At 63.8% G+C, this 42,121-nt stretch carries 40 protein-coding genes and 1 pseudogene (1 of these 41 cut by a window edge); 28 read left to right on the top strand and 13 right to left on the bottom strand.

The genetic code is table 11. The features are described 5' to 3' along the window. Positions 1 to 435, top strand: a pseudogene (locus tag HWE04_RS09540) (ketol-acid reductoisomerase); the annotation flags it as partial. Between the two features lie 85 nt (positions 436 to 520). On the opposite strand, the gene HWE04_RS09535 reads toward HWE04_RS09540, so the two are convergent. After that, positions 521 to 1,339 (bottom strand): hypothetical protein, encoded by an 819-nt coding sequence (locus HWE04_RS09535; protein WP_241812238.1) that lies wholly within the window; start codon positions 1,337 to 1,339, stop codon positions 521 to 523. 303 nt (positions 1,340 to 1,642) lie between these two features. On the opposite strand from HWE04_RS09535, the gene HWE04_RS09530 reads away from it, so the two are divergent. Then, positions 1,643 to 3,928 (top strand): bifunctional diguanylate cyclase/phosphodiesterase, encoded by a 2,286-nt coding sequence (locus HWE04_RS09530; protein WP_241812237.1) that lies wholly within the window; start codon positions 1,643 to 1,645, stop codon positions 3,926 to 3,928. A 41-nt stretch (positions 3,929 to 3,969) separates the two neighbouring features. Next, complete coding sequence (locus tag HWE04_RS09525; protein ID WP_446719219.1) at positions 3,970 to 4,845, top strand: phosphate/phosphite/phosphonate ABC transporter substrate-binding protein; 876 nt, start codon at positions 3,970 to 3,972, stop codon at positions 4,843 to 4,845. A 7-nt stretch (positions 4,846 to 4,852) separates the two neighbouring features. On the opposite strand, the gene HWE04_RS09520 is transcribed toward HWE04_RS09525, so the two are convergent. Both HWE04_RS09520 and HWE04_RS09515 read right to left on the bottom strand, forming a co-directional pair. Next, complete coding sequence (locus tag HWE04_RS09520) at positions 4,853 to 5,338, bottom strand: glutathione peroxidase (protein WP_006462008.1); 486 nt, start codon at positions 5,336 to 5,338, stop codon at positions 4,853 to 4,855. A gap of 72 nt (positions 5,339 to 5,410) precedes the next feature. Then, positions 5,411 to 6,433 (bottom strand): type IV pilus twitching motility protein PilT, encoded by a 1,023-nt coding sequence (locus HWE04_RS09515; protein ID WP_241812235.1) that lies wholly within the window; start codon positions 6,431 to 6,433, stop codon positions 5,411 to 5,413. Between the two features lie 73 nt (positions 6,434 to 6,506). Here HWE04_RS09515 and HWE04_RS09510 point away from each other — a divergent pair, with 73 nt between their 5' ends. The 4 genes from HWE04_RS09510 (at position 6,507) to HWE04_RS09495 (ending at position 9,112) form a co-directional block, all read left to right on the top strand. Then, complete coding sequence (locus HWE04_RS09510; protein ID WP_241812234.1) at positions 6,507 to 7,208, top strand: YggS family pyridoxal phosphate-dependent enzyme; 702 nt, start codon at positions 6,507 to 6,509, stop codon at positions 7,206 to 7,208. Between the two features lie 73 nt (positions 7,209 to 7,281). Further along, positions 7,282 to 8,094, top strand: a complete 813-nt coding sequence (gene proC, locus HWE04_RS09505) for a pyrroline-5-carboxylate reductase (protein ID WP_006462011.1) — start codon at positions 7,282 to 7,284, stop codon at positions 8,092 to 8,094. After that, complete coding sequence (locus tag HWE04_RS09500) at positions 8,094 to 8,831, top strand: peptidoglycan DD-metalloendopeptidase family protein (RefSeq protein WP_241812233.1); 738 nt, start codon at positions 8,094 to 8,096, stop codon at positions 8,829 to 8,831. Before proC ends, HWE04_RS09500 begins: the two co-directional genes overlap by 1 nt. A 53-nt stretch (positions 8,832 to 8,884) precedes the next feature. Beyond that, positions 8,885 to 9,112, top strand: a complete 228-nt coding sequence (locus tag HWE04_RS09495) for a hypothetical protein (protein WP_241812232.1) — start codon at positions 8,885 to 8,887, stop codon at positions 9,110 to 9,112. Positions 9,113 to 9,128: 16 nt separating this feature from the next. Here HWE04_RS09495 and HWE04_RS09490 read toward each other — a convergent pair whose 3' ends face one another. Continuing rightward, positions 9,129 to 9,788, bottom strand: a complete 660-nt coding sequence (locus tag HWE04_RS09490; protein ID WP_241812231.1) for a thiopurine S-methyltransferase — start codon at positions 9,786 to 9,788, stop codon at positions 9,129 to 9,131. Positions 9,789 to 9,825: 37 nt separating this feature from the next. Further along, on the bottom strand, positions 9,826 to 10,680 hold the full coding sequence (gene ubiA, locus HWE04_RS09485; protein WP_006462019.1) for a 4-hydroxybenzoate octaprenyltransferase: 855 nt from the start codon (positions 10,678 to 10,680) through the stop codon (positions 9,826 to 9,828). Between the two features lie 253 nt (positions 10,681 to 10,933). On the opposite strand from ubiA, the gene ugpB reads away from it, so the two are divergent. The 6 genes from ugpB to HWE04_RS09455 all read left to right on the top strand — a co-directional run bounded on the left by ugpB (position 10,934) and on the right by HWE04_RS09455 (position 16,046). Further along, the gene (gene ugpB / locus HWE04_RS09480; protein WP_006462020.1) at positions 10,934 to 12,247 is read left to right on the top strand and encodes a sn-glycerol-3-phosphate ABC transporter substrate-binding protein UgpB; all 1,314 of its coding nucleotides are present in this window, start codon (positions 10,934 to 10,936) and stop codon (positions 12,245 to 12,247) included. A gap of 142 nt (positions 12,248 to 12,389) precedes the next feature. Further along, entirely contained in the window at positions 12,390 to 13,274 is an 885-nt protein-coding gene (gene ugpA, locus HWE04_RS09475) for a sn-glycerol-3-phosphate ABC transporter permease UgpA (RefSeq protein WP_006462021.1), read from the top strand. Positions 13,275 to 13,326: 52 nt separating this feature from the next. After that, positions 13,327 to 14,178, top strand: coding sequence for a sn-glycerol-3-phosphate ABC transporter permease UgpE (ugpE, locus tag HWE04_RS09470; protein WP_077235433.1), 852 nt, complete (start codon positions 13,327 to 13,329; stop codon positions 14,176 to 14,178). Between the two features lie 40 nt (positions 14,179 to 14,218). Beyond that, positions 14,219 to 15,313 carry a sn-glycerol-3-phosphate import ATP-binding protein UgpC gene (locus HWE04_RS09465; protein WP_241812230.1) on the top strand — a complete coding sequence of 365 codons (1,095 nt, stop codon included), beginning with the start codon at positions 14,219 to 14,221 and terminating at the stop codon, positions 15,311 to 15,313. An 86-nt stretch (positions 15,314 to 15,399) separates the two neighbouring features. Next, positions 15,400 to 15,690: a nucleotidyltransferase family protein gene (locus HWE04_RS09460; RefSeq protein ID WP_241812229.1), complete on the top strand. Its 291-nt coding sequence runs from the start codon at positions 15,400 to 15,402 to the stop codon at positions 15,688 to 15,690. Beyond that, entirely contained in the window at positions 15,687 to 16,046 is a 360-nt protein-coding gene (locus tag HWE04_RS09455; RefSeq protein WP_241812228.1) for a HepT-like ribonuclease domain-containing protein, read from the top strand. The genes HWE04_RS09460 and HWE04_RS09455 overlap by 4 nt, the downstream gene beginning before the upstream one ends. Here HWE04_RS09455 and HWE04_RS09450 read toward each other — a convergent pair. After that, the gene (locus tag HWE04_RS09450) at positions 16,043 to 16,987 is read right to left on the bottom strand and encodes a LysR substrate-binding domain-containing protein (RefSeq protein ID WP_006462026.1); all 945 of its coding nucleotides are present in this window, start codon (positions 16,985 to 16,987) and stop codon (positions 16,043 to 16,045) included. The genes HWE04_RS09455 and HWE04_RS09450 overlap by 4 nt on opposite strands. 233 nt (positions 16,988 to 17,220) lie before the next feature. On the opposite strand from HWE04_RS09450, the gene ppk2 reads away from it, so the two are divergent. Further along, positions 17,221 to 18,132 (top strand): polyphosphate kinase 2, encoded by a 912-nt coding sequence (ppk2, locus tag HWE04_RS09445; RefSeq protein WP_102662171.1) that lies wholly within the window; start codon positions 17,221 to 17,223, stop codon positions 18,130 to 18,132. A 99-nt stretch (positions 18,133 to 18,231) separates the two neighbouring features. Here ppk2 and HWE04_RS09440 read toward each other — a convergent pair whose 3' ends face one another. Continuing rightward, positions 18,232 to 18,774, bottom strand: a complete 543-nt coding sequence (locus HWE04_RS09440; protein ID WP_006462028.1) for a hypothetical protein — start codon at positions 18,772 to 18,774, stop codon at positions 18,232 to 18,234. Positions 18,775 to 19,090: 316 nt separating this feature from the next. Between HWE04_RS09440 and HWE04_RS09435 the strand changes: the two genes are divergently transcribed. Next, the gene (locus HWE04_RS09435) at positions 19,091 to 20,254 is read left to right on the top strand and encodes a metallophosphoesterase (protein WP_241812227.1); all 1,164 of its coding nucleotides are present in this window, start codon (positions 19,091 to 19,093) and stop codon (positions 20,252 to 20,254) included. Here HWE04_RS09435 and HWE04_RS09430 read toward each other — a convergent pair. Continuing rightward, positions 20,226 to 21,218: a GlxA family transcriptional regulator gene (locus tag HWE04_RS09430; protein ID WP_006462030.1), complete on the bottom strand. Its 993-nt coding sequence runs from the start codon at positions 21,216 to 21,218 to the stop codon at positions 20,226 to 20,228. The two genes, HWE04_RS09435 and HWE04_RS09430, sit on opposite strands and share 29 nt — an antisense overlap. A 101-nt stretch (positions 21,219 to 21,319) precedes the next feature. On the opposite strand from HWE04_RS09430, the gene HWE04_RS09425 reads away from it, so the two are divergent. The 4 genes from HWE04_RS09425 (at position 21,320) to HWE04_RS09410 (ending at position 25,436) form a co-directional block, all read left to right on the top strand. Then, on the top strand, positions 21,320 to 22,573 hold the full coding sequence (locus tag HWE04_RS09425; RefSeq protein WP_241812226.1) for an MFS transporter: 1,254 nt from the start codon (positions 21,320 to 21,322) through the stop codon (positions 22,571 to 22,573). A 67-nt stretch (positions 22,574 to 22,640) separates the two neighbouring features. Beyond that, positions 22,641 to 23,240, top strand: a complete 600-nt coding sequence (locus tag HWE04_RS09420) for a TetR/AcrR family transcriptional regulator (RefSeq protein WP_241812225.1) — start codon at positions 22,641 to 22,643, stop codon at positions 23,238 to 23,240. 65 nt (positions 23,241 to 23,305) lie between these two features. Further along, positions 23,306 to 24,334, top strand: coding sequence for an NADP-dependent oxidoreductase (locus HWE04_RS09415; RefSeq protein ID WP_241812224.1), 1,029 nt, complete (start codon positions 23,306 to 23,308; stop codon positions 24,332 to 24,334). 91 nt (positions 24,335 to 24,425) lie between these two features. Further along, a complete protein-coding gene (locus tag HWE04_RS09410) occupies positions 24,426 to 25,436 on the top strand; it encodes an LLM class flavin-dependent oxidoreductase (protein WP_077235440.1) in 1,011 nt (336 codons plus the stop codon). A 77-nt stretch (positions 25,437 to 25,513) separates the two neighbouring features. Here the strand turns inward: HWE04_RS09410 and HWE04_RS09405 are convergent, their stop codons facing one another. Genes HWE04_RS09405 through HWE04_RS09390 form a run of 4 tightly spaced genes read right to left on the bottom strand, consistent with a single transcriptional unit; the run spans position 25,514 to position 29,074 of the window. Then, complete coding sequence (locus HWE04_RS09405) at positions 25,514 to 26,344, bottom strand: GntR family transcriptional regulator (RefSeq protein ID WP_241812223.1); 831 nt, start codon at positions 26,342 to 26,344, stop codon at positions 25,514 to 25,516. A 32-nt stretch (positions 26,345 to 26,376) separates the two neighbouring features. Further along, positions 26,377 to 27,636 carry an amidase gene (locus HWE04_RS09400; RefSeq protein ID WP_241812222.1) on the bottom strand — a complete coding sequence of 420 codons (1,260 nt, stop codon included), beginning with the start codon at positions 27,634 to 27,636 and terminating at the stop codon, positions 26,377 to 26,379. Positions 27,637 to 27,663: 27 nt separating this feature from the next. Further along, a complete protein-coding gene (locus HWE04_RS09395) occupies positions 27,664 to 28,632 on the bottom strand; it encodes a polysaccharide deacetylase family protein (RefSeq protein ID WP_006462037.1) in 969 nt (322 codons plus the stop codon). A 10-nt stretch (positions 28,633 to 28,642) separates the two neighbouring features. Beyond that, entirely contained in the window at positions 28,643 to 29,074 is a 432-nt protein-coding gene (locus HWE04_RS09390) for a nuclear transport factor 2 family protein (protein WP_241812247.1), read from the bottom strand. A 211-nt stretch (positions 29,075 to 29,285) separates the two neighbouring features. Between HWE04_RS09390 and HWE04_RS09385 the strand changes: the two genes are divergently transcribed. The 5 genes from HWE04_RS09385 (at position 29,286) to HWE04_RS09365 (ending at position 36,107) form a co-directional block, all read left to right on the top strand. After that, positions 29,286 to 30,470, top strand: coding sequence for an ABC transporter substrate-binding protein (locus HWE04_RS09385; protein ID WP_077235444.1), 1,185 nt, complete (start codon positions 29,286 to 29,288; stop codon positions 30,468 to 30,470). Positions 30,471 to 30,538: 68 nt separating this feature from the next. After that, positions 30,539 to 31,417, top strand: a complete 879-nt coding sequence (locus HWE04_RS09380) for a branched-chain amino acid ABC transporter permease (protein WP_077235445.1) — start codon at positions 30,539 to 30,541, stop codon at positions 31,415 to 31,417. Beyond that, the gene (locus HWE04_RS09375) at positions 31,414 to 34,020 is read left to right on the top strand and encodes a branched-chain amino acid ABC transporter ATP-binding protein/permease (protein WP_241812221.1); all 2,607 of its coding nucleotides are present in this window, start codon (positions 31,414 to 31,416) and stop codon (positions 34,018 to 34,020) included. The genes HWE04_RS09380 and HWE04_RS09375 overlap by 4 nt, the downstream gene beginning before the upstream one ends. A gap of 18 nt (positions 34,021 to 34,038) precedes the next feature. Beyond that, positions 34,039 to 34,452 (top strand): oxalurate catabolism protein HpxZ, encoded by a 414-nt coding sequence (hpxZ, locus tag HWE04_RS09370; protein ID WP_241812220.1) that lies wholly within the window; start codon positions 34,039 to 34,041, stop codon positions 34,450 to 34,452. Positions 34,453 to 34,523: 71 nt separating this feature from the next. Further along, complete coding sequence (locus tag HWE04_RS09365; protein ID WP_241812219.1) at positions 34,524 to 36,107, top strand: gamma-glutamyltransferase family protein; 1,584 nt, start codon at positions 34,524 to 34,526, stop codon at positions 36,105 to 36,107. Between the two features lie 96 nt (positions 36,108 to 36,203). On the opposite strand, the gene HWE04_RS09360 is transcribed toward HWE04_RS09365, so the two are convergent. Further along, positions 36,204 to 36,491 (bottom strand): hypothetical protein, encoded by a 288-nt coding sequence (locus tag HWE04_RS09360; RefSeq protein WP_241812218.1) that lies wholly within the window; start codon positions 36,489 to 36,491, stop codon positions 36,204 to 36,206. 70 nt (positions 36,492 to 36,561) lie between these two features. On the opposite strand from HWE04_RS09360, the gene HWE04_RS09355 reads away from it, so the two are divergent. The 4 genes from HWE04_RS09355 to kdpB all read left to right on the top strand — a co-directional run. Next, positions 36,562 to 38,562, top strand: coding sequence for a diguanylate cyclase domain-containing protein (locus HWE04_RS09355; RefSeq protein ID WP_241812246.1), 2,001 nt, complete (start codon positions 36,562 to 36,564; stop codon positions 38,560 to 38,562). A gap of 339 nt (positions 38,563 to 38,901) precedes the next feature. Next, a complete protein-coding gene (kdpF, locus tag HWE04_RS09350; protein WP_017452361.1) occupies positions 38,902 to 38,991 on the top strand; it encodes a K(+)-transporting ATPase subunit F in 90 nt (29 codons plus the stop codon). A gap of 1 nt (position 38,992) precedes the next feature. After that, complete coding sequence (kdpA, locus tag HWE04_RS09345; RefSeq protein ID WP_241812217.1) at positions 38,993 to 40,774, top strand: potassium-transporting ATPase subunit KdpA; 1,782 nt, start codon at positions 38,993 to 38,995, stop codon at positions 40,772 to 40,774. A gap of 70 nt (positions 40,775 to 40,844) precedes the next feature. Beyond that, positions 40,845 to 42,121 carry the 5' portion of a potassium-transporting ATPase subunit KdpB gene (kdpB, locus tag HWE04_RS09340; protein ID WP_446719218.1) on the top strand. 913 nt of this gene lie beyond the right edge of the window, so only the first 1,277 of its 2,190 coding nucleotides appear in the window; it begins with the start codon at positions 40,845 to 40,847; its stop codon lies beyond the right edge, outside the window.

Below are 42,121 nucleotides of genomic sequence, written 5' to 3'. Positions count from 1 at the left end.
CAGGCCGTGCTGTGCGGCGGTACCGTGGAACTGATCAAGGCCGGTTTCGAAACCCTGGTGGAAGCCGGTTACGCGCCGGAAATGGCCTACTTCGAGTGCCTGCACGAACTGAAGCTGATCGTGGACCTGATCTATGAAGGCGGCATCGCCAACATGAACTACTCGATCTCCAACAACGCCGAATACGGCGAATACGTGACCGGCCCGCGCGTGATCAACGAGCAGAGCAAGGCTGCGATGAAGAAGGTGCTGGAAGACATCCAGACCGGCGAATACGCCAAGAGCTTCATCCTGGAAAACAAGGCCGGTGCGCCGACCCTGATGTCGCGTCGTCGCATCAACGCCGAACACCAGATCGAAATCGTGGGCGAGAAGCTGCGCGCCATGATGCCCTGGATCAAGGCCAACAAGCTGGTCGATCAAAGCAAGAACTGATCTGCCGTTTGCGCCAGTAACGCCACGGTTTGCCGTGGCGTTTTTCTTTCGGGCAGGAGGAAGCTCTTGTTCACTACTCTCCATCTCATTTTTTCTCTTCCACGGACAATTCGGTCCTGACACCTTCTATCCGCTTCTTGATCGCTTCCGCATCCTCGGTCTTGCCGGCGGCGACGGTGGCATCTCGTTCGGCCACCAAGCCTTGCAGGGTCTGCTTGAGTCGCATGATGCGTTGTGCGGATGTCCCCTGTGTGCCTTCTTCCAGTGCCTTCTGCAATCCGTCCACGAAGGAGCAGGTGTTGTGGAGATCGATGACATCCCCGAATGCCCGATAGATGGGATAGACGTTCACATCACCCTGCATGGAGCCATAGATCGCCAGCATTTTAGTATCGCGCATCTCGACGATTTTCTTATCGACCGCGGTCACTAGCATCTGCTTGTAGACCGTCTCGTTGATCAATGAACGTTCGGAATTGCTGAACAGCGCCAGCGCGCCGAGGATGGACTTGCCCTGTGCACTGCCGGCGACTGCGGCTGCACCGGCAAACAGGCTGGTGGTAGTTCCCAGCGCAATATTCCACGATGCTTCCGTGCCGTATAGTCCACGTCGGTAGCGCAGGCATTCCTCGGCGGAAGTCATCACCAGTGCCGAGACGGCTAGATTACGCTGCTGCGTGCACAGGCTACCTAGAGTGGCTTGATCGGCTGCACTCAGAGGGGCATAACATTTTTGCTCGGTAATCAACGTACCGGTCTTGCTCTTGAGGTTTTCATAGTTCTTGGTCAGGTCCAGCGAACTCAGCGAGTGGACCGAATATGGTTGATAGACATGCGTGCAGGCACTCAGGAAAGGCAAGCAGAGCAGGAATCCAAGGCCCCGATATGGCGACAGTGTGCGCATTGTTCCCCCATGGTTTTTGTTCGTGTTTTATCCCCAAGGACAGCTTAGTCAGGTTAAGAAGAAATGCAATGTCTATTTGAATTTTGGTTTCGGGGTGCGGTCCGGGCGCCGGTCAAGGTGGAAATGATGCTTGTCATCAACTTGACATAAATCCCCATTACCCTCACCCAGTCAAAAAGGGTTTAGCCAAGCGCCGCCGGGTCGGTGTCATGTTCAAGTGGGTGGGGATTGCGTAAGCCGTTATCGTTCGAGCCGAAAGGGATGCTGACCAGACTGCTCGCGGGCAGGGGAGTGTCGGCGGGCATGGTGCTGCTTGCCGCCGGCGTGCTGTCGCTGGCGTGGTACTTCACCATCATCCGCATCGAGAACGAAAAGCAGCTCGCCATCGCCGGCTCCATCGCAGACAGCCGCAACGTTGCCGCCATTGTCTCGGCCAACCTGGATGAGGTGCTGGGCAAGACCCTGCTGTACTCGCGCATCGGCCAATCGATGCTCAATGGCGAGCAATCATCGTCGGCCTATTTCAATCCACTGTTCAACGGCGATTCAGCCTACCTGCGCGTGGCCATGTTCGATGCGCGTGGTCGGCTGGTCTATTCGTCGTCGCGCCAGAAGAGCGAGCCGGAGCTGAGCCGGCTCATCAACGCCGGCTACATGAGTTCGCTCACGGCGTCGTCCGAGCAGAGCGCCATGATCATCAAGCCCCCCATGGACCGCGAGGGCTACAGTTGGCGCGTGCCGCTATTGATTCCCTTGCAGGATGGCAAGGGCGCGCTGCAAGGCTTCTTCGCGGCCATCCTCGATCTGGGCTATTTCCTGAAGACCTACCAGGAAGTGAGCGTGGACGGCGCCAGCCGCATCGAGATCATCAACGCAGCTGGCCTGCAACTGGCGGAATTGTCCGGCGGCATTCTCTCCGGCGGGTCCAACTATGCCGGCCAGGACTACGCCACCTTTCTGCTCACCGGCAAGGGGGATGGCCTGATCCACGCCTTGCGCCCGGGTGACCAGGTGCAGCATGTGGGCGTGCAGCGTCGCCTGGCCCACTATCCGCTGGCCGTGGTGGTGAGCCGCGATCCGCAGGTCTTGCTGGGCAAGCTGTGGCCGGCGCATCGCCAGTATTATCTGCAGGCGATCCTGATTTCGCTGCTGGTGGTGGCCTTGTCGGGGGGCTTGATCAGCATGGCGCACCGGCGCCGCTATCTCTATGACAAGCTGCTCTACTCGGAGCGGGAGAAGAGCGGGCTGATCCATCAGCTGGAACAGGAAAAGAGTCGCGCCTACCAGCTTGCCTCGCACGATTACCTGACCGGCATTCCCAACCGCATGCTGTTCTATGAACTGGCGGCGACCGAATTGTCGCGGGCCCGGCGCAGTCGCAACCTGTATGCGCTGTTCTTCCTCGATCTCGACAAGTTCAAGCTGATCAACGATACCCTGGGCCACGCCGTGGGCGACGCGTTGCTCCAGGAGGTGGCGCGGCGGCTGCGTGCAGCCGTGCGCGAATACGATCTGGTGGCGCGCCTGGGGGGAGATGAATTCGTGGTGCTGGTCTCGGAAATCCGCAATGAGGAAATCGTGGCCGAGATCGCCGACAAGCTGGTCGACACCCTGCGTACACCCTACCTCGACCTGCTGGGCTGCGATGTCGAGACGGCACCCAGCATCGGCATCGCGCTCTATCCGCGCGATGGGCAGAGTATCGAGGCGCTGATGACCAACGCCGATTCGGCCATGTACACCGCCAAGAGCGCCGGTAGCGGGCTGTATCGTTTCTACGATGCCTCGCTCAACGCCATCGCCGTGCGCGGGCTGGAACTGCTGGGACGCTTCCGCCAGGCGCTTCGGGATAACGAGTTTTGCCTGCACTACCAGCCCAAGGTGGCGCTGCAGGATTATCGGGTGGTCGGCATGGAAGCCCTGATCCGCTGGCAACATCCGGAGCATGGCCTGATCTATCCTGGCGAATTCATCGGCCTGGCCGAGACCCACGATCTGGTGCAGCCGCTGGGCCACTGGATCATCGAGGCAGTGTGCCGGCAACTGGCGCAATGGCGCGCCGATGGTCTGCCGTTGATGCCGGTGGCGATCAATGTCTCGGCCAAGCAGTTGAATGACGAGCGCCTGATCGAGACCTTCCGCGACGCCTTGCGCCGCCACGGCCTGAGTGCCGAACTGCTGGAGATCGAGGTGACCGAGAGCTGCTTCATCACCGACCTGGAGCAGGCGCGCCAGACCCTGGAAAAGTTGCGCGACGAGGGCTTGAAGATCTACCTGGACGACTATGGCACCGGTTACTCCAGCCTCAGCCACATCAAGGCGCTGCCGGTGTATGCGCTGAAGATCGACCGCTCCTTCGTGCGCGACATCCGCAATGACAACAGCGACGGCATGATCGTAGCCTCCACCGTGACGCTGGCGCGTAACCTGGGGCTGAAGGTGGTAGCCGAAGGCGTGGAAACCAAGGAGCAGCTGATGCACCTGAAACTGATGGGTTGCGATGAGGTGCAGGGCTTCTACCTGCAACGTCCGGTGTCGGCGGCGCAACTGGTGCCGCTCTTGCAGAAAGGCAGGTTCGAGGTCACATGAAGACGCTCTTCTCCGGTCTGCCGACAGCGCGGGCGACGCGCATGTTGGGCGCCACACTGGCGCTATTGTCCACGCTCGCTGCGACGCCTGCGCTGGTCGTGGCCAAGGGCGCCTGCGAGCGGCCCCAGCGCTTGCGTTTTTCCTTCGTGCCGCAGGGGCGGGACAGCGAGCAGCAGACTGCGCTCAATCCCCTGATCGATGAATTGCGGGAGCGGTTGAAGATGCCGGTCGATGTGGTGATCCCGACTTCCTACGGTGGCGTGATCGAAGGCCTGATCGCAGGTGCGGTCGATGTGGCGCGGCTGGGGCCGGCCTCGTACGTGACCGCCCACAAGGGGGACCCGCAGATTACGCCATTCGCGTCGATGGAACAGGTGGAACCCAATTTCGCCGTGCAGCGCGGCGTGTCGTCGGTATATTACTCGTTGCTGGTGACGCGCGCGCAGGGGCCGTATGACAGCGTGGCCTCGTTGGCCGGGAAGGTGCTGGCGCTGGCCGATCCCGACAGTACCTCGGGTGCGCTGATTCCGCGTCACCTTTTTGCGCGTCAGTACCAGCTGCAGCTGGACAGGTATTTTTCCCGCGTCGGTTATGCGGGAAACCACGAGCAATCGGTGATGGCGGTACTGAACCACCATGCCGATGCGGCTTTCGTGGCCAGCACCAATCTTTCGCGGATGATCAGCGACGGCAAGCTCAGGAAGAGTGACCTGCGCGTATTATGGCGCTCGGCACCGATTCCCTTCGACCCATTCGTCTATCGCGGGCAGCTGTGCGCCGATATCCGCAGCAAGATTCGCGCGGTATTCCTGGACAAGAACTCGCTACGGGTCAAGCTCACGCTGGACAGCTTGCGGGCTACCCACTTCGTGCCCGTGCACGACGCTGACTACCGCATCATCCGCGAATTGCCGTGAGGACGACTTACTCGGCCAGGAGCGCTTCGATATCGGAGACGATTTCCTCCGGACGCGTTTGTGGTGCATAGCGCTTGAAGACGCTGCCGTCGCGGCGCACCAGGAACTTGGTGAAATTCCACTTGATGGCCTTGCTACCCAGGAGACCGGGTGCTTCCTTCTTGAGATACTGGAACAGAGGATCGGCTTGCTCGCCATTGACATCGATCTTGGCGAACAATGGGAAGCTGACGCCGTAGTTCTTTTCGCAGAAGGCGCCGATTTCATCGGCATTGCCTGGCTCCTGGGCGCCGAACTGGTTGCAGGGGAAGGCCATCACTTCCAGACCACGCGCATGGAACTGGCGGTGGATCGCTTCCAGACCGTTGTATTGCGGTGTGAAACCGCATTTGCTGGCGGTATTGACGATGAGCAGCACCTTGCCGCGCAGTTGCTCCAGCGGGAAGGTGGTCTGGTCTGCCAGCCGGGGCTGGAAATCGTAGAGAGTGGTCATGTGCTGGTCCTTTGGATTTCCCGTGATTTTGTCGCCGCCATTCTAAACCGCCAGATCGCTGGCTGCATGGGTCTATGGCATATGCTCCCGTGCCGTGCGCTCGCTGATACGGCCCTGCTGGAGCAGCTGGGCCAGGCTGCCCTGCAGCGTCTGCATCCCGTGCGCCGCGCCGGACTGCATTGCCGAGAGCAGTTGCGCGCTGCGTCCCTCGCGGATCAGGTTGCGCACGGCCGGGGTCGCCACCAGCAGTTCGTGGGCCGCTAGCCGGCCATTGCCGTCGGTGGTGGGTAGCAGGGTCTGCGCGATTACGCCCTGTAGCGATTCGGCCAGCATGCCGCGGACGGCTTCCTGTTCGACGGCCGGGAAGGCATCGATCATGCGATCCATGGTCCGCGCCGCTGAGGCGGTGTGCAGCGTCCCCAGCACCAGATGACCGGTCTCGGCGGCGCACAGGGCCAGGCGGATGGTGTCGGCATCACGCAGTTCGCCAACCAGCAGCACGTCCGGGTCTTCGCGCAGGGCGGCACGCAGTGCCTGTGCGACATCGGCGGTATGGGTGCCGATTTCGCGCTGGCTGATCAGTGCGCGGCGTGGTTCATGCACGAACTCGATGGGGTCTTCGATGGTCAGGATGTGCACCGCGCGCTCTTCGTTGATGTGACGGAGCATGGCGGCCAGCGTCGTGCTCTTGCCGGCCCCGGTGGCACCCGTGACCAGCACCAGGCCATGTGGACGCAGCGCCAGTTCGGCGCACAGCGGCGGCGCGGCCAGGGAAGCCAGGGCAGGGGGCTCGCGCCCGAGATGGCGGATGGCAGCGGCCGGGCCGCGTTGCTGGTGGAAGGCGTGGACGCGGAAACGTCCCAATGTCGGCAGATCGAGGGCAAAGTCGCATTCGCCGCCATCGGTATAGCGCTGCTGGCAGGGCGGCGGCATCCACTCCAGCAGCAACTGCCGCAGCCGGGCAGTATCGATGGGCTGGAGGTTGATGCGACGGATGGCGCCATGGACCCGCAGCGCTGGGGGCAGGCCTGCGCAAAGATGCAGGTCAGAGGCCTGATTTCTGACGGCAAATGCCAGTAGGGTGGCAATGTCCATTTATAATTCCGGCAAGGATCACACTATCAATCTGTTTATTTCCCCGCAGGCTCGCCCCTTCCGGCCCCGGATTATGTCGTCAATCGCTCAACACTTGCAACAGGTGCAACAACAGATCGCCCGCGCCGTCGAAAAAGCGGGACGTGACCCGGCATCGGTACGATTGCTGGCCGTCTCCAAGACCTTCGGCCCTGAGGCCGTGCTGGAAGCGGTGCAGGCCGGACAACGGGCCTTCGGCGAAAACTATTTGCAGGAAGCGCTGGACAAGATGGCCGCCATGCCGGCCCTGGCGCCCGGTGTGATGCTGGAGTGGCACTTCATCGGCCCCATCCAGAGCAACAAGACGCGGCCCATCGCCGAGCACTTCGACTGGGTGCATTCGGTGGACCGCCTGAAGATCGCCCAGCGCCTGTCCGAACAGCGGCCTGCGGAACTGGCACCGCTGGACATCTGTCTTCAGGTCAATATCAGCGGTGAAGAAAGCAAGAGTGGCCTGACGCCGCAGGAACTGCCCGCAGTCGCGGTGGAGGTGGCGCGCCTGCCCCGATTGCGCCTGCGCGGCCTGATGGCGATCCCGGCACCCAGCGAAGACCAGGCCGCGCAGCGGGCCGCCTTCGCCGCCGTGCGCCGGCTGTTCGAGCAGATGCGCGCCGACGGTCTGGCGCTGGACACGCTGTCCATGGGCATGTCGGCCGATCTCGACGCTGCCGTGGCCGAAGGGGCCAGCATCGTGCGCATCGGCAGCGCCATTTTCGGGGCCCGGCATTACGCATGAGCGGGCCGGACCAGCACAATATCCATTCCGGCGATACACCGGATACACCATCTACGAGACACAAGGAGCGGAAGTGAAGATAGCGTTTATCGGCGGCGGCAATATGGCAGCGGCCTTGATCGGCGGACTGGTCGGCAAGGTCGCGGCGGCAGAAGACATCCACGTGGTCGACCTCAATGCCGATGCGCTCAAGTCGCTGGCGGACAAGTTCGGCGTCTCCACCGCGCAGGCCATCGATGGCGCCATCACCGGCGTGGACGTGGTGGTGCTGGCAGTCAAGCCGCAGCAGATGCGCGAGGTAGTCGCCACACTCAAGCCCTTCATCGGTGCGCAACTGATTGTCTCGATTGCCGCCGGCATCCGCATTGTCGACATGGAGCGCTGGCTGGATGGTCATCAGGCCATCGTGCGCGCCATGCCCAATACCCCGGCGCTGATCGGCCAGGGCATCTCCGGCGTGGTGCCGCATGCGCAGGTTTCCACGCTGCAGCGCGCACAGGCCGATTCCATCCTCAAGGCGGTGGGAGAGACCTTGTGGCTGGGCAGTGAAGAGCAGCTCGATGCCGTCACCGCCGTGTCGGGCAGCGGCCCCGCCTATGTGTTCTACTTCCTTGAAGCGATGGAGCAGGCCGCAGCCCAATTGGGCCTGTCGCGTGAAGATGGTCTGCAACTGGCCAAGGCGACTTTTGCCGGTGCCACCGAACTGGCGCGTCGTTCCGATGAATCGGTGGCGACCCTGCGCGAGCGCGTCACCTCCAAGGGGGGAACCACCTATGCGGCGCTGACCAGCCTGGAGCAATCCGGCGTGAAGGGTGCCATCGTCCAGGCCCTGCAGGCAGCGGCCACGCGCAGCAAGGAGCTGGGCGACGAATTCGGAAAGGCCTGATGAGACGGGCGGTTTCTTCTGGAGCCCTGCCGGCCCTGCTGGCGGGAGTCTTGCTGCTGGGCGGTTGCGCATCCACGGCCGACAGCGATGGCTATTACACCGTCAAGCGCGGCGATACCCTCTACAGCATCGGCCGCGACTTCGACCAGAACCCGGGCAACCTGCGCGCCTGGAACAAGTTGCGTAATCCGGATGACCTCGAGGTCGGGCAGCGCATCCTGGTGCGCCCACCGGCCGGCGTGGTGGCGCGCACCGGCGCCGGTCAGAGCAGCCGTCCTGCGGCGTCCTCAAGCCCGACCCGCAAGCCGGCGGCCCGACCGGTCACCAGGCCCGCGACCAAGGACGACGACGATGCCCCGGCCCCGGCCGACGCCAAGCTGGACTGGATGTGGCCCACCCAGGGAAAATCCGCCCCCAGCGCGGACAGCTACAAAAAGGGCATCGACATCGCCGGCAGCGACGGCCAATCAGTGGTGGCTGCGGCCGCAGGCAAGGTCACCTATGCCGGTCACGGCATCCGTGGCTACGGCAACATGGTGATCATCAAGCACACGCCGCAACTGCTGTCGGTGTATGCCCACAACAAGAGCATCACGGTCAAGGAAGGCCAGATGGTCACGCGCGGCCAGCAGATCGCGACCATGGGCAACAGCGACACCAACAAGGTGAAGCTGTATTTCGAAATCCGCCGCAACGGCAAGCCGGTCAACGTGATGGCCTTGCTGCCGGCACGCTGACCGGCGCGCTGCACTTCACTAAAGATCAGATTCAGGAAAAATCAGGAACCCCCATGGCCAAGCTCGAAGACATCGTCAGAAAACAGAAGACCGGTGCAACCTTCGTCATTAGCGCCCAGATGCTGCACATGAGTCCAAGCGAGTTCGATGCCATCGCCCAGGCCTGGGACGATGACGGTGGCCCCGGCTTCAACGTGACCGGCGTGCCGTTCCGTGTGGTGGTGGATGGCGAATTCTTCATCAGCCGGGTGACGGTGGTGCGAACCACTGCTGAGGTGTAGACAGGTCCGCGCGGCGTCAGCCCTCACGCTGCAAGCGATAGACCACCGTATCCAGCGCCGTCAATCCGCGCTCCAGGAACTTCGGTTCCTTCTCCAGGATATCCCGGCGGTCGATCGCTACGGCTTCGCTGTGCGGCGCGTAGAGCCGTTGTACTTCTTCTTCCGCCACCGAGAAGGGCGGGCCATCCATCTTCTGCTGGTCGTATTCCAGCGTGATCAGCAGGCTGCGGGCCTGTGCCGGCAGGCGGCCATAGATATCGGCGACATAACGCGCCCGCATCTGTGGCGGCAGCGCGATCAGGGCGGCACGGTCGTAGGCGCCGGCACAGGCCGCCAGGGTGGCGTCTTCCAGCAGGAAGATATCGCCACACACCAGTTCGATGTTGCCGGCCACGTAGTGCCGGCCCTGGGCGCTTTCATGGATCGCCGGTGTGAGCTGGTTCTCGCTGAAGAACTGGGTAATGGCCAGTTCCGACAGTTCCACGCCCAGCACCCGGTGCCCCTGCTGGGCCAGCCACAGCATGTCCAGTGACTTGCCGCACAGTGGCACCAACACCGTACTCCCGTCTGGCAAGGCCAGTTGCGGCCAGTATTTCTGCAGCAGGGGCGTCACGCGCTCCTGATGAAAATGCGTGCGGCCTTCGCGCCAGCGTTCCAGCCAGAATTGCGCTTCCATGTCGTCTCCTGTTCCCGTATCGGCGCCCGATGCCGCTTCAGCGCATCAGGTAATCCAGCGCGACGCCGGCGAAGATCGCCGCGCCCAGCCAGTTGTTGTTGTTGAAGGCCGCGAAGCAGCGCATGCGGTCACGTTCGCGGATCAGGGTATAGTGATACAGCGCGAAGCCGCAGGCCACCAGCATGCCGGCCGAGAACCACAGGCCCAATCCGTATTGCAGGCCGACCACCCACACCAGCGCCAGCGCCACGGCGTAGCACAGCATCACGGCCAGCACATCGTGGCGGCCGAAGGTGATGGCCGAGGTCTTGATGCCGATCTTCAGGTCGTCGTCGCGGTCCACCATCGCATATTCGGTGTCGTAGGCCACGGCCCAGAAGATGTTGGCCACCAGCAGCACCCAGGCTGCCAGCGGCACCGTGCCGGTGACCGTGGCGAACCCCATCGGGATGCCGAAGCCGAAGGCAATGCCCAGGTAGGCCTGGGGAATGGCGAAGAAACGCTTGAAGTAGGGATAGGTGGCCGCAATGATCACCGCCGCCACCGACAGTTGCAGGGTCAGTGTGTTGAGCGGCAGGATCAGCAGGAAGGACAGCAGCGCCAGCACACCTGCCACCATCAGGGCTTCCCAGGACTTGATCTTGCCGGACGTCAACGGCCGCTGCTCGGTGCGCTTGACGTGGCGGTCGAAGTCGCGGTCGGCGTAGTCATTGATGGCGCAGCCGGCCGAACGCATCAGCGCGGTGCCCAGTACGTAGATCAGCAGGATGCGCCAGTCCGGCGGGCCGCCTGCTGCCAGCCACAGGGCGATCAGCGTGGGCCACAGCAAGAGCAGGATGCCGATGGGTTTGTGGGCGCGTACCAGCAGCGCGTATAGCCTTAACCTGTCCATTCGATGTCCGCAAAAACGAAAGTCCGCATTATAATTCGCCTCGCTGTTTGCGCACTGTCGTGCTTTTTTGGTGGTGAGCTGCATCAAACATAAATTTTATAAAAACAGCCTATCCGTTTTGAGACATTTCCAGGTTTTGTGCTGCATAGCCGCAGATTTTTCCTTTGCAGTGGCCGGCAAGGGCCGCTAATGTAACGCCGCTGTCATGGAGCGTTGTTAGCATCAAAACCCCTTTTTTGAGAGGTCCCCTCTGATGAACATGATGAAAACACTGATCGCGACCGGTGTCCTGGCGACGATCACTTCCTCCGCCTTCGCTGCCACCGAGATCAGCTGGTGGCATTCCATGACCGGCGCCCTCGGCGAGCGTGTCAATGCCCTGGCCGACGACTTCAACAAGAGCCAGAGCGACTACAAGGTCGTGCCCGTCTACAAGGGGACCTACGACGAATCGATGTCGGCTGCGATCGCCGCCTACCGTGCCGGCAATGCACCGGACATCCTGCAGGTGTTCGAAGTGGGCACCGCCACCATGATCTACGCCAAGGGTGCGGTCAAGCCGGTGTACGAGGTGATGCACCAGGCCGGCGAGAAGTTCGACCAGAACGACTACGTGCCGGCCGTGGCGGGTTACTACTCGACCCCCAAGGGCATGATGTCCTTCCCCTTCAACAGCTCCACCACCATCATGTTCTACAACAAGGACATGTTCGCCAAGGCTGGCCTGGATCCCGAAAAGCCGCCCGTGACCTGGCAGGAATTCGTTGGCATGGCCGCCAAGATCAAGGCCAGCGGCGCCTCCTGTGCCTACACCACGACCTGGCAATCCTGGGTGCATTTGGAATCGTTTTCAACCTGGCATAACGTCGAGCTGGCGTCCAAGAACAACGGCTTCGGCGGCCTGGATGCACGCCTGAAGATGAATAGCCCGCTGCACGTGCGTCATATCGAGAACCTGTCTAACTGGGCCAAGCAGGGCTACTTCACCTACGCCGGCCGCAAGGACGAGGCCAATGCCAAGTTCAACGCAGGCGAATGCGCCATCATCACCGGCTCCTCCTCGGCCTACGCTGATATCCGCAAGAACGCCAAGTTCAAGTTCGGCGTGGCCACCCTGCCGTACTACAACGATGTGCAGGGCGCACCCCAGAACACCGTCATCGGTGGTGCTTCGCTGTGGGTGATGAACGGCAAGAAGGGCGACGAGTACAAGGGCGTGGCCAAGTTCTTCAGCTACCTCTCCAAGCCGGAAGTGGCCGCCAAGTGGCACCAGGATACCGGCTACCTGCCGGTAACCAAGGCCGCCTACGAGCTGACCAAGAAGTCCGGCTTCTATGAGCGCAATCCGGGTACCGACGTGGCCGTCAAGCAGATGATCGTCAAGACCACCGACAAGTCGCGCGGTCTGCGCCTGGGCAACTACGCCCAGGTCCGTACTGTGTTCGATGAGGAACTGGAAAACGTCTGGACCGGCAAGAAGAGCCCCAAGGAAGCCCTGGATTCGGCCGTCAAGCGTGGTGACGAACTGTTGGTCCGCTTCGAAAAGGCCAACAAGGGTAACCAGTAATTCCGTCAGTCCCGCCCCTGCATGCCTACCGGCATGAAGGGGCCGGAAGCGGCGATGGCGCTCCGGCAACGGGGCCCATCGCCGGTTTCCATTTCCAGTCATTCAAACTTCTTTGACGCCGGGGAACCCGGCAGGAACGATCGTGGAAAAACGCGCGCGATTCACCTCTAAGTGGTTGCCCTATCTGCTGGTGGCGCCGCAGATCGTGATCACCTTGCTGTTCTTTTTCTGGCCCGCCGCGCAGGCGCTGTACCAGTCCATGCTGTTGCAGGATGCCTTCGGCGGCTATTCCGAATTCGTCTGGCTCGACAACTTCAAGACCCTCTTCGGCGATCCGACCTACCTCGAATCGTTCCGGACCACGGCGGTCTTCTCGGCGCTGGTGGCTTTCTTCGGCCTGGCGGTGTCGCTGCTGCTGGCAGTCTTCGCCGACCGTGTGCGGCGCGGCGCCTCGATCTACAAGACCTTCCTGATCTGGCCCTATGCGGTCTCACCGGTGGTGGTGGGCGTGCTGTGGATGTTCCTGCTCAGTCCCTCGCTGGGCATCCTCTCGCACGTACTGAGCTGGCTGGGCCTGCCCTGGGACTACATGATCAACGGCACGCACGCGATGATCCTGATCGTGATCGCCGCCATCTGGAAGCAGATCAGCTATAACTTCCTGTTCTTCCTGGCTGGCCTGCAGTCGATTCCGAAGTCGCTCATCGAAGCGGCCGCCATCGATGGCGCCGGGCCGGTCAAGCGCTTCTTCACCATCGTCTTCCCGCTGATCTCGCCGACCACCTTCTTCCTGTTCGTGGTCAACGTGGTCTATGCCTTCTTCGATACCTTCGTCATCGTCGATGCCACCACCCACGGCGGTCCCGGCAAGGACACCGAGATCCTGGTCTACAAGGTGTTTTCCGATGGCTTCAAGGGCGGCGACCTGGGCAGTTCTGCGGCACAGTCGGTGGTGCTGATGGCGCTGGTGATCCTGCTGACGGTGGTGCAGTTCAAGTACGTCGAGAAGAAGGTCCAATACGCATGAACACCGTCACCACCATGAACACCATGAAGATTGTCCGCCAGGAGGTGGCAGCATGATCGAACGTCGCCCCATCCTCGATTTCCTCAGCCATGTGGTACTGGTGCTGGGGGTGCTGATCGTGTTCTTTCCGCTCTACGTGGCCTTCGTGGCCAGTACCCAGACCGCCGAGCAATCGGCCCTGTCGCCGCTGTCGCTCGTGCCGGGCGGGGAGCTGCTCAACAACTACAGCGCCGTGCTGTTCAAGGGCGCATCCGGGCAGGTCACGGCGCCGCCGGTCCTGCACATGCTGTGGGTGAGCCTGGCCACTGCGCTCATCATCGCCATCGGCAAGATTTCCATTTCCATGCTGTCGGCCTTTGCCATCGTGTACTTCCGCTTCCCCGGTCGAGGCCTGTTCTTCTGGATGATCTTCGTCACCCTGATGTTGCCGGTAGAGGTGCGCATCACGCCGACTTACCAGGTGGTATCCGATCTGGGCATGCTCAACAGCTATGCCGGCCTGAGCGTACCGCTCATTGCGTCGGCCACGGCGACCTTCCTGTTCCGCCAGTTCTTCCTGACGGTGCCGGACGAACTGGCCGAGGCGGCGCGTATCGATGGTGCCGGCCCCTTGCGTTTCCTCAAGGATGTGCTGTGGCCCTTGTCGCGCACCAATGTGATCGCGCTCTTCGTGATCATGTTCATCTATGGCTGGAACCAGTACCTGTGGCCGCTGATCATCGCCACCGATCCCGGCATGTATCCGATCGGCATCGGCATCAAGACCCTGATTTCCGGCGGCGATTCGGCCGTGGAATGGAACCTCGTGATGGCCACCATGATCCTGGCCATGCTGCCGCCCGGCCTGGTGGTGGTCGTGATGCAGAAATGGTTCGTCAAGGGCCTGGTTGATTCCGAGAAATAATTCATATCATTTACGACGCCCATTGACGGCGCTTACCATCATGGCAGCAATCCACCTCAAGCAAGTCCGCAAGACCTACGGCAATGGCCCCAAGGCGATCGACGTGATCCATGGCATCGATGCCGAGATCGCCGACGGCGAATTCATCGTCATGGTCGGCCCGTCCGGCTGCGGCAAGTCGACGCTGCTGCGCATGGTCGCGGGTCTGGAAGACATCAGCAGCGGCCAGATCGTCATCGGCGAGCGCGTGGTCAATGACCTGGAACCCAAGGAGCGCGACATCGCCATGGTGTTCCAGAACTATGCGCTCTATCCTCACATGACGGTGTACCAGAACATGGCCTACGGCCTGAAGATCCAGGGCCTGTCCAAGAGCGAGATCGACGAGCGCGTGCAGCGTGCTGCCGCCATCCTGGAACTGGGCGCGTTGCTGGAGCGCACGCCGCGCCAACTCTCCGGCGGCCAGCGCCAGCGCGTGGCGATGGGCCGCGCCATCGTGAGGAAACCTGCAGTGTTCCTCTTCGACGAGCCGCTCTCCAACCTGGATGCCAAGCTGCGCGTGCAGATGCGCCTGGAAATCCAGAAGCTGCACGCCAGCCTGCGCACCACTAGTCTCTATGTCACCCACGACCAGGTCGAGGCGATGACCCTGGGCCAGCGCATGATCGTCATGAACCGTGGCGTGGCCGAGCAGATCGGCACGCCGGCCGAGGTGTATGCGCGCCCGGCCACCACTTTTGTGGCCAGCTTCATCGGTTCGCCGCCGATGAACCTGCTGCAGGGCAGGGTCAGCGCGGATGGCACCGGCTTCGAGGTCAGCAAGGGTGATGAGGCCGATACCATCCGCCTGCCGCAGCCGGCAAGCGCTGCCGCGGGCCAGGAACGCATCCTCGGCGTACGTCCGGAGCACCTGCTGCCCATCCTCGACGGCTCGGCCGCGCAGCTTTCGCTGGAGGTGGAACTGGTGGAGGCGCTGGGGGCCGAGCTGCTGGTGCATGCGCGCTGCGGCGGCCAGGCACTGGTGCTGCGCTGTCCTGCCAATGTGCCGGTCAGTACCGGTCAGCATATCGGTGCGTCATTCGGCGCGACGGACGTGCATTGGTTTGATGTGCAGAGTACGCGTCGCATCGGCTGACTTGCCCATGCTGGCCCAGGTGCGTTATTGCCTGATGGGCAGGCTTGCCCTATCATGACCCGGACCTGATTCCGGGAAAGCCTGATATGAAGCCTTCTGAAGCCCTGGCCAGCCACCGTGTCGCGATTCGCCATGTGGTCGAGTCTCATCGCGCCCTCAATGCCCGGGTATTCGGCTCCGTTGCGCACGGCCAGGATACCGAGGGCAGCGATCTCGACATCCTGATCGATCCCACGCCGGAAACTTCGCTCATGGACGTGGCTGCCATTCAGGTGGAATTGCAGCATCTGCTGGGGGTGTCAGTGGAGGTGCTGACCCCCAGGGCCTTGCCCGAGGAAATGCGCAGGCAGATACTTTCCGAAGCGATTCCGGTATGAAAAAGGCCGGGCGGGCGGCGAGCTATCTCGGCCATATCCTGCATGCCATCGAGCGGATCGACCGCTACACGGCAGAAATGGATGAACTGGTGTTCCTCGCCAACGAACTGGTGCAGGACGCCGTCATCCGCAATATCGAAATCATCGGCGAGGCTGCCAACAACATTCTGCGGGTTGATCCCGAATTCGCCGCACGACATGACCACATCCCCTGGCTGGTCATGTACACGATGCGAAATCGTGTCTCGCACGGCTACGACAAGGTGGACATGGAAGTCGTCTGGAAGACGGTGCAACGTGATCTGCCGTTACTCCACACGCAGATTGCACCGCTGGTCGCAGACGTTGGCCCTTAGCTGATCGTCGTTTCTTCCGTCAGCATCTGCACCCCATTGAGATTGCACGCCAGCACCGCCTGATGCACGGCATCAATGGCGGCCTGCCGGGTGAAACTCTTGCGCCAGGCGATCACCACGCGGCGCGAGGGAGCCGGCGCCACGAAGGGGACGTAGCGCACCATGCCGTCGCGGGTGTTGGCATCGGGGATGGAGGCGCGCGGCAATACGGTCACGCCGATGCCGGACGACACCATGTGGCGGATCGTCTCCAGCGACGAGCCCTCGAAGGTGCGGGCGATGCCGTCGCCATTGGTGGAGAAGCGCGACATCTCGGGACAGACTTCCAGCACCTGGTCGCGGAAGCAGTGGCCATTCCCCAGCAGCAGCATGGTTTCTGTCTTGAGTTCGCGGGCGTCGATTTCCTTGCGTTCGGCCCACTTGTGCTGACGCGGCAGGGCGACCATGAATTCCTCGTCGTACAGCGGCAGCACGTTCAGGCCGTGCTCGGGGAAGGGCAGGGCCATGATGGCCGCATCGAGTTCGCCCTGGCGCAGCAGTTCGATCAGGCGGGTGGTGAAATTCTCCTGCAGGATCAGCGGCATCTGCGGCACGCGCTCGATCATGGTCTTGACCAGCGAGGGCAGCAGGTAGGGGCCGATGGTATAGATGATGCCCAGGCGCAGCGGCCCCGACAGCGGGTCCTTGTTCTGGTTGGCGATCTCCTTGATGGCCGCCGTCTGCTCCAGTACGCGTTCGGCCTGCGCCACGATCTGCGCTCCCAGCGGCGTGACCGAGACCTCGGTCCCGCCGCGCTCGAAGATCACGACCCCAAGTTCGTCTTCCAGCTTCTTGATGGCCACCGACAGCGTGGGCTGGGCGACGAAACAAGCTTCTGCTGCATGGCCGAAATGCTTTTCGCGCGCGACGGCCACGATGTATTTGAGTTCTGTAAGTGTCATGCTGTTATGCCGAATCGTTTTGGGGACTATAGCGTATTTTCGCATGGGCCACCTGCGCCGGCGCAAGGCGGGCCGTCCTCCCCTGGGGCAGGATGGAAGCGGCATTGGCGAGGCTGGGTGCCGGTGTTATCGTCCTGTCACGGCTTGGTCACAATGGACAGGTATGTTGTCACGCACTTTTCCGGCGAAGGGGAGTGCCGCGTTCGCCGCTTTATCTTGCACACGAGGAAACAATGGATAAGGAAGAACTGGTCAAGCGCGTCCACCGCGAACTGGCCGACAGCTACGACGAAGAAATGGAACTGGAACTGGAAGACCGTACCGTGGACCCGGTCACCGGTGAGTTCTCCAGCGCCCATGGCGAAGAGGAAAAGGAATACCGCCGCCTGTATTTCCGCGAACTGTTCCGCCTGCAGGGCGAGCTGGTCAAGCTGCAGGACTGGGTGGTGCAGACCGGCCACAAGGTGGTGATCGTATTCGAAGGCCGTGACGCGGCCGGCAAGGGTGGCGTGATCAAGCGCATCACCCAGCGCCTGAACCCCCGCGTGGCACGCGTGGCCGCGCTGCCGGCTCCCAACGACCGCGAACGCACGCAGTGGTATTTCCAGCGCTATGTCTCGCACCTGCCGGCCGCTGGCGAGATCGTGCTGTTCGACCGCAGCTGGTACAACCGTGCCGGCGTGGAACGGGTGATGGGCTTCTGCAGCGACGAGCAGTACGAGGAATTCTTCCGCTCGGTGCCTGAGTTCGAACGCATGCTCACCCGTGCCGGCATCCAGGTCATCAAGTACTGGTTCTCCATCACCGATGAAGAGCAGCACCTGCGCTTCCTCTCGCGCATCCATGATCCGCTCAAGCAGTGGAAGCTCAGCCCCATGGACCTGGAATCGCGCCGCCGCTGGGAGGAATACACCAAGGCCAAGGAAGTGATGCTGGAGCGTACCCACATTCCGGAAGCACCGTGGTGGGTGGTGCAGGCGGTGGACAAGAAGAAGGCACGCCTGAACTGCATCCAGCACCTGCTGCAGCAGATGCCCTATGCCGAAGTGCCGCATGCGCCGATCCAGCTGCCCGAGCGCGAGCGCCACGAGGACTACGAGCGCCACCCGGTGCCGGATTCGATGATCGTGCCGGAATACTATTGATCCCTGCCCGGGACCCCGCATGAAAAATGGCCGGAGACGATGTCTCCGGCCATTGTCATTGGTGCTGCCGGCGCGTGGCCAGAGCGGGGCTTGCCCGGTTTAGTCGAAGTACTTGGAAATGACTTCGCCAAACGCCTGTTCAGCCGACATGCCGTTAAGCATCAGCTTGCTGATCTCATCGGAATGCTGGTTGATTTCGTCGGGCAGCATGTGGCGGTTGGCCTTGAAGTAGGCGTACTTTTCGCCATCCACCGCTTCCCGGGCGCGGGCCGCGGCGGTGGTCGGACGAGCACTGCCGGCCGCACTGCGGGCCGACGCCGCACGGGCTGCGCGCGGAGTGCTGCGGGTACCGCTGCCGCCGGTGGCGACGATGCGCTTGATCTGGTCCAGCGTGAAGATGGGAGTGACGTTGCCGGGACCGAATTCGGTTTCCTCGGCGCGGTGCAGGTGGTGATTGCCATCGAAGGCCATCTTCTTGTCGAAGCTGTTGATCACTTCGTAGTGGGGCTTTTGCACCGAACCGAACATGCTGAAATGGACACGGTCGCCGTAGGAGGTCATCTGGGTGATCACGCCGTTGAGGAATTCGGCCTTGATCGCCTCGACGTTGCCATGCCAGCGTTTGGTTTTGCTTGAACTCAAAATAACTCTTCCAATGATGCAGGCGCGGCCTCCGGTCGACGTCGTGTGTCTGGCATCGATGTGGCCGAAGCCACCAAGGTCGCGCGAATTAAAAACGGGGGGATGAAAGCAATATTATCCTCCTCCACACGTCTTCTTGCATGACCGAAGCTGACTTTTTCTTCAGTCGAATGCCAGATCAACTGGATTTTGGGTAGTTTTCCAAAGAATTTATGCAGCTTTTCGCAGAAATTGCTTGAAAAGCATGTCTCCCACCGCCATCTATTTTCTTTCTGGCAAGAAATGCCGCCCCTGCTTTCTCTCCCAAAGGCCCCTCATGCGCCGTAGCATCAGCTCCGTCTTCATCATCCTCGGCCTGCTGGCCGCCCTGCATGCCTGGATAGGCTGGCAATTGCTGCCTGCCCTGAGTATCCACCCCGGCTGGATAGCGCTGGGCACGGCGGTGCTGACACTGTCCTTCCTGCTCATGCCAGTGGCCCTCGCGGCGCCCTACCTGAAGCGGCGCGGGCTTTCCGAAGCCTGGTCCGACCGTCTGGCCTGGGCCGGGATGCTGGCCATGGGGGCGTTTTCCTCGGCCCTGCTGCTGACCTTGCTGCGCGCCATCGCGCTGGCGCTGCTGCCCTGGCTGGCGGCCTCGCTGTCTCCCATCCAGCGGCAGGAGATGGTGGAACTGACCGCCTGGCTGGTGCTGGCCCTGACCGCCGCGGCCACGGTCATCGGCTATCTCAATGCACGCCGCACCGCTGCCGTGGTCGAGGTCGATGTGCCCATCGCCAACCTGCCGCCCGCGTTGGAGGGCTTCACCATCGTCCAGATCAGCGACATCCATGTCGGCCCCACCATCAAGGCGCCTTACCTGCAGGCCATCGTGGACAAGGTCAACGCCTTGCAGCCGGACGTGGTGGCCATCACCGGCGATCTGGTCGATGGCAGCGTGCGCCAGCTGGCACCGCACACCGCGCCGCTGGCGCAATTGCGTGCCCGTCACGGCGCCTACTTCGTCACCGGCAATCACGAGTACTACTCCAATGCCCATGAATGGATAGACGAGGTGCGTCGCCTGGGCGTGACCGTGCTGATGAACGAACACGTGGTACTGCGCCACGAGGATGCCGGGCTGGTCCTGGCCGGGGTCACCGACTACACCGCCCATCACTTCGATCCGGCTCACCGCAGCGATCCGCAGGCGGCCATCGCCGATGCGCCCGCCCATCATCCACGCATCCTGCTGGCGCACCAGCCGCGCAGCGCCACGGCTGCCGCCGCAGCGGGCTACGACCTGCAGCTGTCGGGCCACACCCATGGCGGCCAGTTCTTCCCGTGGAATTTCTTCGTCCCGCTGCAACAGCCCTACGTGGCCGGCCTCAAGCGCCTGCAGGGCCTGTGGATCTACGTCAGCCGGGGTACCGGCTACTGGGGCCCGCCCAAGCGCCTGCTGGCGCCCTCCGAGATCACCCGGGTACGCCTGACGGCGCGCTGAGCTCCGACCCGGCGTCTTCCTGCCGTGCCAGCCGCCGCATGGCCTGCGGTGGCTGACCGAACAGGCGCAGGCAGACCCGGCGCATGCGGTCCGCGTCGCCGAACCCGGTAGCGCGGGCGATGCTCTCCAGGGTGTCCTGCGATTGTTCGATACGTAGCCGCGCTGCCTCGGCCCGCATCTGCTCGATGGCGCGTGCCGGCGTCTGGCCGGTCTCGGCCGCGAAGCTGCGGTCGAACTGGCGGCGGCTCAGGCAGGCCACCTCGGCCAGCACATCCACCGTCAACTCGTGCTGCAGATGTTCGCGGGCATAGGCCAGGGCGCGCCGGATGCGCTCGGAACCGCCATCGATTTCCTGCAGCGCCGAGAACTGCGACTGGCCGCCCGGCCGGCGGTAATACACCACCAGCTCGCGTGCCACCGAACGCGCCAGTTCGGCTCCGTGATCGTCCTCGATGAGCGCCAGTGCCAGGTCGATCCCGGCCGAAATGCCGGCCGAGGTCCACACACTGCCATCCCGCGAATAGATGCGGTCGCTGTCCACCATCACCTGCGGATGCATCTGTTGCAGCTTGGCCGCCATGCGCCAGTGCGTGGTGGCCCGCTTGCCATCCAGCACGCCCGCCGCCGCCAGCACGAAGGCCCCGGTGCAGACGCCGGCGATGCGTCGCGAGCGCGCTGCCGCCCGCACGATGTAGCGCCGCAGTTCGGGCGACACCAGGCCTTCGCGAGGGGCGCCACCGCCCGCCACCACCAGCGTATCGAAGCTGGTGCGGCCGATGCGTTCGGTCTGGATCATGGCCCCGGCCGAACTGCGGATCAGTCCGCCCGCCTCGGAATGGAGCGTGAGCCGATACAGCGAGCGACCCGCCACCCGGTTGGCCGCATCGAAGGCCGACAGGGGGCCGGTGAAGTCGAGCATGCTGCAATCGGCGAAGATCAGGAAGGCGGTATCACGCGGGGACATGGTGCAAAAAACCTCAAATGGCCTGAAGTGCCGGAATTATGACATTCAAGCCATGGCCGTGCACGGCACACTGCAGCGCATCTCCACCCGTGCCAGCCATCATGAAAACCCTTCCTGCCGTTCCATCTTCGTCCCCGGTCACCGCGCTCCAGGCGGCCTCCCCGCATCGCTGGAAGGTATTGGCCGCAGGAGTGGCGGCCAATGCCAGCTTCGCCGCCGTGTTTTCCGGCATTCCCGTGACCTCGCTGGTGCTGCGCAGCGATTACCAGCTCAGCAATGCGCAACTGGGCTGGGTGCTGGGCCTGTTGAGCCTGGGCGTGGCATTGGGCGAATTACCCTGGGGTCTGCTGACCGATCGCCTGGGCGACCGCAAGGTGCTGCTCGCGGGCCTGCTGGGCTGCAGCGTCGCGCTCGGCCTGTTGATCCTGAATGCCTTGCCCGGTCACGGCACTGCGGCCTATGGCTGGCTGTGCGGCGGCCTGATGCTGGCCGGCCTGCTGGGCGGCAGTGTCAATGGCGCCAGCGGCCGCGCCATCATGGGCTGGTTTGCTGACGGTGAGCGCGGTCTGGCCATGAGCATCCGCCAGACGGCCGTGCCACTGGGTGGCGGCGCGGGTGCACTGGTGCTGCCGTCGCTGGCGGCCCATGCCGGCTTTGGCGCGGTCTATGGCGCATTGATGGCGGCTTGCCTGGGCAGTGTCGCCCTGGTCCTGCTGTGGCTGCGCGAACCGCCGGTCATGCCGCATGTGATCGCATCGACCACACCAGCCGCGCCCGCACTGCGTCGTCTGCTGGTATGGCGGCTGGCCCTGGGCATCGGCCTGCTGTGCGCGCCGCAGGTGGCGCTGATCAGCTTTGGCGGAATCTTCCTGCACGAGGCCGGTCAGGCTGGCCTGCTGGCGATCAGCGTGCTGCTGACCCTGGTGCAGGTGGGGGCGGCGCTGGCCCGCATTGCCAGTGGCCGCTGGACCGATCGCCGTGGCCGCCGGCGCGCCTATCTGCGGACCTGTGCGCTGGCCAGCGCCGCGCTGTTCGCCCTGCTGGGCGGACTCGCTTCCCATGCCATGTCGACGTCCTTGTTCTGGCTCGCCCTGGTGCTGGTGGTGGCAGGCGTGGTGGTATCGGCCTGGCACGGCGTGGCCTATACCGAACTGGCCGTGGTGGCCGGTCCGGCCCAGGTCGGCACCGCCCTGGGGCTGGGCAACAGTTGCGTGTTCCTGGTCTTCTTCCTCTGCGCCCAGGCCGTGCCGCTGCTACTGCAGTGGCAGGGCTGGCCGGCAGTGTGGCTGGGTACGGCAGGGGTGGCGCTGCTGGTGTGGTTCCTGTTCCCGCCGCCCCCTTCGTCGCCCGCGTGAGCCGCCTGAATCAGCGAAAAAGACTGGTCTTAGACGACCGGTCTAATTTTTCGTTAGAATGGTCGCCATGCGAGAAAACTATGGCGAAAACAAACGCAACATCCTCCTGGCCGGCCGCGCAATCATTGCGCAGAAAGGCTTCTCCGGCGTCGGTCTGTCGGAAATCCTGGCCGCTGCCGACATCCCCAAGGGTTCCTTCTATCACTACTTCGGTTCCAAGGAACAATACGGCCGCGAACTGATCGAGCACTATGTGGCCGGTTACCTGGACCGGCTGGAACAGGTCCTCGGTCAATCCAGCCATGACAGCAGCGCCCGGGAGCGTCTGCTGACCTACTGGGGCTACTGGCTGGAAAGCCAGTGCTGCCAGGAAGTGGAGCAACGTTGCCTAGTGGTCAAGCTTTCGGCCGAGGTGGCCGATCTTTCCGAAGATATGCGTCAGGTCCTGCACGCCGGCACGCAGCGCTTTATCGAACGCATTGCCACCTGCATCGAAGAAGGTATCGCCGAAGGGTCCTTGCACACCGTGCTGGAACCGCTGGCCACGGCCACCATGCTCTATCAGCAATGGCTGGGTGCCAGCCTGCTGACCAAGCTCAGCCGCGACCGCAGACCGATGGAAGCCGCCATGCTGGTGACCCGTCGCGTACTGGTGCCGCCGCAATAGCGCAATGGTGCAACACGCACATCTTGATCTCGCCCGCATTGAACAGAACACTGAAAGGAATACCCATGACCCAGACTGCCAAGACCAACCGCCGCATCGTCCTCGCCTCGCGTCCGACCGGTGCCCCCGGCCCCGACAACTTCCGCCTGGAAGAAGTCGCCATCCCCGAACTGCAGGAAGGGCAGATCCTGTTGCGCGGCGAATGGCTGTCGCTGGACCCCTACATGCGTGGCCGCATGAGCGATGCCCCTTCCTACGCACCACCGGTGGACATCGATGGCGTCATGACCGGCGGCGTCGTGTCCAGCGTGGTGGCCTCCCGTCACCCCGATTTCAAGGAAGGTGAGCGCGTGATGGCCTATACCGGCTGGCAGGAGTACGCCATCTCCGACGGTAGCGGCGTCAACAAGCTGCCCGCCGATTTCGCCCATCCCTCGCATGCACTGGGTGTGCTGGGCATGCCGGGTTACACCGCCTATGCCGGCCTGATCGATATCGGCCAGCCGCGTGCAGGTGAAACCGTCGTGGTGGCGGCCGCCACCGGTGCCGTCGGCTCGCTGGTGGGGCAGATCGCCAAGCAGCGCGGCTGTCACGTGGTCGGTATCGCCGGCGGTGCGCAGAAATGTGAATCGGCAGTCAAGGAACTGGGTTTTGACGCCTGCATCGACCACCGCGCCGCCGACTTCGCGCAGCAGCTGAAGGCCGCCTGCCCGCGTGGCATCGATGTGTATTTCGAAAACGTCGGCGGCGCCGTGCTGGACGCCGTCTTCCCGCTGCTCAACATCCACGCCCGCGTGCCGGTGTGCGGCCTGATCGCCCACTACAACGGCGCTACCCTGGCCACCGAGAGTGCCGCCTTCCTGCGTCGCGTGCTGACCCAGCGCATCCGCGTGCAGGGCTTCATCATCTTCGATTACTACGTCAACCGGCCCGACCTGTATGCCGCCTTCCAGAAGGAAGTCGGCACCTGGCTCAAGGAAGGCAAGCTGCACTACCGCGAAGACGTGGTGCAAGGCCTGGAGAATGCGCCGGAGGCCTTCATGGGCCTGCTGCAGGGCAAGAACTTCGGCAAGCTGGTGGTCAAGCTGGATTGAGGCGCCGTTCCCTGGCGCATCTGCTCATCCCGGGGCCACGCCCCGGCAACCGGTGCGGCGGCGATCCCGCTGCCCCTACAAGGATCCATTCATGATTCCGTTTTCCGTTCTTGATCTATCCCCGATCAACCAGGGCAGCAACGCAGCCCAGGCCTTCAACAACAGCAAGGAACTGGCGCAGCGTGCCGAAGCGTTGGGCTACAAGCGCTACTGGCTGGCCGAGCACCACAACATGCCCGGCATCGCCAGCGCCGCCACTGCGCTGGTGATCTCGCATGTCGCCGCCCATACCCGCAGCATCCGCGTCGGCTCCGGCGGCATCATGCTGCCCAACCACTCGCCGCTGGTCATCGCCGAACAGTTCGGCACCCTGGAATCACTCTATCCCGGTCGCATCGACCTGGGCCTGGGTCGCGCTCCCGGTTCCGACCAGCGCACCGCGCGCGCCCTGCGCCGCCACATGGGCGGGGATACCGCCGACAACTTCCCGCAGGACGTGCAGGAACTGCAGGAATATTTCGACGACCCGTCTGACTACCAGTCCCTGCGCGCCGTCCCCGGTGCCGGTCTCAAGGTACCGATCTGGTTGCTCGGTTCCAGCATGTTCAGCGCCCAGCTGGCGGCCGAACTGGGTTTGCCGTTTGCCTTCGCCTCGCACTTCGCCCCCGGCTTCATGAAGTCGGCGATCCAGATCTATCGCGAGCGCTTCAAGCCCTCGGCCACGCTCAAGAAACCCTATGTGATGCTGGCCCTGAACGTCTTCGCCGCCGATACCCAGCGCGAAGCCGAGCGCCTGTTCACCTCGCTGCAGCAGCAATTCCTGAACCTGATCCGTGGCACGCCCGGCCAGTTGCGACCGCCGGTGGATGACATCGACGCGCTCTGGCAGCCGGGCGAGCAAGCGCACGTCGAGCGCTCGCTGGCCTGTGCCGTGGTGGGTGACCGCGACACCGTGCAGGAAGGCCTGCAGGCCTTCATCGACGAACATGCGCCCGATGAGCTGATCATCACCGCGCAGATCTTCGATCATGCGGCGCGTCTGCATTCCTTCGAGATTGCTGCCGAGGCCCGTGCGGCCCTGCAGGAAAATGTGACGATCTAGTCCAGCGCTAACACCACGGAAAAAGGCGGCAGGGACGTGGTCCCTGCCGCCTTTTTTTCTCGTCTTCAATCGAAGGCTTATTCCATCCCCAGCATCCGCGCCAGACTATTGCCGCTCTTCTCGCTGACCAGGTGGATATGTTCTTCCAGCGACAGCAGATGGGCTTCCATGGCCGCCACCGCGCCCTCGGCATCGCCCCGTTCGATCAGGTCCACGATATGGGTGTGTTCGTCATGCTCGCAGGCCGCATAGCCGGCCGGCTCATGCAGCGCCACGATCAGCGAGCAGCGTGACACCAGCTCGCTCAGGTAGCGTTGCAACGTGGCATTGCGCGACAGTTCGGCCACCCGCATGTGGAAGGACGACGCCAGCCGCGCCCAGTGCGTCTGCGCATAGCTGTGCATGACCTCGTGTTCTTCCTTCAGCTGCCGGCGCAGCTTGGCCAGGTCGGCGCGGGTGGCGTTCTGCACCGCCAGGCGCATGATGGCGCCTTCCAGTGCACGTCGCGCCTGGAAGATTTCGCGTGTCTCTTCCGGCGTCGGCATGGCCACCACCGCCCCGCGATTGGGCCGCAACTCCACGATGTGTTCATGTGCCAGTTTCTGCAAGGCCTTCTGCACCACCGTGCGTCCCACGCCGAACAGCTCGCACAGGGCCGCCTCCGGCAGCTTGGTCCCCGGCGTCAGGCGCTGGCTCATCACGCTGTCGAAAACGGTCTGGTAGATGCGGGCGATGATGTCCTCGCCCACTTCGCCGTCCAGTACCAGTGCCGGGGCATCGGTGAGCGCGTCGTGCCGCACGCGGGGGCGGCCGGCGCGGCTCGGTCGGGCCGGTGCCGGGCTCACCTCCGGAGGCTTGCGGGTACGGGAAGAGGGCTTGGCAGTCTTGCGGGGAGAGGTGTCGCTCATCGTCTTGTCGAGTGGTGGTTCGCGCCCGGAACTCAGCCGGCGCCGCCTTGCAGCGTGCGCCAGATGCGGGTCGCCAGCCCGATCAGGGCCAGGTCGCTGCCCGCCGGGCCCAGCAATGATACGCCGATCGGCAGCCCGGCGGGGCTGGTAAAGGGCAGGCTCACCTGCGGCAGACCCGCCAGTCCAGCCACACAGGTCAGCCGGAAGGTGCGTGCGCGCACCTGATCGATCTCGGCCGCGCTGGCATCGCGCAGCGGCGCCACGCTGGATGCGGAGGGAATCACCGCCACCCCGTCGGCTCCCAGCAAGGTGCGCACCCGATGACGTACCAGGTCCTGTTTCTCCCGCGCGGCGCGGGCGGTCTCGGCGCTGGTCTCACGCGCCATGTCCCAGCGTGCCTGCACGGCAGGGCCGAACAGCGGCCGGGTCTGGCTGATCCAGTCACCATGGCATTGCCAGGCGTCGTAGGCCGAGGCACTGACGTAGGCCTGGCGCCACCTTTCCAGCTCTCCCTCCGCGCCCGACAGGCGCATGTGTTCGCCCGGCATGGTGCTGCGCAGGCCCTCATAGACCCGGTGCAGGACCGGGTGGAATTCGGGATCGGCCAGTTCCAGCATGTCGAACGGCAGCAGCACCTTGCGCAGCGGTGTATCGGCGGTTCCCGGCAGCAGTGTCCGGCCGACGCGCTCGAAGACCTCGGGGTCGTGCGCCAGCCAGGTGGCAGTGTCGAAGCTGGGGCACAGCGGCGCCATGCTGGCCGTGGACAGCAGGCCGAAGCTGGTGCGCAAGCCCCACACGCCGCAATAGCTGGCCGGCACCCGGGTCGAGCCGCCAGTATCGGTGCCCAGTGCGAAGTCGCACAAGCGTGCTGCCACGGCCGCCGCCGAACCGCTGGAAGAGCCACCCGGCACCCGCTCCGGCGCGGCACTGTTGATCGGCGTGCCGTAGTGGTGGTTGTCACCGTGGATGCTGTAGGCCAGCTCATCGGTCAGGGTCTTGCCGACCAGCGTGGCACCGGCCTGCAGCAATTGATCGACCAGTGCATTGCTGCGCCGGGGGATGGGGTGTGTGCGCAGCCAGTCGGGATTGCCGGCGCCGGTGGGCTGGCCGGCCACGTCGAACAGGTCCTTGGCCGCGAAGCGCAGCCCGGCCAGCGGACCGCTGGCGGTGCCGGCGAGGGTGAAACGTCCATGCGCAACGAAGGCGCCGACGTGGTCATCGATGTCGAAGGTGGTGGTGGCGTTGGTGTTGGTGTTGGTGATGACAGGGGCAATGCCTGAAGCAGTATTCAACTCATTCTCCAGAAACGGATGCCGGCCTCAGAAAGGCTGGCGCAATTGTTCCAGCGATGCGACGTGGTCGCAGATGGCACCGGGGGTAGTGAACCAGATCTCTCCCCGGTCGCGGGCGGCCGCCAGGTGTTGCAGGGCGCTGCGCAGATGGCGCAGACGATAGGGCTGGCCCACCAGATAGGGGTGCAGGGCGATCCCCATCACCAGCGGTTGCTGTACCGACTGCTCCAGCATCTCGTCGAAGTTGTCCACGATCATGCGGGCGAAATCGCGCCCGTCCATCTGGCGTGCCACGATCATGGGAATGTCGTTCAACTCCTGCGGATAGGGAATCGACCACAGCGTCTCCCCGCTGCGCGTGAGCATGTGTACGGGCTGGTCGTCATGCGCCCAGTTGAGGGTGTAGCGATATCCCGTTTCCTGCAGCAGGTCCGGCGTGACCAGGCTCTCCGAAATCCAGGGCGAGAGCCAGCCGGTGGGGGCCACCCCGCTCTCGGCACCGATGCGCTCCCGGCAGTGACGCAGCAGCGCCGCTTCTGCCGCTTCGTCCAGCCTGCCTTGCTGATGGGCGTTGGTGTGGCCGTGACCGATCAACTCATCCCCTCGCGCCACAAAGGCCGCCACCAGCTCGGGGCAGTGATCGTAAAGTGCGGTATTGATCAACACCCCGGCCGGCAAGCCCAGTTGCTCGAAGAGTTCGAGACAACGCCAGGCGCCGACCCGGTTGCCGTATTCCCGCCAGGCGTAGTTGAGCACATCCGGTTCGGGGCACACCGGTCCCAGCTTGGCCCCCAAGCCCTCGCCGAAGGCAAAGTGCTCGATGTTGAAGCCCAGGTAGACCGCCAGTCGGGCGCCATTGGGCCAGCGATAGTGCGGCCGGCGATGGATGGCCGAATAGCCGAAGCGGCCATGCGAGGGCAGGGCGCCATAGGTATCGCGGCCGGCGTCTTGTCCCAGCGCAGCGTCGGCGCCTGGTGGCAGGATGGTGGTCTGCATGCGTCCTCCCTCAGAGTTCGGCCAGACCGGCGCGCACCAGCATGCGTTCGGCGCTGTCGTTCCACACGTCCATCTGTACGATCAGCCCGTGGCGCACCACGTAGCGGTCGACGTAACGGTTGCCTTCGAAGGCCTCGCCATCGGGCCAGACGCCGTACAGCGTGCCGCGGTTGTAGACGATGGCCTGTTCCGGCGTGGCACCGGTCACCACTTCGGTCGCTTCGAAACGCTTCTTGACCCAGCCGTAGCGTCCGGCATTGAAGGCCGCGCATTGTGCAGGATCGATCATCTCGCGCCCGCCGGTAAAGCGGATTTTCAGCTCCGGCGAAACGAAACGGCGCGCCGCCACCGGATCGGGAATCATCAGCACACGCAGGTATTCATCTACCAGCGCGGCAGGATCGTAGGTCAGGGGGCTGCTTGATGATGGTGCGGCGTGCATCATTTTCTCCAGGGTCTGCACAATATCTGTGCGTTATTGACTGCAATTCAAATAGGTTATCGGTGGCAATAATCTCTAATAAATGCTGCGACTATTAGATAAATATTGTCGGCAATAATTAAGCGATACGGTGCTGCTTGGCATAGCCCTTGCATAAGTCATGCCGGGCAGAGCACTCACTCAATTACTGGAACCTACTGGAGGGATTCACATGATCCGTTTCACGCGCCGTACCCTGATCGCCGCTGCAGCAGCCACCGTCGCCACCGCACTGTCGCCGCTGGCGCTGGCCGCCGACACCATCAAGATCGGTCTGGTCACCGCCCTGTCGGGCCAGTCCGCACAGGCCGGCGAAGCCTTGACCCGCGGCATGAGCATTGCCATCGACGAGATCAACGCCAAGGGCGGCCTGCTCGGTGGCCGCAAGCTGGAACTGGTGCGCCGCGATGACGAAGGCAACCCCGCCAAGGGCGTGGTGGCGGCGCGCGAACTGATCTTCAAGGAAAAGGTGGCGGTACTCTTCGGCGGCCTCGATACGCCGGTGTCGATGGCCATCGTTCCCATCATCAACCAGGAAAAAGTCCCCTTCGTCGGTCCCTGGGCAGCGGGCACCGGTGTGACCAAGAACGGCGCCAATCCTAACTACGCCTTCCGCGTCTCGGCCGTGGATGAGCTGGTGGACAAGGCCATGCTCAACTATGCGCAAAAGACCTTCAAGAGCAGCAAGGCCGGCCTGATCCTGGTCAACAATCCCTGGGGCGAGTCCAACGAGAAGGGCATCGTCGCCGCACTGGCCGAGAAGGGCATGAAGCCCGCCGGCATCGAGAAGTTCGAAGCCAGCGATGTCGATGTGGTACCGCAACTGAGCCGCCTCAAGGCCGCCGGTGCCGATACCCTGTACCTGGTGGGCAACGTCGGTCCCTCGGCGCAGGTGGTAAAGTCGCTTGATCGCATGGGCTGGAAGGTGCCGGTGGTGTCGCACTGGGGACCGGCCGGCGGCCGCTTCACCGAACTGGCCGGACCGAACGCCAAAAACGTCCACTTCATCCAGACCTTCAGCTTCTTCGGCAAGCTCTCCCCGGTGGGCGAGAAGGTGGTTGCCGAGCTCAAGGCCAAGTATCCCGCCATCAAGGGGCCGGACGACATCACTCCCGCCGTCGGCGTGGCCAATGCCTATGACGGCATGCAGCTGGCCGCGCTGGCCATCGCCAAGGCAGGTTCCACCAATGGCGATGCAGTGCGCGAGGGCTTCTACAAGATCGATCGCTACGAAGGCCTGATCAAGACCTACGTCAAGCCGTTCAGCCCCGGTGTGCATGACGCCCTGCAGGCCGACGACTATGTCTGGGCGCAGTTCATCGACAACCGCATTCTGCCGGTCGGCCTTAGCCAGTAACGCAAACTTGGAAAGAAACGCGCCACCTTTCGTCCGTGCAGGGCCACGGGTGGCGCCAGGAGAACACGATGTTGCTGTTGTCGGCACTGATCAGCGGATTCGGACTGGGGAGCATGTACGGTCTGATGGCGCTTGGTTTCTACATGACGTATGCCGTTTCCGGCACCGTCAATTTTGCACAGGGCAGCTCCATGATGCTGGGCGCCGTGCTGTGCTTCACCTTCGCCCAGACCCTGGGCTGGCCGATGTGGCTGGCCATCCTGCTGGCCCTGGCAGCCTGTGCGCTCTACGGATTGCTGGTGGAGATACTGGCGGTGCGCCCCTTCGCGCGCCAGGGCTCCAATGCCTGGCTGATGTCCACCGTGGCGCTGGGTATCGTGCTCGATAACCTGGTCATGCATACCTTCGGCAAGGAACCGCGCAGCCTGCCTTCGCCGCTGGCGCTGTCGTCCATCGAACTGGGCGGCATGGGCCTGGGTGTGTACCCCCTGCACCTGCTGATCCCGGCCATTGGCCTGGCGCTGGCCGCCTTGCTGCATACCGTCTCGCGTCGCACCCGCTGGGGGACGGCCCTGCTGGCGGTGGTGCAGAACCGCGATGCGGCGCGCCTGATGGGTATTCCCATCACCCGTGCGATTGCGGTCGCCTTCGCGCTTTCGACCCTGCTGGCCGGCGTGGCCGGGGTGCTGATTGCGCCGCTGTTCAACGTCAATGCCGACATGGGTACGCTGTTCGGCCTGAAGGCCTTCGCGGTGGCCATCCTCGGTGGCATCACCAGCGCCTGGGGTGTGATGATCGCCGGCCTGCTGTTCGGCATGGCCGAGGCACTCATCACGGCCACCCTCGGTTCCGGTTACACCCAGATCATCACCTTCGCTTTGGTGATCGTGGTGCTGGCCATCCGTCCCAATGGCCTGTTCGGCCGCGCACAGGTGAAAAAGGTATGAATCGTCTGCCCCCTTCCATTGCCCGCAGTCCGCAGGCTACGGGCTCCACGTCGCCAGCATCGGCAGCATCGGCCGAGCCTTCCTCCTCATCCAACATCAAGCTCGGATTGGGTACGCCCGCCGCACTGATGTTTTCTGCGCTGGGCCTGATCGCCGCCATCACGCTGGCGCTCTCGATCAACAGCTACTACGTCTTCGTGCTGGCCGGTATTGCGCTGGTGGCCATCGTCGGCATCGGTCTGAACGTCCTGATCGGTCTGACCGGACAGGTCTCCTTCGGCCATGTCGGCTTCTATGCAGTGGGTGCCTATACGGTAGCCATCCTCACCACCAAGGCCGGGCTGTCGTTCTGGCTGGCCTGGCCACTGGCAGCGGTGGTTGCGGGCGCGCTGGGCATGCTGCTGGCGCTGCCGGCGCTGCGCGTGAAAGGGCCTTACCTGGCCATGATCACGATTGCCTTCAGCTTCATCATCCAGCACGCCATCATCGAACTGCGCGACCTCACCGGTGGCCAGAACGGCATCATGGGTCTGGCCGCACCGTCCTTCATGGGTTTGCAGACCGAGCGCGCGATTGCCGTGCTGGGTCTGATAACGGCGGCGGTGGTACTGGCCGCCTACTGCTGGCTCTCGCGCGGCAGCTGGGGCGCAGCCATGCGCGCCGTGCGCGACAGCGAGACGGCGGCCGAATCCATCGGTCTCAATCCGCTGGTGATCAAGACCGTCGCCTTCGCGGTGTCGGCTGCACTGGCCGGCCTGGCGGGTGGGCTCTTCGCGCCGCTGTCCACCTTCGTCACGCCGGACACCTTCAGCTTCATGCAGTCCATCCTCTTCGTACTGGTGGTGGTGCTGGGTGGCTCCGGTTCCATCCTTGGCCCGGTGATCGGTGCCGTGATCGTGGGTGCGCTGCCGGAACTGCTGTCCAGCCTGGAAGACTATCGTCTCCTGTTCTTCGGTGCCTTGCTGCTGCTGGTACTGTGGGTCGCCCCGGATGGCGTGACGGGACTGCTGGGCAAGCTCGCTGCGCGCCTGCGCAAGCCAGCCGTCTTCACACCTTCCGTAATCGCTACGCCGGACGATGACATTGCCCAGCCGGCGCTGCCGTCAAGGACGCGCCGCACTTTGTCCGCGGACGGACTCACCATGGTCTTCGGCGGCGTGCGTGCCGTCAGCGATCTCGGCTTCGAGGTGCCCGGTGCCGCCGTCACCAGCCTGATCGGCCCCAACGGCGCCGGCAAGACCACGGCGCTGAACATGCTCTCCGGCTTCTATCGCCCCAGCGCCGGTCGCTTCGTGCTGGGCGATACCGAACTGGCCAGCCTGCCGGCCTTCCGCATCGCCCGTCATGGCGTGGCCCGTACCTACCAGACTTCGCAACTGTTCGGCAGCCTGTCGGTGGCCGACAACGTGGCGCTGGCCTGCGGCCGTGGTCGCCTGGGCGGCCTGCTGTCTTCGCGTGGCTTCCTGGCCGGCGCGGTGCGCGAGCGCAGCCGCCGCCTGCTGGACTTCTGCGGCTATCGCGGCGCACTCGACATTCCCAGCGCCGACCTGGCCCACGTCGATCGCCGACTGGTGGAAATCGCCCGGGCGCTGGCCGCCGATCCCGACGTGCTGTTGCTCGATGAACCGGCTGCCGGCCTGTCGCGCGAAGACAAGACACTGCTGGCGCAACTGCTGACCCGCATCGCCGAGGCCGGCATCAGCGTGGTGGTGGTCGAGCACGATATGGAACTGGTGATGCAGATCTCGCGCCGCATCGTGGTCCTGGACGCCGGCCAGCGCCTGGCCATCGGCAGCCCGCAGGAAATACAGAACGACCCCGCCGTGCGCAAGGCCTACCTGGGCGAGGGCGGCCAGCAGCCGATGGCGGCGGCCCGCGCTGCAGTGGCCGGAGCCAGCGAATTGCTGGGCGTCGGCGAGCTGGTCACAGGCTATGGCGCCGAACCGGTTCTGCATGGCATCAACCTGCAGGTCAGGCAGGGCGAGATGATTGCGCTGCTGGGCGCCAATGGTGCCGGCAAGTCCACCCTGATGCGCGCACTGGCCGGCCTGCATCGTCCGGTAGAAGGCGGCATCCACGCCGGTGGCGTGAACCTGATGCATCTGCGCGCCGAGCAGATCGTGCGCCATGGCGTGGTACTGGTGCCGGAGGGACGGCAGGTGTTCCCTGAACTGTCGGTGCTGGACAATATCCGCCTCGGTGCCTTCCTCTATCCGCAGGATGTGGACGCGCGGGTAGAGGAGATGCTGGGGCGTTTCCCGCGCCTGCGTGAGCGCCTGCATCATCGCGCCGGCCTGCTCTCTGGCGGCGAGCAGCAGATGCTGGCCATCGCCCGTGGCCTGATGTCGCGTCCGCGTGTGCTGCTGCTGGATGAACCATCGCTGGGACTGGCGCCGAAGGTAATCGCCGAACTGTTCGCGGCACTGGACCAGTTGCGCCGCGAAAACATGACCATCGTGCTAGTAGACCAGATGGCGGCCCTGGCGCTGTCGCTGGCCGACCGCGCCTACGTGATCGAAGGCGGGCGCGTGGTGGCGCAGGGCACGGCCGCCGAGATCGCCGCCAATGATGCCCTGGCCAAGGCCTATCTGGGCGCCCACTGAGGACACAGAGGAATCAGCATGGAATCGACACAACCGTTCGAGATCAACCTGCCGGAGGTGGTGGCCGAAGTGCGTCATGCCTTCCAGCGTTATGAAGTGGCCCTGACCACCAACCAGGTCGAAGTGCTGGATGAACTCTTCCTCGATGGACCGCATACCGTACGCTACGGCGCCACCGAGAACCTGGTCGGGACCGAGGCCATCCGCGCCTTTCGCCAGGGGCGCTCGCCGAAGAACCTGATGCGCACCCTGCGCCAGACCGTCATCACCACCTACGGTCAGGACTATGCCATCGCCAATACCGAGTTCACCCGCGAGGGGGAAACGCGCACCGGCCGCCAGAGCCATACCTGGCTGCGCCTGCCGCAGGGCTGGCGCATCGTCGCCGCGCATGTTTCCTGGATGGATGCACCGAAAACGACACCGGCCTGAACGCTGCGCCGTCCCCGGTTATCATCGCCGCATTGCCTTCCCATCCAATATAAAAACCTCAGGAGTCAGCCATGTTGTATAGCAAGACCTGTCTGGGCGGTATGGTCACCGCCCCTCATCACCTGGCCGCCCAAGCCGGCGCGCAGATCCTGCGCGAAGGCGGCAATGCGGTCGAAGCCATGGTGGCTGCGGCGGCCGCCATCGCGGTAGTCTATCCGCACATGAACGGCATCGGCGGCGATGGCTTCTGGCTGATCAGCGAGCCCGGTCGCGAGCCGGTGGCCATCCGCGCCTGCGGACCGTCGGCGGGTCTGGCGACCAAGGCGTTCTATGCCGGGCATGGCTACAGCGCGGTACCCACCCGTGGCGCGCATGCGGCCCTGACGGTGGCCGGCGCCGTGGGCGGCTGGTCGGCCGCGCTCGATTACGCGCAACGCTTCGGCCGCGCTCTGCCGCTGCCGGTGCTCTTGGCCGACGCCATCCGTCACGCACAGGCCGGGGTCCCCATCACCCGTTCGCAACATGAACTCACCCGCGACAAGTGGGCCGAACTCAAGGACCAGCCTGGCTTCGCCGCCACCTATGCCGCGGCCGGCATTCCGGCCCAGGGCACGGTGCTGAAACAGCCAGCCCTGGCCGCCAGCCTGTCGCGCCTGGCCGAAGCCGGGCTGGACGACTTCTATCGCGGCGACCTCGCCGCCACCCTGGCTGCGGGCCTGGAAGCGGCCGGCAGCCCGGTGCGTCGTGCCGATCTGGAAGCCTTCCGCGCCCAGATCGTGCAGCCGTTGATGGTGCAATTGCGCTCAGGCCGCGTCTACAACCTGCCGCCGCCGACGCAGGGCGTTTCCGCGCTGATGATCATCGGCCTGTTCGACCGGCTGGGGATCACCGAGGCCGACGGCTTCGCCCATATCCACGGCCTGGTGGAAGCGACCAAGCGTGCTTTCATCCTGCGTAACCGGCATGTCACGGACCCGGCCCACATGAGCGTGGATGCGGCGCACTGGCTGCTGGCCGAGGCACTGGACCAGGAAGCCCGCCAGATCCACCTGCAGCAGGCCGCGCCATGGCCGCATCCGGCCAAGCCCGGCGACACCATCTGGATGGGCGCGGCCGATGCGCAGGGCCGCGTGGTCAGCTACATCCAGAGCATCTTCTGGGAATTCGGCAGCGGCGTGGTGCCGGCCGATACCGGCATCGTCTGGCAGAACCGTGGCGCCAGCTTCACCCTGGACGATGGCGCCAACCAGCTGCAACCCGGCAAGCTGCCGTTCCATACCCTCAATCCCTCGCTGGCGCGTCTGGAGGATGGCCGTACCCTGGCCTACGGCACCATGGGTGGGGAAGGGCAGCCGCAGACCCAGGCCGCCGTATTCACCCGTCACGTGCTCTTCGGCCAGAACCTGCAGGCCGCCGTCAGCGCACCGCGCTGGCTGCTGGGACGGACCTGGGGCGATGTCTCCACCAACCTGAAGGTCGAAGGCCGGGTACCAGCCGCCACCATCGACGCCCTGCGCCAGGCAGGTCACGAAGTGCAGGTGGTGGAGGAATACACCGACATGATGGGACACGCCGGCGCCGTCTGCGTGCATCCGGATGGCGTCATCGAAGGCGCCACCGATCCCCGCGCCGATGGCGTGTGTGCCGGCCTGTAAATCTCCATTCCCCACCCCACGACGGATGGCCGCGATCCTCACAGATCGTCGCCATCCGTTGTCTTTTTGCATTTCCCGCCTGTCGGGAAATGCTGTCTATTGCGCGCTTTTGCCTGCAGTCATGTCGCTTTGAGGGAGAAGCGCTGCGGAGTATTGGTGAGTATTTTCCTGCGTAAAAATTTTCTCGAAGTTTTTCGGGAAATGCGATGAAAAACCATAGTTGTTCTGGCAAGATGCCGAAATACCCAAGCGGTTCACAGGGGAGCCGTCATGCATCCAGTCGTATCGCAGCATTTTGTCTGAATTGAACAAGAAAAACGCCCCATCTCCGCCGAATCTGTCGTCGCTGATTACGCTGGGGGTGGTTATAACCGTGCTCATCACGACCGTGTCAGTGCTGATTCTGGTGGATCAGTTCACGCGCGGCTACGCGCGTTCGGAGTCCGAAACACGCATGAAGCAGCTGGCCTGGCAGATGCAGGACGCGCTCGAGCGCGGCATGAGTGAACGCGAAATCGATCTGCGCCTGCTGTTGCAACGCCCGTCCATCCGCGCCGCGACCGACGTGGCGCGCGTGCGCCGGGTGCTCAACGAACTGCAGTCCAATGTGCCGCACTATGCCTGGATCGGCCTGGCGCAACCCGATGGCGCCGTGCTGGCGGCCACCAATGGCTTGCTTGAAGGTGTCAGCGTGGCCGAGCGCCCCTGGTTTCAGGAAGGCCGGAAAAGCGAATACGCGGGCGACTACCATCCCGCACTCCTCCTGAGCAAGAAGCTGCAGCCGCAGTCCGATCCCTGGCGTTTCGTCGACCTCTCCGCACCCGTGCAGGATGCAAATGGCCATCTGGTGGGGGTGCTGGGCATGCACCTGTCCTGGAGCTGGGCCCGCGATATCGCCGCCAAGCTGCTCGACCCCACCGGCAACCGCTATGACGTCGACGTGATCATCGTGCGCGATGACGACACCGTCATCCTCGGTCCGCGCAATCTCGAAGAAACCAAGATCGATACCGCCAGCCTGCGTGCCGCGCGCGCCTCGCGTACCGGCGGCTCGCTGCTGGAGACCTGGCCCGACGGTCTGCGTTATGTCACCGGTTACGCCCGTACCGGCCAGCAGGGCGGCATGAAACTGAACTGGAGCGTGCTGGTGCGCCAGCCCGAGTCGGTGGCGCTGGCCGCCTTCCGCGATCTGGAACGACGCGTGATCGTGGTAGGCACGCTCTCCGGGGCCGTGCTGGTGATCCTGGCCTATGTGCTCACGCGACGCCTGGTGGCGCCCATCAACGCACTCTCGGCAGCGCTGGAGCAACGCGCCGCCGGTCGCTCCGACGTCTCCATCCCGCGGGTGGACAGCTATCGCGAAATCCATCTGCTGTCCTCCACCCTGGTCAACATGGTGGCGCGCGAAGAAAGCTATCTGCGCGAAGTGCGCTCCCTCAATGAAAGCCTGGAGCATCGCGTCGCCGAGCGCACCAGCCGCCTGCACGAGACCGCCACCGCCCTGCAGCAGGCGCTGGACCAGCAACAGGCCAACCAGATCCAGCTGGAAGAAAGTGCCGCCGAACTGCGCGCCATCCTGGAAAACGCCCAGGACGCCTTCATTGCCGCCGACGAACACGGTCGGGTGGTCGAATGGAACCGTCAGGCCGAACTGCTGCTGGGCTGGCCACGTGACCAGGCCATGGGGCGCGACATGGCCGAACTGATCATCCCGCCCGACATGCGCGCCGCCCACAATCGCGGCATGGAGAAGTTCTTCGAAGATGGCACCAGCGTGGTCATCAACAACCGCATCGAACTGCAGGCCCTGCATCACGATGGACATGAATTGCCCATCGAGATCACGGTCGGGCATGTCAAGCGCCAGAGCGGCCACCTGTTCATCGCCTTCCTGCACGACATCACCGAACGGCTGGCCTTCCGCGACCAGATGCGCGAGCTGGCCCTCACCGACGTACTGACCAGCCTGCCCAATCGCCGCGCCTTCAGCGACCGCCTGCCCGAGGGCATGATGCGCGCGCGCCGCGCCCACCAGCTGCTGGCGTTGTTCTTCATGGACCTGGATGGCTTCAAGGGCATCAACGACCGCTATGGTCACGAAGCCGGCGATGAACTGCTGGTCGAGTTTGCGCGGCGTCTGCAACAATCGGTGCGCGACGTCGATACCGTGGCGCGCCTGGCCGGTGACGAGTTCGTGGTGATCCTGGAAAACCTGCAATCCCAGGAAGACGCCCTGATGGTGGCCGAGAAGGTCCTCCATACCATCCGCGAACCCTTCCAGCTGACCCACTCCACGGTCAACATCTCCAGCAGTATCGGGGTGGCGGTCTATCATCCCGACCTGGACGGCGAAGTCGGCCCCGAAGAACTCCTGGCCATGGCCGACAAGGCCATGTACGCCGCCAAGCGCCTGGGCAAGAACCGCGTCGAACTGGGCAAGGTGTCCGACGTCTGATCGGCCGGCGCTGCCGGCCGCTATTGTTTTCTCCTGCAAGTCACCTCTTCTCGCCCGGCCCTACCTCGCTCCGCCCGCACGTCATCACCTTGCCGGCCCACGTTTACGTCTTGTTTACACCCCCGCCCCAAACATTTACCCGGATTTAATGCCGCTTTCCCTATCGTTCCACTGTCGCTGATTCCGGTTCCCGGAGCGGCGGGACACAACGTCAACAATGGAGTGGGAAATGTGGCAAACGGATTTTCTCTACGTGGGTATGCTGCTGCTCTGCGGCATCTCGATGTGGGCATTCATCGCCCTGTGCAGCCGTCTGGAACGGCAGGAAGGCGAGAAGAAATGAACCTCATGTATCTGCTGGGGCTGGTCGTTTCCATTGCCCTGTTGCTGTACCTGGTCTATGCGCTGATCAAGCCGGAGGACTTCTGACATGGACAGCAACAACTACCTCCAGCTCGGCCTCTACCTGGCCGTGCTGCTGATTCTCTCCCTGCCGCTGGGCTGGTACATGGCCCGCGTGATGGAGGGCAAGTCACGCGTGAACCGCCTCTTCGGCGGCGTCGAACGTGTCTTCTATCGCCTCTGTGGCATCAGCCGCGAGCAAGACATGGACTGGAAACAGTACGCCATCGCCGTGGTGCTGTTCAACTTCCTCGGGCTGATCGTGGTGTACCTGCTGCAGCGCCTCCAGCAATGGTTGCCGCTCAATCCGCAGGCCTTGCCCACCATCAGTCCCGACTCGTCCTTCAACACCGCGTTGAGCTTCGTTACCAATACCAACTGGCAGGGCTATGCGGGTGAAGCCACCATGAGCTACCTGACCCAGATGGCGGCGCTGGCGGTGCAGAACTTCCTCTCGGCGGCCACCGGTATCGCGATCGCCTTCGCGCTCATTCGCGGCTTTGCCCGCCACAGCAGCAAGGGCATCGGCAACTTCTGGGTGGACTTGACCCGCAGCGCGCTCTATGTGCTGCTGCCGCTGTCGGTGGTGCTGGCGCTGGTGCTGGTGCAGCAAGGCAGCATCCAGAACTTCCGCGCCTACCAGGAAGTGAAGACGCTGGAAGTGACCCACTACACCGTGCCAAAACTTGATGCTGCCGGCCAGCCTTTGAAGGATGCGAAGGGCGAACCGCTGGTCGATGCCCAGAGCACCGACCGGCAGACCTTGCCGATGGGGCCGGTGGCCTCGCAGGAAGCCATCAAGATGATCGGCACCAACGGCGGTGGCTTCTTCAATGCCAACTCGGCCCACCCCTACGAGAACCCGACTCCGCTCTCCAACTTCCTGCAGATGCTGGCCATCCTCATCATTCCGGCCGCGCTCTGTACCAGCTTCGGCGTGCTGGTTGGTGACCGGCGCCAGGGCTGGGCCATCCTGGCCTCGATGACCTTGCTGTTCGTGGTGCTCACGCTGGTACTGATGTACAGCGAATCGCAGACCAATCCCATGCTGGCATCGCTGCACGCTTCCGGCCCCGGCATGATGGAAGGCAAGGAGACCCGCTTCGGCATCCCGGCCTCGGCCCTGTTCGCTTCCATCACCACGGCGGCTTCCTGCGGTGCGGTCAATGCCATGCACGACTCGCTCTCGCCACTGGGCGGACTGGTGCCGATGCTGCAGATGCAACTGGGTGAGGTGGTGTTCGGCGGCGTCGGCTCGGGCCTGTACGGCATGCTCATCTTCGCGGTGCTGGCGGTGTTCATCGCCGGCCTGATGATCGGCCGTACGCCCGAATACCTGGGCAAGAAGATCGGCGTGTTCGACATGAAGATGATGTCGATCGCCATCCTCATGACCCCGGCCCTGGTGCTGATCTTCACCGCCCTGTCGGTGATGGTGGAGGGCGGCCTGGCCGGCATCGCCAACCCCGGTGCGCATGGTTTCTCGGAAATCCTGTACGCCTTCAGCTCGGCGGCCAACAACAACGGCAGCGCCTTTGCCGGGCTCTCGGCCAATACGCCGTACTACAACATCACGACCGGCCTCTGCACCTGGCTGGGCCGCTTCGGCATCATCGTGCCGGTGCTGGCCATGGCCGGTTCGCTGGCCGGCAAGAAGCGCCTGGCGGCCACCTCCGGTACCTTGCCCACGCACGGTCCGCTGTTCGTGGCCCTGCTGATCGGCGCGGTGATCCTGGTGGGTGCGCTGACCTATGTGCCGGCACTGGCGCTGGGTCCGGTGGTGGAACACCTGCAGATGATGGCGATGTAATTGAATCGATGGCTTGCGCGGCAGGGGCGTAGATGGCCCGCGCCGCGCAGCAACCCGCAACGGAAAACCTATGACTACCCCTTCCAGCAATACTCCGGCCGCTGCCAGCAAGCAGCAGGCCGATGCCATTCCGTCCGCCGCGCAGACCGCGCGCTGGATGTTCGATCCGAAGATCGTCAAGCCGGCCCTGGCCGATGCCGTACGCAAGCTGTCGCCACGCGTGCAGTGGCGCAATCCGGTGATGTTCGTGGTCTATCTCGGTAGCATCCTGACCACGCTGCTGTTCATCCAGGCGCTGGTCGGCAAGGGTGAGGCGCCGGCCGGTTTCATCGGTGCCGTAGCCGCCTGGCTGTGGTTCACGGTCCTCTTCGCCAACTTCGCCGAGGCCCTGGCCGAGGGCCGCAGCAAGGCCCAGGCCGCGGCCCTGCGCGGGGTCAAGAAGAGCGTGACGGCCAAGAAGCTGCGCAATGCGGCCTCGGTGGCAGGCACTGCGAACGCCGCCCGCCAGTGTGAAGTGGTGGAAGGCGACAGCCTGCGCAAGGGCGACCTGATCCTCATCGAAGCCGGCGATACCGTGCCGGCCGACGGCGACGTCATCGAGGGCGTGGCCACCGTGGACGAGAGCGCCATCACCGGCGAATCGGCACCGGTGATCCGCGAATCCGGCGGTGATTTTTCAGCTGTCACCGGCGGTACGCGCGTGCTGTCGGACTGGATCGTGGTGCGGGTCTCGGTCAATCCGGGCGAAGCTTTCCTGGACCGCATGATTGCCATGGTGGAGGGCGCCAGCCGCAAGAAGACCCCCAATGAACTGGCCCTCACGCTCTTGCTGGTGGCGCTGACGCTGGTGTTCCTGCTGGTGACGGTGACCCTGCTGCCGTTCTCGATCTTTTCCGTGACCGCCGCCGGTGCCGGTGCGCCGGTGTCGGTCACGGCCCTGGTGGCACTGCTGGTGTGCCTGATCCCGACCACCATCGGCGGCCTGCTCTCGGCCATCGGTGTGGCCGGCATGAGCCGCATGATGCAGGCCAATGTGATCGCCACCTCCGGCCGCGCCGTGGAAGCCGCCGGTGACGTCGACGTGCTGCTGCTGGACAAGACCGGCACCATCACCCTCGGCAACCGTCAGGCGGCCGCCTTCATGCCGGCGCCCGGCGTGGCGGAGCGCGAACTGGCCGATGTCGCCCAGCTGGCTTCGCTGGCCGATGAAACGCCGGAAGGCCGCAGCATCGTGGTGCTGGCCAAGAACCGCTTCAATCTGCGCGAACGCGAAATGGCCGGCCTGGGCGCGGAATTCATCCCGTTCTCGGCGCAGACCCGCGTCTCTGGCATCGACATCGGCAGCCG

Origin of the sequence: Herbaspirillum sp. C7C2, assembly GCF_022627865.1 — a bacterium.
GTDB lineage: Bacteria > Pseudomonadota > Gammaproteobacteria > Burkholderiales > Burkholderiaceae_D > Herbaspirillum > Herbaspirillum frisingense.
This window is presented reverse-complemented; position numbering and strand designations above follow the sequence as displayed.

Bases quoted from the DNA above. Each gene is read 5' to 3' on its own strand.
- HWE04_RS09535 (WP_241812238.1), bottom strand. From the start codon at position 1,339: ATGCGCACACTGTCGCCATATCGGGGCCTTGGATTCCTGCTCTGCTTG.
- HWE04_RS09530 (WP_241812237.1), top strand. From the start codon at position 1,643: ATGGTGCTGCTTGCCGCCGGCGTGCTGTCGCTGGCGTGGTACTTCACC.
- HWE04_RS09525 (WP_446719219.1), top strand. From the start codon at position 3,970: ATGTTGGGCGCCACACTGGCGCTATTGTCCACGCTCGCTGCGACGCCT.
- HWE04_RS09520 (WP_006462008.1), bottom strand. From the start codon at position 5,338: ATGACCACTCTCTACGATTTCCAGCCCCGGCTGGCAGACCAGACCACC.
- HWE04_RS09515 (WP_241812235.1), bottom strand. From the start codon at position 6,433: ATGGACATTGCCACCCTACTGGCATTTGCCGTCAGAAATCAGGCCTCT.
- HWE04_RS09510 (WP_241812234.1), top strand. From the start codon at position 6,507: ATGTCGTCAATCGCTCAACACTTGCAACAGGTGCAACAACAGATCGCC.
- HWE04_RS09500 (WP_241812233.1), top strand. From the start codon at position 8,094: ATGAGACGGGCGGTTTCTTCTGGAGCCCTGCCGGCCCTGCTGGCGGGA.
- HWE04_RS09495 (WP_241812232.1), top strand. From the start codon at position 8,885: ATGGCCAAGCTCGAAGACATCGTCAGAAAACAGAAGACCGGTGCAACC.
- HWE04_RS09490 (WP_241812231.1), bottom strand. From the start codon at position 9,788: ATGGAAGCGCAATTCTGGCTGGAACGCTGGCGCGAAGGCCGCACGCAT.
- ubiA (WP_006462019.1), bottom strand. From the start codon at position 10,680: ATGGACAGGTTAAGGCTATACGCGCTGCTGGTACGCGCCCACAAACCC.
- ugpB (WP_006462020.1), top strand. From the start codon at position 10,934: ATGAACATGATGAAAACACTGATCGCGACCGGTGTCCTGGCGACGATC.
- ugpE (WP_077235433.1), top strand. From the start codon at position 13,327: ATGATCGAACGTCGCCCCATCCTCGATTTCCTCAGCCATGTGGTACTG.
- HWE04_RS09465 (WP_241812230.1), top strand. From the start codon at position 14,219: ATGGCAGCAATCCACCTCAAGCAAGTCCGCAAGACCTACGGCAATGGC.
- HWE04_RS09460 (WP_241812229.1), top strand. From the start codon at position 15,400: ATGAAGCCTTCTGAAGCCCTGGCCAGCCACCGTGTCGCGATTCGCCAT.
- HWE04_RS09455 (WP_241812228.1), top strand. From the start codon at position 15,687: ATGAAAAAGGCCGGGCGGGCGGCGAGCTATCTCGGCCATATCCTGCAT.
- HWE04_RS09450 (WP_006462026.1), bottom strand. From the start codon at position 16,987: ATGACACTTACAGAACTCAAATACATCGTGGCCGTCGCGCGCGAAAAG.
- ppk2 (WP_102662171.1), top strand. From the start codon at position 17,221: ATGGATAAGGAAGAACTGGTCAAGCGCGTCCACCGCGAACTGGCCGAC.
- HWE04_RS09435 (WP_241812227.1), top strand. From the start codon at position 19,091: ATGCGCCGTAGCATCAGCTCCGTCTTCATCATCCTCGGCCTGCTGGCC.
- HWE04_RS09430 (WP_006462030.1), bottom strand. From the start codon at position 21,218: ATGTCCCCGCGTGATACCGCCTTCCTGATCTTCGCCGATTGCAGCATG.
- HWE04_RS09425 (WP_241812226.1), top strand. From the start codon at position 21,320: ATGAAAACCCTTCCTGCCGTTCCATCTTCGTCCCCGGTCACCGCGCTC.
- HWE04_RS09420 (WP_241812225.1), top strand. From the start codon at position 22,641: ATGCGAGAAAACTATGGCGAAAACAAACGCAACATCCTCCTGGCCGGC.
- HWE04_RS09415 (WP_241812224.1), top strand. From the start codon at position 23,306: ATGACCCAGACTGCCAAGACCAACCGCCGCATCGTCCTCGCCTCGCGT.
- HWE04_RS09410 (WP_077235440.1), top strand. From the start codon at position 24,426: ATGATTCCGTTTTCCGTTCTTGATCTATCCCCGATCAACCAGGGCAGC.
- HWE04_RS09405 (WP_241812223.1), bottom strand. From the start codon at position 26,344: ATGAGCGACACCTCTCCCCGCAAGACTGCCAAGCCCTCTTCCCGTACC.
- HWE04_RS09395 (WP_006462037.1), bottom strand. From the start codon at position 28,632: ATGCAGACCACCATCCTGCCACCAGGCGCCGACGCTGCGCTGGGACAA.
- HWE04_RS09390 (WP_241812247.1), bottom strand. From the start codon at position 29,074: ATGCACGCCGCACCATCATCAAGCAGCCCCCTGACCTACGATCCTGCC.
- HWE04_RS09385 (WP_077235444.1), top strand. From the start codon at position 29,286: ATGATCCGTTTCACGCGCCGTACCCTGATCGCCGCTGCAGCAGCCACC.
- HWE04_RS09380 (WP_077235445.1), top strand. From the start codon at position 30,539: ATGTTGCTGTTGTCGGCACTGATCAGCGGATTCGGACTGGGGAGCATG.
- HWE04_RS09375 (WP_241812221.1), top strand. From the start codon at position 31,414: ATGAATCGTCTGCCCCCTTCCATTGCCCGCAGTCCGCAGGCTACGGGC.
- hpxZ (WP_241812220.1), top strand. From the start codon at position 34,039: ATGGAATCGACACAACCGTTCGAGATCAACCTGCCGGAGGTGGTGGCC.
- HWE04_RS09365 (WP_241812219.1), top strand. From the start codon at position 34,524: ATGTTGTATAGCAAGACCTGTCTGGGCGGTATGGTCACCGCCCCTCAT.
- HWE04_RS09355 (WP_241812246.1), top strand. From the start codon at position 36,562: ATGAAGCAGCTGGCCTGGCAGATGCAGGACGCGCTCGAGCGCGGCATG.
- kdpF (WP_017452361.1), top strand. From the start codon at position 38,902: ATGAACCTCATGTATCTGCTGGGGCTGGTCGTTTCCATTGCCCTGTTG.
- kdpA (WP_241812217.1), top strand. From the start codon at position 38,993: ATGGACAGCAACAACTACCTCCAGCTCGGCCTCTACCTGGCCGTGCTG.